Annotated in this window: 57 protein-coding genes and 4 tRNA genes (1 of these 61 cut by a window edge); 56 read left to right on the top strand and 5 right to left on the bottom strand. The window is 64.6% G+C overall.

What is annotated here, in order from left to right:
• The first annotated feature begins 192 nt into the window (after positions 1-192).
• The 3 genes from pth to ACVOME_RS11190 all read left to right on the top strand — a co-directional run bounded on the left by pth (position 193) and on the right by ACVOME_RS11190 (position 3,272).
• Complete coding sequence (gene pth, locus ACVOME_RS11180) at positions 193-771, top strand: aminoacyl-tRNA hydrolase (RefSeq protein WP_053520316.1); 579 nt, start codon at positions 193-195, stop codon at positions 769-771.
• Between the two features lie 102 nt (positions 772-873).
• A complete protein-coding gene (ychF, locus tag ACVOME_RS11185) occupies positions 874-1,965 on the top strand; it encodes a redox-regulated ATPase YchF (protein WP_053520317.1) in 1,092 nt (363 codons plus the stop codon).
• Positions 1,966-2,576: 611 nt separating this feature from the next.
• Positions 2,577-3,272: a hypothetical protein gene (locus ACVOME_RS11190; protein WP_481505099.1), complete on the top strand. Its 696-nt coding sequence runs from the start codon at positions 2,577-2,579 to the stop codon at positions 3,270-3,272.
• Between the two features lie 74 nt (positions 3,273-3,346).
• On the opposite strand, the gene ACVOME_RS11195 is transcribed toward ACVOME_RS11190, so the two are convergent.
• Complete coding sequence (locus tag ACVOME_RS11195; RefSeq protein WP_164153089.1) at positions 3,347-6,085, bottom strand: TonB-dependent receptor plug domain-containing protein; 2,739 nt, start codon at positions 6,083-6,085, stop codon at positions 3,347-3,349.
• A 169-nt stretch (positions 6,086-6,254) separates the two neighbouring features.
• On the opposite strand from ACVOME_RS11195, the gene ACVOME_RS11200 reads away from it, so the two are divergent.
• The 47 genes from ACVOME_RS11200 (at position 6,255) to ACVOME_RS11430 (ending at position 42,820) form a co-directional block, all read left to right on the top strand.
• Positions 6,255-7,277 (top strand): cyanophycinase, encoded by a 1,023-nt coding sequence (locus ACVOME_RS11200; protein ID WP_053520321.1) that lies wholly within the window; start codon positions 6,255-6,257, stop codon positions 7,275-7,277.
• An 88-nt stretch (positions 7,278-7,365) separates the two neighbouring features.
• The gene (locus ACVOME_RS11205; RefSeq protein WP_065182867.1) at positions 7,366-8,382 is read left to right on the top strand and encodes an isoaspartyl peptidase/L-asparaginase family protein; all 1,017 of its coding nucleotides are present in this window, start codon (positions 7,366-7,368) and stop codon (positions 8,380-8,382) included.
• A gap of 137 nt (positions 8,383-8,519) precedes the next feature.
• Positions 8,520-8,605: transfer RNA gene (locus tag ACVOME_RS11210), tRNA-Tyr, on the top strand.
• A 25-nt stretch (positions 8,606-8,630) separates the two neighbouring features.
• Positions 8,631-8,704 (top strand) — tRNA-Gly (locus ACVOME_RS11215).
• Between the two features lie 48 nt (positions 8,705-8,752).
• Positions 8,753-8,828: transfer RNA gene (locus ACVOME_RS11220), tRNA-Thr, on the top strand.
• Between the two features lie 39 nt (positions 8,829-8,867).
• A complete protein-coding gene (gene tuf / locus ACVOME_RS11225) occupies positions 8,868-10,058 on the top strand; it encodes an elongation factor Tu (RefSeq protein ID WP_065176003.1) in 1,191 nt (396 codons plus the stop codon).
• Positions 10,059-10,161: 103 nt separating this feature from the next.
• Positions 10,162-10,237, top strand: a tRNA-Trp gene (locus ACVOME_RS11230).
• A gap of 48 nt (positions 10,238-10,285) precedes the next feature.
• A complete protein-coding gene (gene secE / locus ACVOME_RS11235; RefSeq protein ID WP_053519951.1) occupies positions 10,286-10,699 on the top strand; it encodes a preprotein translocase subunit SecE in 414 nt (137 codons plus the stop codon).
• Between the two features lie 10 nt (positions 10,700-10,709).
• Complete coding sequence (gene nusG / locus ACVOME_RS11240) at positions 10,710-11,273, top strand: transcription termination/antitermination protein NusG (RefSeq protein WP_053519952.1); 564 nt, start codon at positions 10,710-10,712, stop codon at positions 11,271-11,273.
• Positions 11,274-11,504: 231 nt separating this feature from the next.
• Positions 11,505-11,933 (top strand): 50S ribosomal protein L11, encoded by a 429-nt coding sequence (rplK, locus tag ACVOME_RS11245; RefSeq protein WP_004145248.1) that lies wholly within the window; start codon positions 11,505-11,507, stop codon positions 11,931-11,933.
• A gap of 4 nt (positions 11,934-11,937) precedes the next feature.
• Positions 11,938-12,636 carry a 50S ribosomal protein L1 gene (gene rplA, locus ACVOME_RS11250; RefSeq protein WP_004154350.1) on the top strand — a complete coding sequence of 233 codons (699 nt, stop codon included), beginning with the start codon at positions 11,938-11,940 and terminating at the stop codon, positions 12,634-12,636.
• Between the two features lie 388 nt (positions 12,637-13,024).
• Positions 13,025-13,555, top strand: coding sequence for a 50S ribosomal protein L10 (gene rplJ / locus ACVOME_RS11255; RefSeq protein WP_053519953.1), 531 nt, complete (start codon positions 13,025-13,027; stop codon positions 13,553-13,555).
• Between the two features lie 63 nt (positions 13,556-13,618).
• Positions 13,619-13,987 carry a 50S ribosomal protein L7/L12 gene (gene rplL / locus ACVOME_RS11260; protein WP_053519954.1) on the top strand — a complete coding sequence of 123 codons (369 nt, stop codon included), beginning with the start codon at positions 13,619-13,621 and terminating at the stop codon, positions 13,985-13,987.
• Between the two features lie 321 nt (positions 13,988-14,308).
• Positions 14,309-18,463, top strand: a complete 4,155-nt coding sequence (rpoB, locus tag ACVOME_RS11265; protein WP_053519955.1) for a DNA-directed RNA polymerase subunit beta — start codon at positions 14,309-14,311, stop codon at positions 18,461-18,463.
• Between the two features lie 89 nt (positions 18,464-18,552).
• The gene (rpoC, locus tag ACVOME_RS11270; RefSeq protein ID WP_053519956.1) at positions 18,553-22,776 is read left to right on the top strand and encodes a DNA-directed RNA polymerase subunit beta'; all 4,224 of its coding nucleotides are present in this window, start codon (positions 18,553-18,555) and stop codon (positions 22,774-22,776) included.
• A 333-nt stretch (positions 22,777-23,109) separates the two neighbouring features.
• Positions 23,110-23,484 (top strand): 30S ribosomal protein S12, encoded by a 375-nt coding sequence (gene rpsL, locus ACVOME_RS11275; RefSeq protein ID WP_004145320.1) that lies wholly within the window; start codon positions 23,110-23,112, stop codon positions 23,482-23,484.
• Positions 23,485-23,496: 12 nt separating this feature from the next.
• A complete protein-coding gene (gene rpsG, locus ACVOME_RS11280) occupies positions 23,497-23,970 on the top strand; it encodes a 30S ribosomal protein S7 (RefSeq protein WP_053519957.1) in 474 nt (157 codons plus the stop codon).
• Positions 23,971-24,108: 138 nt separating this feature from the next.
• A complete protein-coding gene (fusA, locus tag ACVOME_RS11285; protein ID WP_049470847.1) occupies positions 24,109-26,250 on the top strand; it encodes an elongation factor G in 2,142 nt (713 codons plus the stop codon).
• Between the two features lie 52 nt (positions 26,251-26,302).
• Positions 26,303-27,493 (top strand): elongation factor Tu, encoded by a 1,191-nt coding sequence (gene tuf, locus ACVOME_RS11290; protein WP_065176003.1) that lies wholly within the window; start codon positions 26,303-26,305, stop codon positions 27,491-27,493.
• 333 nt (positions 27,494-27,826) lie between these two features.
• Complete coding sequence (gene rpsJ / locus ACVOME_RS11295) at positions 27,827-28,138, top strand: 30S ribosomal protein S10 (RefSeq protein ID WP_005408208.1); 312 nt, start codon at positions 27,827-27,829, stop codon at positions 28,136-28,138.
• A gap of 11 nt (positions 28,139-28,149) precedes the next feature.
• The gene (gene rplC / locus ACVOME_RS11300) at positions 28,150-28,800 is read left to right on the top strand and encodes a 50S ribosomal protein L3 (protein WP_004145336.1); all 651 of its coding nucleotides are present in this window, start codon (positions 28,150-28,152) and stop codon (positions 28,798-28,800) included.
• Positions 28,801-28,812: 12 nt separating this feature from the next.
• A complete protein-coding gene (rplD, locus tag ACVOME_RS11305) occupies positions 28,813-29,418 on the top strand; it encodes a 50S ribosomal protein L4 (RefSeq protein WP_053519740.1) in 606 nt (201 codons plus the stop codon).
• Entirely contained in the window at positions 29,415-29,714 is a 300-nt protein-coding gene (rplW, locus tag ACVOME_RS11310; protein WP_004145338.1) for a 50S ribosomal protein L23, read from the top strand. The genes rplD and rplW overlap by 4 nt, the downstream gene beginning before the upstream one ends.
• A 10-nt stretch (positions 29,715-29,724) precedes the next feature.
• Positions 29,725-30,552, top strand: coding sequence for a 50S ribosomal protein L2 (gene rplB / locus ACVOME_RS11315; protein ID WP_065182869.1), 828 nt, complete (start codon positions 29,725-29,727; stop codon positions 30,550-30,552).
• Between the two features lie 6 nt (positions 30,553-30,558).
• The gene (rpsS, locus tag ACVOME_RS11320) at positions 30,559-30,828 is read left to right on the top strand and encodes a 30S ribosomal protein S19 (RefSeq protein WP_005415413.1); all 270 of its coding nucleotides are present in this window, start codon (positions 30,559-30,561) and stop codon (positions 30,826-30,828) included.
• Between the two features lie 12 nt (positions 30,829-30,840).
• Positions 30,841-31,176, top strand: a complete 336-nt coding sequence (gene rplV, locus ACVOME_RS11325; RefSeq protein WP_080375339.1) for a 50S ribosomal protein L22 — start codon at positions 30,841-30,843, stop codon at positions 31,174-31,176.
• Positions 31,177-31,194: 18 nt separating this feature from the next.
• Positions 31,195-31,929 (top strand): 30S ribosomal protein S3, encoded by a 735-nt coding sequence (gene rpsC, locus ACVOME_RS11330; RefSeq protein WP_004145350.1) that lies wholly within the window; start codon positions 31,195-31,197, stop codon positions 31,927-31,929.
• A 5-nt stretch (positions 31,930-31,934) separates the two neighbouring features.
• Positions 31,935-32,348, top strand: a complete 414-nt coding sequence (gene rplP / locus ACVOME_RS11335; protein ID WP_053519743.1) for a 50S ribosomal protein L16 — start codon at positions 31,935-31,937, stop codon at positions 32,346-32,348.
• On the top strand, positions 32,348-32,533 hold the full coding sequence (rpmC, locus tag ACVOME_RS11340) for a 50S ribosomal protein L29 (RefSeq protein ID WP_004154487.1): 186 nt from the start codon (positions 32,348-32,350) through the stop codon (positions 32,531-32,533). The genes rplP and rpmC overlap by 1 nt, the downstream gene beginning before the upstream one ends.
• A gap of 11 nt (positions 32,534-32,544) precedes the next feature.
• Positions 32,545-32,814 (top strand): 30S ribosomal protein S17, encoded by a 270-nt coding sequence (gene rpsQ / locus ACVOME_RS11345; protein WP_053519744.1) that lies wholly within the window; start codon positions 32,545-32,547, stop codon positions 32,812-32,814.
• 12 nt (positions 32,815-32,826) lie between these two features.
• Positions 32,827-33,195 carry a 50S ribosomal protein L14 gene (gene rplN / locus ACVOME_RS11350; protein ID WP_010483978.1) on the top strand — a complete coding sequence of 123 codons (369 nt, stop codon included), beginning with the start codon at positions 32,827-32,829 and terminating at the stop codon, positions 33,193-33,195.
• A 16-nt stretch (positions 33,196-33,211) separates the two neighbouring features.
• The gene (gene rplX / locus ACVOME_RS11355) at positions 33,212-33,529 is read left to right on the top strand and encodes a 50S ribosomal protein L24 (RefSeq protein WP_053519745.1); all 318 of its coding nucleotides are present in this window, start codon (positions 33,212-33,214) and stop codon (positions 33,527-33,529) included.
• Between the two features lie 11 nt (positions 33,530-33,540).
• Positions 33,541-34,083 carry a 50S ribosomal protein L5 gene (rplE, locus tag ACVOME_RS11360; RefSeq protein WP_053519746.1) on the top strand — a complete coding sequence of 181 codons (543 nt, stop codon included), beginning with the start codon at positions 33,541-33,543 and terminating at the stop codon, positions 34,081-34,083.
• An 18-nt stretch (positions 34,084-34,101) separates the two neighbouring features.
• Positions 34,102-34,407 (top strand): 30S ribosomal protein S14, encoded by a 306-nt coding sequence (rpsN, locus tag ACVOME_RS11365; RefSeq protein ID WP_053519747.1) that lies wholly within the window; start codon positions 34,102-34,104, stop codon positions 34,405-34,407.
• A gap of 257 nt (positions 34,408-34,664) precedes the next feature.
• Positions 34,665-35,063, top strand: a complete 399-nt coding sequence (rpsH, locus tag ACVOME_RS11370; protein WP_005415417.1) for a 30S ribosomal protein S8 — start codon at positions 34,665-34,667, stop codon at positions 35,061-35,063.
• A gap of 18 nt (positions 35,064-35,081) precedes the next feature.
• The gene (rplF, locus tag ACVOME_RS11375) at positions 35,082-35,606 is read left to right on the top strand and encodes a 50S ribosomal protein L6 (RefSeq protein ID WP_053519748.1); all 525 of its coding nucleotides are present in this window, start codon (positions 35,082-35,084) and stop codon (positions 35,604-35,606) included.
• Between the two features lie 31 nt (positions 35,607-35,637).
• On the top strand, positions 35,638-35,991 hold the full coding sequence (gene rplR / locus ACVOME_RS11380) for a 50S ribosomal protein L18 (RefSeq protein WP_053519749.1): 354 nt from the start codon (positions 35,638-35,640) through the stop codon (positions 35,989-35,991).
• Between the two features lie 160 nt (positions 35,992-36,151).
• A complete protein-coding gene (gene rpsE / locus ACVOME_RS11385; RefSeq protein WP_005408213.1) occupies positions 36,152-36,694 on the top strand; it encodes a 30S ribosomal protein S5 in 543 nt (180 codons plus the stop codon).
• Positions 36,687-36,878 carry a 50S ribosomal protein L30 gene (gene rpmD / locus ACVOME_RS11390; protein ID WP_004145412.1) on the top strand — a complete coding sequence of 64 codons (192 nt, stop codon included), beginning with the start codon at positions 36,687-36,689 and terminating at the stop codon, positions 36,876-36,878. Before rpsE ends, rpmD begins: the two co-directional genes overlap by 8 nt.
• 6 nt (positions 36,879-36,884) lie before the next feature.
• Positions 36,885-37,328, top strand: a complete 444-nt coding sequence (gene rplO, locus ACVOME_RS11395) for a 50S ribosomal protein L15 (protein ID WP_053519751.1) — start codon at positions 36,885-36,887, stop codon at positions 37,326-37,328.
• 7 nt (positions 37,329-37,335) lie between these two features.
• Entirely contained in the window at positions 37,336-38,703 is a 1,368-nt protein-coding gene (secY, locus tag ACVOME_RS11400) for a preprotein translocase subunit SecY (protein WP_005415420.1), read from the top strand.
• Positions 38,704-39,050: 347 nt separating this feature from the next.
• Complete coding sequence (rpsM, locus tag ACVOME_RS11405) at positions 39,051-39,407, top strand: 30S ribosomal protein S13 (RefSeq protein ID WP_004154500.1); 357 nt, start codon at positions 39,051-39,053, stop codon at positions 39,405-39,407.
• 11 nt (positions 39,408-39,418) lie between these two features.
• A complete protein-coding gene (gene rpsK / locus ACVOME_RS11410) occupies positions 39,419-39,808 on the top strand; it encodes a 30S ribosomal protein S11 (protein WP_004145443.1) in 390 nt (129 codons plus the stop codon).
• A 15-nt stretch (positions 39,809-39,823) separates the two neighbouring features.
• Positions 39,824-40,453, top strand: coding sequence for a 30S ribosomal protein S4 (gene rpsD, locus ACVOME_RS11415; protein WP_004145446.1), 630 nt, complete (start codon positions 39,824-39,826; stop codon positions 40,451-40,453).
• 55 nt (positions 40,454-40,508) lie between these two features.
• Entirely contained in the window at positions 40,509-41,507 is a 999-nt protein-coding gene (locus tag ACVOME_RS11420) for a DNA-directed RNA polymerase subunit alpha (protein ID WP_004145453.1), read from the top strand.
• A gap of 191 nt (positions 41,508-41,698) precedes the next feature.
• Complete coding sequence (gene rplQ, locus ACVOME_RS11425) at positions 41,699-42,082, top strand: 50S ribosomal protein L17 (protein ID WP_053519752.1); 384 nt, start codon at positions 41,699-41,701, stop codon at positions 42,080-42,082.
• A 231-nt stretch (positions 42,083-42,313) separates the two neighbouring features.
• Positions 42,314-42,820 carry a disulfide bond formation protein B gene (locus ACVOME_RS11430; RefSeq protein WP_481505100.1) on the top strand — a complete coding sequence of 169 codons (507 nt, stop codon included), beginning with the start codon at positions 42,314-42,316 and terminating at the stop codon, positions 42,818-42,820.
• Positions 42,821-42,884: 64 nt separating this feature from the next.
• Here ACVOME_RS11430 and ACVOME_RS11435 read toward each other — a convergent pair whose 3' ends face one another.
• Entirely contained in the window at positions 42,885-45,011 is a 2,127-nt protein-coding gene (locus ACVOME_RS11435) for a TonB-dependent receptor (protein ID WP_481505101.1), read from the bottom strand.
• 220 nt (positions 45,012-45,231) lie between these two features.
• Between ACVOME_RS11435 and ACVOME_RS11440 the strand changes: the two genes are divergently transcribed.
• Positions 45,232-46,623 (top strand): class II 3-deoxy-7-phosphoheptulonate synthase, encoded by a 1,392-nt coding sequence (locus tag ACVOME_RS11440; RefSeq protein ID WP_481505102.1) that lies wholly within the window; start codon positions 45,232-45,234, stop codon positions 46,621-46,623.
• 525 nt (positions 46,624-47,148) lie between these two features.
• Positions 47,149-48,291: a mechanosensitive ion channel family protein gene (locus ACVOME_RS11445; protein ID WP_053520335.1), complete on the top strand. Its 1,143-nt coding sequence runs from the start codon at positions 47,149-47,151 to the stop codon at positions 48,289-48,291.
• Positions 48,292-48,352: 61 nt separating this feature from the next.
• On the opposite strand, the gene ACVOME_RS11450 is transcribed toward ACVOME_RS11445, so the two are convergent.
• The 3 genes from ACVOME_RS11450 to typA are packed head-to-tail and all read right to left on the bottom strand — an operon-like array spanning position 48,353 to position 52,340.
• Entirely contained in the window at positions 48,353-49,975 is a 1,623-nt protein-coding gene (locus ACVOME_RS11450) for an amidase (protein WP_283220058.1), read from the bottom strand.
• Positions 49,976-50,016: 41 nt separating this feature from the next.
• Entirely contained in the window at positions 50,017-50,484 is a 468-nt protein-coding gene (locus ACVOME_RS11455) for a DUF2127 domain-containing protein (protein WP_065176006.1), read from the bottom strand.
• An 8-nt stretch (positions 50,485-50,492) separates the two neighbouring features.
• Complete coding sequence (gene typA / locus ACVOME_RS11460; protein WP_053520332.1) at positions 50,493-52,340, bottom strand: translational GTPase TypA; 1,848 nt, start codon at positions 52,338-52,340, stop codon at positions 50,493-50,495.
• Between the two features lie 248 nt (positions 52,341-52,588).
• Here typA and ACVOME_RS11465 point away from each other — a divergent pair, with 248 nt between their 5' ends.
• The 4 genes from ACVOME_RS11465 to prpE all read left to right on the top strand — a co-directional run.
• The gene (locus ACVOME_RS11465; RefSeq protein WP_053520333.1) at positions 52,589-53,080 is read left to right on the top strand and encodes a peptidylprolyl isomerase; all 492 of its coding nucleotides are present in this window, start codon (positions 52,589-52,591) and stop codon (positions 53,078-53,080) included.
• A 118-nt stretch (positions 53,081-53,198) separates the two neighbouring features.
• Positions 53,199-54,185, top strand: a complete 987-nt coding sequence (locus tag ACVOME_RS11470) for a malate dehydrogenase (RefSeq protein WP_005415428.1) — start codon at positions 53,199-53,201, stop codon at positions 54,183-54,185.
• A 90-nt stretch (positions 54,186-54,275) separates the two neighbouring features.
• Positions 54,276-54,890 carry an RluA family pseudouridine synthase gene (locus tag ACVOME_RS11475; RefSeq protein ID WP_128988931.1) on the top strand — a complete coding sequence of 205 codons (615 nt, stop codon included), beginning with the start codon at positions 54,276-54,278 and terminating at the stop codon, positions 54,888-54,890.
• 420 nt (positions 54,891-55,310) lie between these two features.
• Positions 55,311-55,786, top strand: the 5' end (the start) of a protein-coding gene (gene prpE / locus ACVOME_RS11480; protein ID WP_065182872.1) for a propionate--CoA ligase. It continues 1,405 nt past the right edge of the window; only the first 476 of its 1,881 coding nucleotides appear in the window; it begins with the start codon at positions 55,311-55,313; its stop codon lies beyond the right edge, outside the window.

The following is a 55,786-nucleotide window of genomic DNA, read 5'->3' on the forward strand; positions in this document are numbered from 1 at the left end:
CCCGCCCCCCCCGCGCCCCCCCCCCCCCCGCCCCCCCCCCCCCCCCGCCCCCCCCCCCCCCCCCCCCCCCCCCCCCCCCCCCCCCCCCCCCCCCCCGCCCCCCCCCCCCCCCCCCCCCCGCCCCCCCCCCCCCCCCCCCCCGCCCCCCCCCCCCCCCCCCCCCCCCCGCCCCGGCATCTACAGGAAGATCCAATGGCAGGACTGCGACTGATCGTCGGTCTGGGCAATCCCGGATCGGAGCACGCCCGGACCCGGCACAATGCCGGGTTTCATTTCGTTGAGGCCCTGGCGGAAAAGGCAGGGGCGCGATGGAACGTGGACAGCAAGCTGTTCGGCGAGACCGCCAAGGTCGAGATCGCCGGGCAGACGGTATGGCTGCTCAAGCCTGCCACTTTCATGAACCTCAGTGGCAAATCGGTCACCGCCGCGCAGCGGTTCTGGAAGATCGAGCCCGAGGAAACCCTGCTGGCGCATGATGAACTGGACCTCCCGCCCGGTGTGGCGCGGCTCAAGTTCGACGGCGGTCATGGCGGCCAGAATGGCCTGCGTGACACCATCCGCCTGCTGGGTCACGGCAAGTTCCATCGCCTGCGCGTGGGCATCGGCCATCCCGGCCACAAGGATCGCGTGGTGGGCTGGGTGCTGGGCCGCCCGTCCAAGGACGACGACCTGCTGATCGCGCGCGCCATCGACGATGCGATCGACGTGATGCCGCTGGCCGTGCAGGGCGATTTCAATGAAGCGATGAAGCGCCTGAACACCCCGAAGTAGCTGCCAACCCCGGTTGGCACCCGCAATGATCGATTGAAACAGCTTGGGAAAGCGGCGCGCGCGCTGTTTTCCCAATCAATTTCACCCCAGAGGTTGTCAAAGATGGGTATCAAATGCGGCATCGTCGGCCTGCCCAACGTCGGCAAGTCGACCCTGTTCAATGCGCTGACCAAGGCGGGCATCGCCGCGGCGAACTTCCCGTTCTGCACCATCGAACCGAACGTCGGCATCGTGCCGGTGCCGGACCCGCGCCTGAACGAGCTGGCAGCGATCATCAACCCGCAGAAGGTCATTCCGACCGCCGTGGAATTCGTCGACATCGCCGGCCTGGTCGCCGGCGCTGCCAGCGGCGAAGGACTGGGCAACAAGTTCCTCGCGCACATCCGCGAAGTCGATGCGATCACCCACGTGGTGCGCTGCTTCGAGAACGCCGACGTCATCCATGTCAACAACAAGGTCGATCCCATTTCGGATATCGAAACCATCGATACCGAACTGGCCCTGGCTGATCTGGACAGCGTCGAGAAGGCGCTGAACCGCGCCGAGCGCGCTGCCAAGGGTGGCGACAAGGAGGCCGCCGCGCGCAAGCCGGTGCTGGCCAAGCTGCAGGCTGCGCTTTCTGACGGCAAGTCCGGCCGTTCGGTGGGTCTGGACGAGGAAGAGAAGGCGCTGGTGCGCGACCTGTTCCTGCTGACCCTGAAGCCGGTGATGTACATCGCCAACGTGCTGGAGGACGGGTTCGAGAACAACCCGCACCTGGAAGCCGTGCGCGCGCACGCTGCCGCCGAGGGCGCGCAGGTGGTACCGGTGTCCGCCGCGATCGAGGAAGAACTGTCGCAGCTTGACGACGAGGATCGCGACACGTTCCTGGCCGACCTGGGCCTGAGCGAGCCGGGCCTGAACCGCGTGATCAACGCGGCCTACAGCCTGCTGGGCCTGCAGACCTACTTCACTGCCGGCGTGAAGGAAGTCCGCGCCTGGACCGTGCGCAAGGGTGCCACCGCCCCGCAGGCCGCCGCGGTCATCCACACCGACTTCGAGAAGGGCTTCATCCGCGCCGAAACCATCGCGTATGACGACTTCATCAAGTACAAGGGCGAAGCCGGTGCCAAGGAAGCCGGTCGCCTGCGCCTGGAAGGCAAGGAATACCGCGTGCAGGAAGGCGACGTGCTGCACTTCCGCTTCAACGTCTGATCCAGCGGCATCGGATCGACCCCGGACGCCCCGCCCCGAGCGGGGCGTCCGCGTTTCCGGCATCCGTCCCTGCGCTGGATAAAAATTGACCATGCTCTGAAACGCCTGCAGCGCAACGTTCGCACACACTTGTCCACATCAAACCCCCACCGCTTTCCACGCGCGGTGTGGAAAACCCAGCGTGCCGCTGTAGAGCCGAGCCCATGCCCGGCTGATGCCAGCCGGAGCCGAGCATGGTCTCGGCTCTACAGAAGCTTGTCCGCACGCCGTGGACAAAATTTCACCACGCTTCGAGACGCCTGCGCGACAACGCTCTCACCCACTTGTCCACATCAAGTTCCCATTGCCTTCCACGCGCCGTGTGGAAAACAATCGCGGCCGTGGACAAAAAATAACCACGCATGGAAACGCCTGAGGCGCAAGGCTCTCGCCTACTTGTCCACACCAAGCCCCCATCGCTTTCCACGCGTGGTGTGGAAAACCACGGCCGACAGCAGATTCCGATTTCGGACTTGTTGCATGGTGCGCGGCGCGGTGCTGCTTCAGGCTGGCCTCTGACCCTTCCACTGACACGGTCGGCATCATGCCTGTGCGCGACCCGGAGAGTTGCTATGACGACGCGAACGTATGGGTGGGTAGTGGCGATCGCGGCCCTCGGGTTGCTTCTGGCCTACGGCTGCCAATACATGGTCGTGCGGCCTGCACGAGGGAGTGCATCAGCCCCGGAGTGCACTGCCGTCAGCCTGTTGAGTGCCATGCGCGAGCGGTTGCGACCCGAAGCGGACTTCAGCGAAAGCGGAGGTATCTACCTGGACTCTGTTGACCCGGAGGATCCAGAGGCACTGATCGCCTATGCAGCACTGGGTCGTATCTGCCAGGAGCCAGCAGGACGACGCACCGATGAGGGGCAGGCCGTTGCCAGACGGCTTGCCCGGATCGCATCCAGCTTCATCGTCGGGGGAAAGCTTGAGCCCGGTCGCTACGTCCTGACCGCGGCCACGACTGGCTCCCGGGGCGATGAAGTGGTCGCGGTGTCACCGGAACACCTTGCACTGCTGCGAAGCATGAACACCCGCACGCTGGGGAGAGCAGTGATGCTGATGGACAGCAAGCGTCCCTACGGTGATACGCATTACCTCTACATCGACATGGCCCGCGCGCTGGGGGAGCCGGTTCCGCTGGACGCGAATGGTAATGCGACGTTCGCGCCGGGGGTGATTGCCCGGTACGACGAACTGCATGGACAGATGATTGATGTGGTCCGTGTTTTCTGGCGCTTTGCGGAGCCGGCGCAGTCTACGTCCTGAGCGGAACTGCACGCGGAAGGGGACGGAGGCCTGCGCCCCCGTCTTCCCGCCTGAGTTCAATGCAGCGGCACGCCTTACAGCGCGCTGCCGCCGAACTTGTGCGTGTACTGCAGATTGATCGTGCGGCCCACGCTGTCGAACCAGGAGACGTCGTAGTACGGGTACGCCGTGTATGTGGCGTCCTTCGGCGGCATCTTGTTGAACACGTTGACCACAGACAGAGACAGGCGCGAGTGGTCGTCGAAGCGATACTGCACCGACGCGTTGTAGCGGTACGTGGCCCTGATGTACGGGCTGTCGCCGCTGTCCCAGTCGAACACCTGGTCGTAGCTGTCCGAGGTGGGCAGCTTGCCCAGTCGCGAACCGTACACGGTGGCCGACCACGCATCCTTTTCCCACGTCACACTGACGCTGCTCTTGGTGCGTGGGATGTCGAAGCCGCTGTTCACCGCGAACTGGTCCTCGATCGCATCGCCGGTGTAGCGCTGGAAATCGTGCTTCTTCACCCAGGTGTGGCTGCCGTTGAAGATGAAGTCACCGATACCGGTCTGCAGGCGGTAGCGCAGGCCTGCATCGATGCCTGAGGTCGACTCGCGTGCCACGTTGATCGGATTCACGTGCACCCCGTACAGGCGGCCGTCGGCGGTCCGGGTCACCCGCGCCAGTGCGTCCACGCAGGTCGGTGACGTGATGTCGGCGTCGCCCAGGCGGCAGTTCGCTTCACTGGCCAGGATCGTGCGCACGTCCATGTCCTGCACCTGCCTGCGCATGTCGATGTCGAACCAATCCACCGAAAGATCCAGCCCTGCGGCCGGCGACCAGACGAAGCCTGCGCTCCACGAGGTGCTGGTCTCCGGGTCCAGCTCGCGGTTGCCGCTGCGGCTGCGGATGACGTTGCGCTCGTAGTCCGAGCAGTCGTCGGCCTGTTCGGCGCGGCAGCTGTACAGGTCCTCGGCGCTGGTCTCGTCGTTGCCGGGGCCGGCAAACACGTAGTGCAGGTCCGGGGCGCGGAAGGCCGTGCCGTACGAGCCGCGCACCAGCAGGCTCTCGACCGGGCGCCACTCAAGGCCGCCGCTCCAGGTCGCCTTGCCGATCGTGTGGCCGGAGTAGCGGTACTGGTCATAGCGACCGGCCACGCTCAGGTTGATCGTCTCGTGCAGCGGCATGCGCAGCTCGGCGGCCGTTGCCCAGCGGTTGCGCGAACCCTTGCCGTCGGAATCCTTCCAGCTGTAGTAGTAGTACTGGGTCGCCAGCGGATCGGGATTCAGCGCGTAGGCCTGCTGGCCCACTTCCACGGTCGCGGCAAAACCGGCATCGCCGCCGGGCAGGGCGAACAGCGAGCCGTTGGTCAGGGTGAGGGCGGCCGTCTCGGTGCGGGACTTCGGGGTATAGGTGGTGCGTGCGGCGATCGCGTCGTACTCGGCGCGGGTCAGCGGTCGGTACAGCCGCGACGGGTCAGCGTTGTAGATCGGGAAGCCGTCGTCGTCCTCGCCCAACTGCGGGCCCAGGAACAGGTCGTTGGCCCTGCCGGCGATGATCTGTGGCCAGCTGATCCGCGACTGGTACTGCGAATGGCTCAACGCCGCTTCGTAATCCCAGTTGCCGGCCAGGTTGCCCTTGAAGCCGGTGGTCACGCTGAAGGTCTTCTGCGTGCTGCGCACCATCGCGTTGCGCAGGCCACCCATTTCCTCGGGCGAGAACTGACGCTGCCAGAACTCGATTTCGCCAGTGGCTTCGTTGCTGAAGTAGCCCGACTCGTCGCCGTCGGCGGCCATGCGGCCCCACGACGTCACGTCGCGCATCAGCGCCAGCGTGTGGTAACCCATCTGCACGTCGGCGAACCACTGCTGGCCGTTGTCGAAGTCATAGCTCAGCGAGGCATAGCCGTTGGCGCCGCGGCGCTTGCTGAGGATGGTGCCGTAGCCGATCGACGCGTCGCTGCCGCAGTAGTAGCCATAGCGGGGGCGGAAGGCATGGTAGGTGCTGCCCTGATTCTGTCCGCTCAGGGCATCGCAGGTGGCCGCGCCCGGATCCAGGTAGTCATCGTTGTAGTCGGTGCGCAGGTAGGCACGGCGGGCGATGCGCGAGCCCTCGGTCGGCCCGTCCTGGGTCGAATCCTGGATGTCGCGCTCATAGGCCCACAGCGGCGTCTGCGACTGCAGCTCCACGCTGTACACCGCATTGAAGCGGCCCGTGCTGAACCCGCTGGACAGGCTCATGTCGAAGGAATCGCCACCGCCCTCACTGGTGGTGCCCATGCGCACGTCGACCGTGGTGCCGTCGGCCTTCTTCTTGAGGATGAAGTTGACCACGCCGGCGATCGCGTCCGAACCATAGATGGCCGAGGCGCTGCCGGTCAGCACTTCGATGCGGTCGATCATGCCCAGCGGAATGTTGGACACGTCGGTGAAGTTGCTGCGGCCCTGGAACGGCATCGGGAAATCGGCGATGCGGCGGCCGTTGACCAGCACCAGGGTGTGGTTGGGTCCCAGCCCGCGCAGGTCGACCTGCTGTGCACCCGGCGAGAAGTCGGCGCCGCTGGAGGATTGCTGGCTCTGCGTCTCGCCACCGTTCTGGGTCATTGCCCGCAGCACGTCCGGCACGGTGGTGAAGCCGCTGGAACGGATCTGTTCGGCGTCGATCACCGTGATCGGGGCAGGGCCCTCGACCTGGGCGCGCGGAATGCGTGAGCCGGTGACCTGTACCGCATCGAGCTGCCGTACCGGAGAGGAGGCCGGAGCCTGGGCCGCCGCAGAAGCAGCAAGGCCCATCAACGCCAGCTGGATCGACCACGCCATCGCCTGTCTACGCATGAGAAGTTCCCGGAAGTAATGCCGGCCCGCAGAGGAGGGGCCCATCCCCCATTCAGATTTCCGCAATGGGCGCCGGCATTTAACGCCTTTTTCATGCCCTTGACTACTGATGACCCATCTGGCAAAGAGTGAAAACGCTTGCAGGTCGTTTCTGTTCAGGGAGATCAAGATGCGACGGTTCCATCGAAGGCTGCGTCACGTGCTTGCCGGCCTGGCAGTGCTGGTTCTCCTGGGCTCGCCGCTGGCCGCGTCCGCGCAGGACCTGCAGGGGCCGGGATTCGCCTATTACGAGACCGGCGATCTCGATGCCCCGCGACCGGGGCCGAGGGCGCCAGCGATGATGCTGATGGGCGGTGGAGAGTGGGTGCCGGAGGCGTTCCAGTGGTGGTTGAAGCAGGCCGGCAATGGCCGCGTGCTGATCCTGCGCGCCTCCGGCAGCGACGAGCTGCAGGAGCGTCTGCACCATGACATCGGCGGCACCACCGCCGTGCAGACCCTGGTGTTCGACAGCCGTCGTGGCGCCGACGACCCGGCCGTACTGCGGGTGGTGGCCGCGGCCGACGCCATCTTCATCGCCGGCGGCGACCAGTCGCGCTACATCCGCTTCTGGAAGGGGACCGCACTCAACCGCGCGCTCAATGCCCACGTCCGTGCCGGCAAACCGATCGCCGGCACCAGTGCCGGATTGGCGATCCTCGGTGGCTATGCCTACGGCGCGCTTGACGGTGGCAGCGTCACCTCCGCCGCCGCGCTGGCCGACCCGATGGGCAGCGCGGTGACGATGGACAGTGGCTTCCTGCAGATGCCCTATCTGCAGCGGGTGGTCACCGACACCCACTTCGACCGGCGTGATCGTCTCGGTCGCCTGATCGTTTTCGTTGCCCGTGCCGCGCAGGACAGTGGCGACCCGGACATGATCGGCATCGGCGTGGACGAAGACACCGCGCTGTGCGTGGAGCCTGACGGACGCGCGCAGGTCTACAGCGCCGATGGTCATGGCAGGGTCTGGGTGGTCCGCCCGGGCCGTGGCGCGGACCGGCTGACCCAGGGCGAACCGCTGCGTTTCCACGCTGTGCCGGTTACCGTGGTGGCAAGCGGTGGCCGCATGCGGCTGGACGACTTCCAGGCCGACGCCGACTATCACGCAGCGGTCGATGTTGACGGTGGCCGGATTGAACTGATCCGTCGCTGACCGCTGCTGCCGGCCGCGCGCCGGCGCTTCCCTTCAGGCATCTCGTCGAGCCTGCTCGATGCCATCGCTTCCATTTCCGGAGATATCGATGAAGCTTCATCTGGCGCTGTCTGCGCTGCTGTCCCTGCCGTTGCTCGCCCATGCTGCGCCGGATGCGTCGCCCCTGCTGGTCATCCATGGCGGTGCCGGCGTCGAGCGCAAGGATCTGTCCGCCGCCGAGGAGAAGGCGGCACGTGCGGCACTCCGTGCGGCGCTGCTGAAGGGACATGCCGAGCTGGCAGCCGGTCGCCCTGCACTGGCGGCGGTCACCGCAGCGATCACCGTTCTCGAGGACGATCCCACGTTCAATGCCGGCAAAGGCGCGGTGTTCACCCACGACGGGCGCAACGAGCTGGATGCGGCCGTGATGGATGGCGCCACCCAGGCGGCCGGCGCGGTGGCCGGCGTGCAGCGCGTACGCAACCCGATCCTGCTGGCAACGGCCGTGATGCAGGAATCGAAACACGTGATGATGGTCGGGCAGGGCGCTGAGGCGTTCGCCGTCGAGCAGGGCATGACCCTGGTCGATCCTTCGTACTTCCGCACCGACAAGCGCTGGCAGCAGCTGCAGCGCGCACTGAAGGAGGAGGCCGGCGGCCAGGCCCACGCCGACCTGGAAACGGCCCGGCACTTCGGCACGGTCGGTGCGGTTGCGCTGGATGCGCAGGGGCGCCTGGCAGCGGGGACCTCCACCGGAGGAATGACCAACAAGCGCTACGGGCGCGTCGGCGATTCGCCGATCATCGGCGCCGGCACCTGGGCCGATGCACGCTGTGCGGTGTCGGGAACCGGGTGGGGCGAGTACTACATCCGCACCGCTGCCGCGCACGAGATCTGCGCGCGTATCCGCTACCAGGGCCAGTCGCCGGCGGAGGCGGGCAGGGGCGTGATCAACGAGGCGATTCCGCAGATGGGTGGGGATGGCGGTGCGATCGTGCTCTCCGCCGATGGAAAAGCGGCCACGCCGTTCAACACGCAGGGCATGTACCGCGGCTGGATCGGTGCCGACGGCGTTCCGCATGTGGCGATCTTCGCCGACGAGGCCTTGGCACTGCCCGGGCAATAGGCTTGCGTATCAAAGGGTTTGCGACGCATGTGAAAAAAAGTGAAAAAAAGCGTTGACAGGCCCCCGCTTCATCTCCAGAATTGCGGGCTCACCACCACACACCGCAACGCTTCGGCGGCACGGGATGGGGTTGAAACGGAGGGATACCCAAGCGGCCAACGGGGGCAGACTGTAAATCTGCTGGCTTACGCCTTCGGTGGTTCGAATCCACCTCCCTCCACCAGCTTCACGTTGTGGCACTTCCCGGTGCGGGAGTAGTTCAATGGTAGAACCTCAGCCTTCCAAGCTGATGGTGCGGGTTCGATTCCCGTCTCCCGCTCCATTGAATGAACTTTGAATATTATCGAGTTCATGCCATAATGCAAAACTCGCTCACGTAGCTCAGTCGGTAGAGCACTTCCTTGGTAAGGAAGAGGTCGAAGGTTCGATTCCTTTCGTGAGCACCATCTTCAGCACCACACCAGACGAATTCGAGATAAGCAGCCATGGCCAAGGGTAAGTTCGAGCGCACCAAGCCGCACGTCAACGTCGGCACCATCGGTCACGTCGACCACGGCAAGACCACGCTGACCGCCGCGCTGACCAAGATCGGCGCCGAGCGCTTCGGTGGCGAGTTCAAGGCGTATGACGCCATCGACGCCGCACCGGAAGAAAAGGCTCGTGGTATCACGATCTCGACCGCGCACGTCGAATACGAATCCCCGACCCGTCACTACGCCCACGTTGACTGCCCGGGCCACGCTGACTACGTCAAGAACATGATCACCGGTGCTGCCCAGATGGACGGCGCGATCCTGGTGTGCTCGGCCGCTGACGGCCCGATGCCGCAGACCCGCGAGCACATCCTGCTGTCGCGTCAGGTCGGCGTGCCGTACATCGTGGTGTTCCTGAACAAGGCTGACATGGTCGACGACGCCGAGCTGCTCGAGCTGGTCGAAATGGAAGTGCGCGAACTGCTGAGCAAGTACGAGTTCCCGGGCGACGACACCCCGATCATCTCGGGTTCGGCCCGCTTGGCGCTGGAAGGCGACCAGAGCGAGATCGGCGTGCCGGCGATCCTGAAGCTGGTCGACGCGCTGGACACCTGGATTCCGGAGCCGGAGCGTGCGATCGACAAGCCGTTCCTGATGCCGGTGGAAGACGTGTTCTCGATCTCGGGCCGCGGCACCGTGGTGACCGGTCGTATCGAGCGCGGCGTGATCAAGGTTGGTGACGAAATCGAAATCGTCGGTATCCGTCCGACCCAGAAGACCACCGTGACCGGCGTGGAAATGTTCCGCAAGCTGCTGGACCAGGGCCAGGCAGGCGACAACGCCGGTCTGCTGCTGCGCGGCACCAAGCGTGACGACGTCGAGCGCGGCCAGGTTCTGGCCAAGCCGGGTTCGATCACCCCGCACACCGAGTTCGAAGGCGAAGTGTACGTGCTGTCGAAGGACGAGGGCGGCCGTCACACCCCGTTCTTCAACGGCTACCGCCCGCAGTTCTACTTCCGCACCACCGATATCACCGGCGCTGCCAAGCTGCCGGAAGGCGTGGAAATGGTGATGCCGGGTGACAACGTCAAGATGACCGTGACCCTGATCAACCCGGTCGCGATGGACGAAGGCCTGCGCTTCGCCATCCGCGAAGGTGGCCGCACCGTCGGCGCCGGCGTGGTCTCGAAGATCATCAAGTAAGCCTGCAGTACCGGCGGTTGCATAGCGCTGCCGGTCGCGCGAGTGGCGGGCCGGGAACCTCGGTCCGCCTTCGCCGTCTAAGGGAAGGCAAGTTTCAAAACGTACGCCAGTAGCTCAATTGGCAGAGCAGCGGTCTCCAAAACCGCAGGTTGGGGGTTCGAGTCCCTCCTGGCGTGCCATCTGCCCACCTTATCCAGCGGCTCTTGCCGCTAAAGCAGACACACCGGATGAATAGCAAGATCGAACATTCCAAGGACACCTCCGCCAGCGGTGGAGATATCGTCAAGTACGTTGCCGCATCCCTGCTGGTGCTGGCGGGTCTGTTCGTCTGGTTCTGGTTCTCCGCCGACTCCGGTCGCGCCGCCCAGCTGGGCGCGTGGGCGGGTCAGCTGCGTGCGTTGGCGGTCGTGGTCGGTCTGGTTGGCGGTATCGGCGTGTTCATGCTGACCGGCAAGGGGCGCGACACCCGCGAATTCCTCTCCGAGTCGCGCTTCGAACTGCGCAAGGTGGTCTGGCCGACGCGCCAGGAAGCCGTTCGCATGACCTGGGTCGTGATTGTCGTGGTGCTCATCCTCAGCCTGCTGCTGGGTGGCTTCGACTTCCTGATCCAGAAACTGACTCAGTGGTTCCTGAGCCGCTAAGGAGAATTGCATGAAGCGTTGGTACGTCGTTCACGCCTATTCGGGCTTCGAGAAGTCGGTGGCGCAGGCTCTGCGTGATCGCATCGTCCGTGATGGCATGGAAGAGCGCTTCGGCGACGTCCTGGTTCCGACCGAGGAAGTGATCGAGATGCGCGCCGGCCAGAAGCGCCGGTCCGAGCGCAAGTTCTTCCCGGGTTACGTGCTGGTCCAGATCGAGACCCACGAAGAGGCCGGTATTCCGCGCATCGACAACGAAAGCTGGCACCTGGTCAAGGAAACCCCGCGCGTGATGGGCTTCATCGGCGGTACCGCCGATCGTCCGCTGCCGATCGCCGATTCCGAAGCCGAGTCCATCCTGAACCGCGTTCAGGAAGGTGTCGAGAAGCCGCGTCCGAAGGTGCTGTTCGAGCCGGGCCAGATGGTCCGCGTCACCGATGGCCCGTTCAACGATTTCAATGGTGTGGTCGAAGAAGTCAACTACGAGAAGAGCCGTCTGCGCGTCTCGGTGCTGATCTTCGGTCGTGCCACCCCGGTCGAGCTCGAGTTCGGCCAGGTCGAGAAGCAGACCGGCTGATGCCCGGTGATGCTGCCGGCCACGGGCTGGCAGCCTTCAGGTCGCCCTCCCTGTTCAGACAGGGCGCCCAAAATCTGATATAGTGCGCGGCTCCCCGCTGGGAAGCCAGCAGGACGAGGCCACCGCAAGGTGGCCTTCGGCATGATTTCAAAACGCGATGCCGGGACGCGTGATTCCCGGTCCGATGGGGAGCCTGTTGTCGAAAGGCGCTAGCACCCGGAGAGTACTCACATGGCAAAGAAAGTTGTCGGTTACATCAAGCTGCAGGTGAAGGCCGGTCAGGCCAACCCCTCGCCGCCGGTCGGTCCTGCGCTGGGTCAGCGCGGCCTGAACATCATGGAATTCTGCAAGGCGTTCAACGCTGCCACGCAGAAGCTCGAGCCGGGTCTGCCGGTTCCGGTGATCATCACGGCCTACTCGGACCGTACGTTCACCTTCATCACCAAGAGCACCCCGGCCACCACCCTGCTGAAGAAGGCCGCTGGCATCTCGTCGGGCTCCAAGCGCCCGAACACCGAGAAGGTCGGCAAGGTCACCCGTAAGCAGCTGGAAGAGATCGCCAAGGCGAAGGAACCGGATCTGACTGCCGCCGACCTGGACGCCGCCGTGCGTACCATCGCTGGCTCTGCCCGTTCCATGGGCCTCGTGGTGGAGGGTTAAGAAGATGGCACAGACCAAGCGTGAGAAGGCCATCAAGGCCGCCGTCGTTCCGGGCAAGGCTTACGCCTTCGAGGACGCGATCAACATCCTGAAGAGCGCCACCAAGGCCAAGTTCGTCGAGTCGATCGACGTTGCTGTGCGCCTGGGCGTCGACGCGAAGAAGTCCGACCAGCAGGTCCGTGGCTCCACCGTCCTGCCGGCCGGTACCGGCAAGTCGGTCCGCGTTGCCGTGTTCGCTCCGGCCGGTGCCAAGGCTGATGAAGCCCTGGCCGCTGGCGCCGAAGCCGTCGGCATGGATGACCTGGCCGAGAAGATGCAGGCCGGCGATCTGAACTACGACGTCGTCATCGCGACCCCGGACGCCATGCGCGTTGTCGGTAAGCTGGGCACCGTGCTGGGCCCGCGCGGCCTGATGCCGAACCCGAAGGTCGGCACCGTTTCCCCGAACCCGGGTGAAGCCGTGAAGAACGCCAAGTCGGGCCAGGTCCGTTACCGCACCGACAAGGCTGGCATCATCCACTGCACCATCGGCAAGGCCGACTTCGCCGAAGACGCGTTGAAGTCGAACCTGACCGCGCTGCTGCTGGACCTGATCAAGGCCAAGCCGGCCACCTCGAAGGGCACCTACCTGCAGAAGGTTTCGGTCAGCTCGACGATGGGCCCGGGCGTCACCGTCGACCAGTCGTCGCTGACCCTGAAGTAATTGTTTCAAGCGGTCACGGTACTTTCGGGTGCCGTGACCGTGACATTTGAAGGCATCGCAGGCAGCCCACCGCCTGCGGTAGCCGTCAAAGACCGCAGGCGCGGTCGTGGCAGGGCCGGCGACGGGCACGGAAGCTCGATATGGCAGGGAGTCGCCGCCGGAACAGTCATGAACGCTTAATCGATTCCCCGGAATCACCCTGCGTAGATGGTGCCCTTCTGGAGTTTTTCTGGTTCACGCACGTCTGGGTTTCCCAGGTTGGCCCACTCCAGGTCTAGAACGGCCCACCCCCCGGAACATCATCCTGGTGTTCCCGGCGTCCAGGACGGATGCCGCACAGGACCGCACACGGCAGGAGCCGTAAGCGGAGTTCAATTGGAGGAGTGCAATGGCTCTCAATCTGTCCCAGAAGCAAGAAGTAGTCGCCGAGCTGGCAGACGTCGCCGCCAAGGCCCACTCCTTGATCGCAGCCGAATACGCTGGCACCACGGTCGCCCAGATGACCGCGATGCGCAAGCAGGCTCGTGAAACCGGTGTTTTCTTGAAGGTTGTCAAGAACACCCTGGCTTCGCGCGCCGTTGAAGGCACCGAGTTCGCCGTGGCCCAGGACCAGATGGTTGGTCCGCTGCTGTACGCGTTCTCGCTCGAGGAGCCCGGCGCTGCCGGTCGCCTGATCAAGGAAGCCGCCAAGGGCAACGACAAGCTGAAGGCTAAGGTCGTCGCCATCGGTGGCGAAGTGTTCCCGGCAAGCCACGTCGACGTGCTGGCCTCGCTGCCGACCCGCGATCAGGCCCTGGCCATGCTGGCCCGCGTCCTGACCGAGCCGGTCACGATGTTCGCCCGCGCCATCAAGGCTGTTGGCGAGAAGCAGGGTGGTGGCGAAACCGCCGCTGCCGAGCCGGCCGCCGAGACCGCCTGAGTTTCGACTTACCGTGGTTCCTGACGGAACCTCAACCCAGAAAATCATCCAAAGGTATTAATCATGTCCCTTACCAACGAACAGATCGTCGACGCCATCGCCGAGAAGTCCCTGATGGAAGTGATGGAGCTGGTCAAGGCCATCGAAGAGAAGTTCGGCGTCTCCGCCGCTGCTCCGGTTGCCGTGGCTGCTGCCGCTGGCCCGGCCGCTGCTGTTGAAGAGCAGACCGAGTTCACCGTCACCCTGAAGTCGGCCGGCGAGAAGAAGGTCGAAGTCATCAAGGCCGTCCGCGCCATCACCGGCCTGGGCCTGAAGGAAGCGAAGGACCTGGCCGAAGCCGGTGGCGTCCTGAAGGAAGGCGCTTCGAAGGACGACGCCGAGAAGATGAAGAAGGACCTGGAAGCTGCTGGCGCGACTGTCGAAGTCAAGTAAGCACTTCCTTTGCATCGTCATCGATTCTCGGCGATGCAGCCAAGGCTGGGGGCGTAAGCCCCCGGCCTTTGGTCGTTGTTGCAGGCCCGCGTACTGCGCGGGTGGATTCAGGCGGTAGAAAGCCCAACACGGGCTGCGGTCAAATCCCGGCACGCCCGCGCATCGCGCGGCAGCAGGGAAGTAGATGCAGACGAGTTGGCAGTTGGAAGTAGCGGGAGAAGGCGTGCTGGTGCCGGCAATACCAGCGACTTCCAACTGACAATTTCAAAGTTCCCTTCAGGGTCGTGGACGCACGGCCCGCACAACAAGGTGGAAGACCTCATGACGTCCTATTCGTTCACCGAAAAGAAGCGTATCCGCAAGGATTTCGGCAAGCAGCGCTCGATTCTCGAAGTGCCGTTCCTGCTCGCGATCCAGGTGGATTCCTACCGTGATTTCCTGCAGGAGAACATCGATCCGGCCAAGCGTGCCGATCATGGCCTGCACGCCGCGCTGAAGTCGGTCTTCCCGATCGCCAGCTACAGCGGCAATGCCGCCCTGGAGTACGTCGGCTACAAGCTGGGCGAGCCGGTCTTCGACGAACGTGAATGCCGCCAGCGCGGCATGAGCTACGGAGCTCCGCTGCGCGTGACCGTGCGCCTGGTGATCTACGACCGCGAGTCGTCGACCAAGGCCATCAAGTACGTGAAGGAGCAGGAGGTCTATCTGGGCGAAATCCCGCTGATGACCGAGAACGGCACCTTCATCGTCAACGGCACCGAGCGCGTCATCGTCTCGCAGCTGCACCGCTCGCCGGGCGTGTTCTTCGACCACGACCGCGGCAAGACCCACAGCTCGGGCAAGCTGTTGTACAGCGCCCGCATCATCCCCTACCGCGGTTCCTGGCTGGACTTCGAGTTCGACCCGAAGGACGCGCTGTTCACCCGTATCGACCGCCGCCGCAAGCTGCCGGTGTCGATCCTGCTGCGCGCGCTTGGCTACAGCAACGAAGAGATGCTGGCCGAGTTCTTCGAGATCAACACCTTCCACATCAACCCGGATGAAGGCGTCCAGCTGGAGCTGGTGCCGGAGCGCCTGCGTGGCGAAACCCTGGGCTTCGACCTCGCCGACGGCGACAAGGTCATCGTGGAAGCCGGCAAGCGCATCACCGCGCGCCACATCAAGCAGCTGGAAGCCTCGGGCATTGCGGCCCTGGCCGTGCCGGACGACTACCTGGTCGGCCGCATCCTGTCGCACGACGTGGTCGATGCCTCGACCGGCGAACTGCTGGCCCAGGCCAATGACGAAATCAGCGAAGAGCAGCTGCAGAACTTCCGCAAGGCAGGCGTCGATGCGGTCGGTACCCTGTGGGTGAACGACCTGGATCGTGGTCCGTACCTGTCCAACACCCTGCGCATCGATCCGACCAAGACCCAGCTGGAAGCACTGGTCGAGATCTACCGCATGATGCGTCCGGGCGAGCCGCCGACCAAGGACGCCGCGCAGAACCTGTTCCACAACCTGTTCTTCACCTTCGAGCGCTACGACCTGTCCGCGGTCGGCCGCATGAAGTTCAACCGTCGCGTGGGCCGCAAGGAAACCACCGGCGAAGCCGTGCTGTACGACAGCAAGTACTTCGGTGAGCGCAACGACGAAGAGTCCAAGCGCCTGGTCGCTGCCCATGGCGACAGCTCCGACATCCTGGACGTGATCAAGGTCCTGACCGAGATCCGCAATGGTCGCGGCGTGGTCGACGACATCGATCACCTGGGCAACCGTCGCGTGCGCTCGGTCGGTGAAATGGCCGAGAACGTGTTCCGCGTCGGCCTGGTCCGCGTCGAGCGCGCGGTCAAGGAACGCCTGTCGATGGCCGAGTCCGAAGGCCTGACGCCGCAGGAACTGATCAACGCCAAGCCGGTCGCTGCCGCCATCAAGGAGTTCTTCGGCTCCTCGCAGCTGTCGCAGTTCATGGATCAGAACAACCCGCTGTCGGAAGTGACCCACAAGCGTCGCGTCTCGGCCCTGGGCCCGGGCGGCCTGACCCGTGAGCGCGCCGGCTTCGAAGTGCGCGACGTGCACCCGACCCACTACGGCCGCGTCTGCACCATCGAAACGCCGGAAGGCCCGAACATCGGCCTGATCAACTCGCTGGCCGTGTACGCCCGCACCAACCAGTACGGTTTCCTCGAGACCCCGTACCGCAAGGTCGTGGACGGCAAGGTCTCCGACGAGATCGAGTTCCTGTCGGCGATCGAGGAAAACGAGTACGTCATCGCCCAGGCCAACGCCCTGACCGATGCCAAGAGCATGCTGACCGAGCAGTTCGTGCCGTGCCGCTACCAGGGCGAGTCGCTGCTGAAGCCGCCGGCGGAGGTCCACTTCATGGACGTCTCGCCGATGCAGACCGTGTCGATCGCGGCCGCGCTGGTGCCGTTCCTGGAGCACGATGACGCCAACCGCGCACTGATGGGCGCGAACATGCAGCGTCAGGCCGTGCCGACCCTGCGTTCGCAGAAGCCGCTGGTCGGCACCGGCATCGAGCGCGCCGTGGCGCGTGACTCCGGTGTGACCGTGAACGCCCGTCGTGGCGGTGAGATCGTGCAGATCGACGCTGCCCGCATCGTGGTCAAGGTGGTCGAGGAAGAGATCGTCGGTGCCACCGACGCCGGCGTCGACATCTACAACCTGGTCAAGTACACCCGTTCCAACCAGAACACCTGCATCAACCAGCGTCCGCTGGTCCAGGTGGGTGACGTCATCGCCCGCGGCGACGTGCTGGCCGACGGTCCGTCCACCGACATCGGCGAACTGGCTCTGGGCCAGAACATGCTGATCGCGTTCATGCCGTGGAACGGCTACAACTTCGAAGACTCCATCCTGCTCTCCGAGCGCGTGGTGGAAGAGGATCGCTACACCACGATCCACATCGAAGAGCTGACCTGCGTCGCGCGCGATACCAAGCTGGGGCCGGAGGAAATCTCCGCCGACATCCCGAACGTTTCCGAGCAGGCGCTGAACCGCCTGGACGAGAGCGGCGTGGTGTACATCGGTGCGGAAGTCCGCGCCGGCGACATCCTGGTCGGCAAGGTCACGCCGAAGGGCGAGAGCCAGCTGACCCCGGAAGAGAAGCTGCTGCGCGCGATCTTCGGCGAGAAGGCTTCGGACGTTAAGGACAGCTCGCTGCGCGTTCCGCCGGGCATGGACGGCACCGTCATCGACGTGCAGGTCTTCACCCGCGACGGCATCGAGAAGGACAAGCGTGCGCGCCAGATCGAAGAGTCGGAGATCAAGCGCGTCAAGAAGGACTTCGACGACCAGTTCCGCATCCTGGAAGCCGCCATCTACATGCGTCTGCGTTCGCAGATCGTCGGCAAGGTGGTCAACGGCGGTGCCGGCCTGAAGAAGGGTGACGTCATCACCGACGCGTACCTGGACGGCCTGAAGAAGGCTGACTGGTTCGTGCTGCGCATGAAGGACGAGGACGCTTCGGAAGCCATCGAGCGCGCCCAGAAGCAGATCCAGGCGCACGAGAAGGAATTCGAGCGTCGCTTCGCCGACAAGCGCGGCAAGATCACAGCAGGCGACGACCTGGCTCCGGGCGTGCTGAAGATGGTCAAGGTGTTCCTGGCCGTGAAGCGCCGCATCCAGCCGGGCGACAAGATGGCGGGTCGCCACGGCAACAAGGGTGTTGTGTCCAACGTGGTGCCGGTCGAGGACATGCCGTACATGGCCTCGGGCGAAACCGTGGACATCGTGCTGAACCCGCTGGGCGTGCCGTCGCGTATGAACATCGGCCAGATCCTGGAAGTGCACCTGGGTTGGGCCGCCAAGGGCCTGGGCCGCAAGATCCAGGCGATGCTGGAAGCCCAGGCGGCCGTTGCCGACCTGCGCCGGTTCCTGGACGACATCTACAACCACGATGACACCAACGTGGCCAACCGTGTCGACCTGTCGCAGTTCAGCGACGAGGAGCTGCTGCGCCTGGCCCGTAACCTCACCGACGGCGTGCCGATGGCCACCCCGGTGTTCGACGGTGCCACCGAAGCGGAAATCAAGCGCATGCTGGAACTGGCCGATCTGCCGAGCAGTGGCCAGACCCAGCTGTACGACGGCCGCACCGGTGAAGCGTTCGATCGCCACACCACCGTGGGTTACATGCACTACCTGAAGCTGAACCACCTGGTCGACGACAAGATGCACGCGCGTTCGACCGGTCCGTACTCGCTCGTCACCCAGCAGCCGCTGGGCGGCAAGGCGCAGTTCGGTGGCCAGCGCTTCGGTGAAATGGAAGTCTGGGCGCTGGAAGCCTACGGCGCGGCCTACACCCTGCAGGAAATGCTGACGGTGAAGTCCGATGACGTGCAGGGCCGCAACCAGATGTACAAGAACATCGTCGACGGTGAGCACGAGATGGTCGCGGGCATGCCGGAATCCTTCAACGTGCTCGTGAAGGAAATCCGCTCGCTGGCCATCAACATGGAACTGGAAGACAACTGATCCATGCCGGTGCGGCGGCTCTCTCCGCCGCGCCGCTGGCAGTGACCTGAAAGCCCATCGACACAGCATTCCTCCTTCTGGAGAACACCATGAAAGACCTGCTCAATCTCTTCAACCAGCAGCGCCAGACGCTGGACTTCGACGCGATCAAGATCGCGCTGGCTTCGCCGGACCTGATCCGCTCGTGGTCCTTCGGCGAAGTGAAGAAGCCGGAAACCATCAACTACCGTACCTTCAAGCCGGAACGCGACGGCCTGTTCTGCGCCGCCATCTTCGGCCCGGTCAAGGACTACGAGTGCCTGTGCGGCAAGTACAAGCGCATGAAGCACCGCGGCGTGGTCTGCGAGAAGTGCGGCACTGAAGTGACCCTGGCCAAGGTGCGCCGCGAGCGCATGGGCCACATCGACCTGGCCTCGCCGGTCGCGCACATCTGGTTCCTCAAGTCGCTGCCGTCGCGCATCGGCCTGATGCTGGACATGACCCTGCGCGACATCGAGCGCGTGCTGTACTTCGAAGCCTACGTGGTGACCGAGCCGGGCCTGACCGCCCTGGAGCGCCGCCAGCTGCTGACCGAAGAACAGTACCTGCAGGCCCGCCAGGAGCACGGTGACGACTTCGACGCCGCCATGGGCGCCGAGGCCGTGTACGAACTGCTGCGCACGATCGACCTGCAGTCGGAGATGACCCGCCTGCGCGAGGAGATCGCCGCGACCGGTTCGGAAACCAAGCTGAAGCGACTGACCAAGCGCATCAAGCTGATCGAGGCCTTCCTGGAGTCGGGCAACCGTCCGGAATGGATGGTGATGACCGTGCTGCCGGTGCTGCCGCCGGACCTGCGTCCGCTGGTGCCGCTGGACGGTGGCCGCTTCGCGACCTCCGACCTGAACGACCTGTACCGCCGCGTCATCAACCGCAACAACCGCCTGCGCCGCCTGCTCGAACTGAGCGCGCCGGACATCATCGTGCGCAATGAAAAGCGCATGCTGCAGGAATCGGTCGATGCGCTGCTGGACAACGGTCGCCGTGGCCGTGCCATCACCGGCACCAACAAGCGCCCGCTGAAGTCGCTGGCCGACATGATCAAGGGCAAGCAGGGTCGCTTCCGTCAGAACCTGCTGGGCAAGCGCGTGGACTACTCGGGCCGTTCGGTCATCGTGGTCGGTCCGTACCTGCGCCTGCACCAGTGTGGCCTGCCGAAGAAGATGGCACTGGAACTGTTCAAGCCGTTCGTGTTCGCCAAGCTGCAGCGTCGTGGCCTGGCCACCACCATCAAGGCCGCCAAGAAGCTGGTCGAGCGCGAAGAAGCCGAAGTCTGGGACATCCTGGAAGAGGTCATCCGCGAGCATCCGGTGATGCTGAACCGCGCGCCGACCCTGCACCGTCTGGGCATCCAGGCGTTCGAGCCGGTGCTGATCGAAGGCAAGGCCATCCAGCTGCATCCGCTGGTCTGCACCGCGTTCAACGCCGACTTCGACGGTGACCAGATGGCCGTCCACGTGCCGCTCTCGCTGGAAGCCCAGCTGGAAGCGCGTGCGCTGATGATGTCGACCAACAACATCCTGTCGCCGGCCAACGGCGAGCCGATCATCGTGCCGTCGCAGGACGTCGTGCTGGGTCTGTACTACATGACCCGCTCGCTGGAAAACAAGAAGGGCGAGGGCATGGCCTTCGCCAACATCGCCGAAGTCAAGCGCGCCTACGACAACCGCGTGGTGGAACTGCACGCCAAGGTCAAGGTCCGCATCACCGAAGTGGTGACCGACGAGGAAGGCAACAAGCAGAACAAGACCTCGATCGTGGATACCACGATCGGTCGCGCCCTGCTGGCTGAAATCCTGCCGGAAGGCCTGCCGTTCGCGCTGGCCAACACCGAGCTGACCAAGAAGAACATCTCGCGCCTGATCAACTCCAGCTACCGTCAGCTGGGTCTGAAGGACACGGTCGTGTTCGCCGACAAGCTGATGTACACCGGCTTCGCCTACGCAACCCGCGCCGGCGTGTCGATCGGTATCGACGACATGCTGATCCCGGACGAGAAGCGTGGCATCCTCACCGAGGCCGAAGCCGAAGTGCTGGAAATCCAGGAGCAGTACCAGTCGGGTCTGGTCACCGCTGGCGAGCGCTACAACAAGGTGGTCGACATCTGGTCGCGCACCAACGAGCGCATCGCCAAGGCGATGATGGACACCATCGGTACCGAGAAGGTCGTCAATGCCAAGGGTGAGACCATCGATCAGAAGTCGATGAACTCGCTGTACATCATGGCCGACTCCGGTGCACGAGGCAGCCAGGCGCAGATCCGTCAGCTGGCCGGCATGCGCGGCCTGATGGCCCGCCCGGACGGCTCGATCATCGAGACGCCCATCAAGGCGAACTTCCGCGAAGGCCTGAACGTGCAGGAGTACTTCAACTCCACCCACGGTGCCCGTAAGGGTCTGGCCGATACCGCGCTGAAGACCGCGAACTCGGGTTACCTGACCCGTCGACTGGTCGACGTGGCGCAGGACGTGGTGATCACCGAGGTGGATTGCGGTACCACCGAAGGCCTGATCATGACCCCGATCGTGGAAGGCGGTGACGTGGTCGAGCCGCTGAAGGACCGCGTGCTGGGTCGCGTGGTTGCCGAGGACGTGTTCCTGCCGGGCAACGACGAAGATCCGATCGTCACCCGCAACACCCTGCTGGACGAGCAGTGGGTCGCCAAGCTGGAAGATGCCGGCGTGCAGAGCATCAAGGTGCGTTCGACGATTTCGTGCGAATCGGCCTTCGGTGTCTGCGCTCGCTGCTACGGCCGCGATCTGGCCCGTGGCCATCTGGTCAACATCGGTGAAGCGGTCGGCGTCATCGCCGCCCAGTCCATCGGTGAGCCGGGTACCCAGCTGACCATGCGTACCTTCCACATCGGTGGTGCGGCGTCGCGAGCTGCTGCGGTCGACAACATCACCGTCAAGACCACCGGCTCGGTCAAGTTCAGCAACCTCAAGTCGGTCGAGCATGCCAACGGCTCGCTGGTGGCAGTGTCGCGCTCGGGCGAAATCTCGGTGCTCGATGCCCACGGCCGTGAGCGTGAGCGTTACAAGCTGCCGTACGGTGCGACCATCACGTCCAAGGACGGCGATGCGATCAAGGCTGGCCAGACCGTGGCCAACTGGGATCCGCATAACCACCCGATCGTGTCGGAAGTGGCCGGCTTCATCCGCTTCATCGACTTCGTCGACGGCATCACCGTCATCGAGAAGACCGACGAGCTGACCGGCCTGGCCTCGCGCGAAATCACCGATCCGAAGCGTCGTGGTACCCAGGCCAAGGACCTGCGCCCGATCGTGCGCATCGTCGACGCCAAGGGCAACGACCTGTCGATCCCGGGCACTGATCTGCCCGCGCAGTACCTGCTGCCGCCGCGCTCGATCGTCAACCTGCAGGATGGCGCCCCGGTGGGCGTGGGCGACGTCGTCGCCAAGATCCCGCAGGAAGCCTCGAAGACCCGCGACATCACCGGTGGTCTGCCGCGCGTGGCCGACCTCTTCGAAGCGCGCAAGCCGAAGGATCCGGCGGTGCTGGCCGAGCGTTCGGGCATCATCAGCTTCGGCAAGGACACCAAGGGCAAGCAGCGCCTGATCATCAAGGACACCGATGGTTCGGAGCACGAAGAGCTGATTCCGAAGTACCGCCAGGTCATCGTGTTCGAAGGCGAGCATGTCACCAAGGGTGAAACCATCGTGGACGGCGAGCCGAGCCCGCAGGACATCCTGCGCCTGCTGGGTGTCGAACCGCTGGCGGCCTACCTGGTCAAGGAAATCCAGGACGTGTACCGCCTGCAGGGCGTGAAGATCAACGACAAGCACATCGAGGTGATCACCCGCCAGATGCTGCGCAAGGTCGAGATCACCGATCAGGGCAGCAGCAAGTTCCTGAACGGCGAGCAGGTCGAACGCCAGCGCGTTATCGAGGAGAATGCCCGCCTGTCGACCCGCAACGAGCTGCCGGCGCGGTTCGATCCGGTCCTGCTGGGCATCACCAAGGCCTCGCTGGCCACCGAGTCGTTCATCTCGGCGGCGTCGTTCCAGGAGACCACCCGTGTGCTGACCGAAGCGGCCGTGCGCGGCACCTCGGACAACCTGCGTGGCCTGAAGGAAAACGTCATCGTCGGCCGTCTGATTCCGGCCGGTACCGGTCTGGCGTACCACAGCCAGCGCCGTCGTGGCGCGTCCGGCCTCACCGAGTCGGAGATGCAGACCCTGGCCGGCACCCCGGCGGCGGTCGAGGCTCCGGCAGTGGAAGCCGAGACCGAACAGGCTGCGGGCGAGGAATGAGGTGACCGGTCCGGCCGCAAGGCCGGACCCACCTTTGCGGTAACGCCCGGGGACATGCCCGGGCGGGCTTGAAGGGCAGGGCGGCGCAGGCCGTCCGACCTGGCTGTAGCGGCAGGCGGCTCCATCCGTGGAGGGCCGGTCGAACCTGAACGGGGTACATGGAGGCCCCCCAGTAACGTTCCGGGATCAGGGACGGGCTTGACAGGGCGCGTTTGACGTCGTTCCTGGCAGGTTGCTACAATCGTCTGTCTCAGCAGGCCAGAATTTTGGCCTGCTTTAACATTTCCGCATCTCTGGCCGGATTTTCCGGCCACCAATCAGAAGAACCTACTGATGGCGACGATCAACCAGCTGGTCCGCAAGCCGCGGCAAGCGACCACCTACAAGAGTGCCTCGCCGGCGCTCGACAAGTGCCCGCAGCGCCGTGGCGTCTGCACCCGTGTCTACACCACCACTCCGAAGAAGCCGAACTCGGCCCTTCGCAAGGTTGCCAAGGTCCGCCTGACCAACCAGGAAGAAGTGATTTCCTACATCGGTGGTGAAGGCCACAACCTGCAGGAGCACTCCGTGGTCCTGATCCGCGGCGGTCGCGTCAAGGACCTGCCGGGTGTGCGTTACCACACCGTTCGTGGCTCGCTCGACGCCGCCGGCGTTGCCAAGCGTCGCCAGGCCCGTTCCAAGTACGGCGCCAAGCGTCCGAAGGCCTAAGGAGAGAGCACTATGTCGCGTAAGGGTAATACTCCGCAGCGTTCCGTCCTGCCCGATCCGAAGCACGGAAGCGAAACCATCGCCCGCTTCATCAACATGGTCATGCAGAGCGGCAAGAAGTCCGTCGCCGAAAAGATCGTGTACGGCGCCATGGACGTGATCACCGAGAAGAACAGCAGCGCCAACGCCATCGAGCTGGTGCAGAAGGCGCTGGACAACGTCGCTCCGGCGGTCGAAGTCAAGTCGCGTCGCGTCGGCGGTGCCACCTACCAGGTGCCGGTCGAAGTGCGTGCCTCGCGCAAGATGGCTCTGGCCATGCGCTGGCTGATCGACTCCGCGCGCAAGCGTGGTGAGAACACCATGCCGAAGAAGCTGGCTGCTGAACTGATCGACGCCTCGGAAAACCGTGGTGGCGCCATCAAGAAGCGCGAAGAAACCCACCGCATGGCCGAAGCCAACAAGGCATTCGCCCACTACCGCTGGTGAGTTTGACGGCCTTGCAAAACAGGCAGGGCAGCACCACCTAGGTGCTGCCTCGCGGTCCCAGAAGGACTGCGCCAACCCGAAGGCCGCCGAAAGGCGGCGTTCGGCCATCCGAAATCCAAGAAATCTGAGAGGCTCCCCGTGGCCCGTTCCACTCCCATCGAGCGTTACCGTAACTTCGGCATCATGGCTCACATCGATGCCGGCAAGACCACCACGTCCGAGCGCATCCTGTTCTACACCGGCAAGAGCCACAAGATCGGTGAAGTGCATGACGGCGCCGCCACCATGGACTGGATGGAGCAGGAGCAGGAGCGTGGCATCACGATCCAGTCCGCTGCCACCACCGCGTTCTGGAAGGGCATGGACAAGTCCCTGCCGGAGCATCGCTTCAACATCATCGACACCCCCGGGCACGTCGACTTCACCATCGAAGTGGAGCGCTCGCTGCGCGTGCTCGACGGTGCGGTGTTCGTGCTGTGTGCCGTCGGTGGCGTGCAGCCGCAGTCGGAAACCGTGTGGCGCCAGGCCAACAAGTACCACGTGCCGCGCATCGCGTTCGTCAACAAGATGGACCGCACCGGTGCCAACTTCCAGAAGGTCGTCGGCCAGCTGAAGGCCAAGCTGGGCGCGGTTGCCGTGCCGATGCAGCTGCCGATCGGCGCTGAAGACAACTTCAAGGGCGTCGTCGACCTGCTGAAGATGAAGGCCATCCACTGGGATGAAGCCTCGCAGGGCATGAAGTTCGAGTACAGCGACATCCCGGCTGAACTGCAGGCGGCTGCTGAAGAAGCCCGCCAGTTCATGGTCGAGACCGCTGCCGAAGCCAGCGAAGAGCTGATGGAGAAGTACCTGGGCGGCGAAGAGCTGGCCGAGGCTGAAATCATCAACGCGCTGCGTACCCGCACCCTGGCCACCGAGATCGTGCCGATGTACTGCGGCTCGGCGTTCAAGAACAAGGGCGTGCAGGCCATGCTGGACGGCGTGATCCAGCTGCTGCCGTCGCCGGTCGATGTGCCGGACGTGAAGGGCGTGGACGTCGACGACGATACCGTCGAGATGACCCGCAAGTCGGATGACAAGGCGCCGTTCTCGTCGCTGGCCTTCAAGATCATCACCGACCCGTTCGTCGGCGCGCTGACCTTCTTCCGCGTCTACTCGGGCACGCTGAACGGTGGTGACACCGTGCTGAACTCGGTGAAGGGCAAGAAGGAGCGCATCGGCCGCATCCTGCAGATGCACTCGAACAACCGCGAGGAAATCAAGGAAGTTCTGGCGGGTGACATCGCTGCGGCCGTGGGCCTGAAGGACACCACCACCGGTGACACCCTGTGCGCCGTGGACGCCCCGATCATCCTGGAGCGCATGACGTTCCCGGAGCCGGTGATCTCGATGGCCGTCGAGCCGAAGACCAAGTCGGACCAGGAAAAGATGGGTCTGGCCCTGGGTCGTCTGGCGCAGGAAGATCCGTCGTTCCGCGTCAAGACCGACGAAGAATCCGGCCAGACCATCATCTCCGGCATGGGCGAGCTGCACCTGGACATCATCGTCGATCGCCTGAAGCGCGAGTTCAACGTTGAAGCCAACGTCGGTGCGCCGCAGGTGGCTTACCGCGAAACGATCACCCTGGCCGACGTCAAGTCGGACTACAAGCACGCCAAGCAGTCCGGTGGTAAGGGTCAGTACGGTCACGTCGTGATCGAGCTGTCGCCGATCACCGCTGAAGACCGTGCCGATCCGAAGCTGGCTCCGGCCATCAAGGACGACTTCCTGTTCATCAACGACATCACCGGCGGCGTGATCCCGAAGGAATTCATTCCGTCGGTCGAGAAGGGCCTGCGCGAAACCATCACCAGCGGCCCGCTGGCTGGCTTCCCGGTCGTGGACGTCAAGGTGAAGCTGGTGTTCGGTTCGTACCACGACGTCGACTCCTCGGAAATGGCGTTCAAGCTGGCTTCGTCGATGGCCTTCAAGCAGGGCTTCGCCAAGGCCAAGCCGGTGCTGCTGGAGCCGATCATGAAGGTCGAGATCGTGACCCCGGAGGATTACCAGGGTGACGTGATGGGCGACGTCAGCCGTCGTCGCGGCGTGCTGCAGGGTTCCGACACCACCGGTGACGGTTCGGCCAGCATCATCAACGCGATGATCCCGCTGGGTGAAATGTTCGGCTACGCCACTGCGCTGCGTTCGCAGACCCAGGGCCGCGCCACCTTCACCATGGAATTCGATCACTACGAGCCGGCTCCGACCAACATCGCCGAAGCCGTCATGAAGAAGGGCTGAGCCTCGCTCAGCCTCTCTTGAAACCACTTACGAACAATCAAGGTATATAACAATGGCAAAGGGTAAGTTCGAGCGCACCAAGCCGCACGTCAACGTCGGCACCATCGGTCACGTCGACCACGGCAAGACCACGCTGACCGCCGCGCTGACCAAGATCGGCGCCGAGCGCTTCGGTGGCGAGTTCAAGGCGTATGACGCCATCGACGCCGCACCGGAAGAAAAGGCTCGTGGTATCACGATCTCGACCGCGCACGTCGAATACGAATCCCCGACCCGTCACTACGCCCACGTTGACTGCCCGGGCCACGCTGACTACGTCAAGAACATGATCACCGGTGCTGCCCAGATGGACGGCGCGATCCTGGTGTGCTCGGCCGCTGACGGCCCGATGCCGCAGACCCGCGAGCACATCCTGCTGTCGCGTCAGGTCGGCGTGCCGTACATCGTGGTGTTCCTGAACAAGGCTGACATGGTCGACGACGCCGAGCTGCTCGAGCTGGTCGAAATGGAAGTGCGCGAACTGCTGAGCAAGTACGAGTTCCCGGGCGACGACACCCCGATCATCTCGGGTTCGGCCCGCTTGGCGCTGGAAGGCGACCAGAGCGAGATCGGCGTGCCGGCGATCCTGAAGCTGGTCGACGCGCTGGACACCTGGATTCCGGAGCCGGAGCGTGCGATCGACAAGCCGTTCCTGATGCCGGTGGAAGACGTGTTCTCGATCTCGGGCCGCGGCACCGTGGTGACCGGTCGTATCGAGCGCGGCGTGATCAAGGTTGGTGACGAAATCGAAATCGTCGGTATCCGTCCGACCCAGAAGACCACCGTGACCGGCGTGGAAATGTTCCGCAAGCTGCTGGACCAGGGCCAGGCAGGCGACAACGCCGGTCTGCTGCTGCGCGGCACCAAGCGTGACGACGTCGAGCGCGGCCAGGTTCTGGCCAAGCCGGGTTCGATCACCCCGCACACCGAGTTCGAAGGCGAAGTGTACGTGCTGTCGAAGGACGAGGGCGGCCGTCACACCCCGTTCTTCAACGGCTACCGCCCGCAGTTCTACTTCCGCACCACCGATATCACCGGCGCTGCCAAGCTGCCGGAAGGCGTGGAAATGGTGATGCCGGGTGACAACGTCAAGATGACCGTGACCCTGATCAACCCGGTCGCGATGGACGAAGGCCTGCGCTTCGCCATCCGCGAAGGTGGCCGCACCGTCGGCGCCGGCGTGGTCTCGAAGATCATCAAGTAATCTGTTAGACTCTGCGCCCCGATGTTGCCTGGGTAGGGCATCGGGGCGTATCAAAATGGGAAAGCAGGCACAGGATGTGCCTTGTGTTCCCCGGACCAGGAAGGGTCAAGGCCATTCAGGCGGCGTCAACAGGAGACTGTTGACAGCTGCCTGGCGTGCCATTATGCTTCTACGTCTGGGCAGGCCGGGAGACTGGTCTGCCTACGTTTTTGAGGTCTACGGATTGACCTTGTCGGCCTGCAGGAGTGCGGGCCGTCCGTATGCAGGAATTTCATGGGGCAAAGCAACCCAGAGGCTTTGTCTGTCGCTCTTTTAACGAAGGAACCTACCGCCATGGCGGACCAAAAGATCCGGATCCGGCTGAAAGCGTTCGATCATCGTCTGATCGACCGTTCGGCCAGCGAGATCGTTGAAACGGCAAAGCGGACCGGCGCGCAAGTGCGTGGCCCGATCCCGCTGCCGACCAAGATCGAGCGTTACACCGTTCTCGTTTCCCCGCACGTCGACAAGGACGCGCGTGACCAGTACGAGACCCGCACGCACAAGCGCGTGCTCGATATCGTTGACCCGAATGACAAGACCGTGGACGCGCTGATGAAGCTCGAACTGGCTGCCGGCGTCGACGTTCAGATCAAGCTGACCTGAGGACTACGACCATGACGAAGAAGTATTCGTTGGGCTTCGTGGGCCGCAAGGCCGGCATGAGCCGCGTGTTCACCGAAGATGGTCGTTCCATCCCGGTGACCCTGATCGAAGCCACCCCGAACCGCATCGCGCAGATCAAGACCGTCGAAACCGACGGCTACAGCGCCGTGCAGGTGACCGTCGGCGCGCGTCGCGCTGCCCTGGTCAACAAGCCGGAAGCCGGCCACTTCGCCAAGGCGAAGGTGGAAGCGGGTCGTGGCCTGTGGGAATTCCGCGTTGAAGACGCGCAGCTCGGCGATTTCGCCGTCGGCGGCGAAGTCAAGGCGGACATCTTCGAAGTCGGCCAGATCGTCGACGTCCAGGGTGTCACCAAGGGTAAGGGTTTCCAGGGCACCATCAAGCGCCACAACTTCCGTATGGGCGATGCAACCCACGGTAACTCGCTGTCGCATCGCGCGCCGGGTTCGCTGGGTCAGCGCCAGACCCCGGGTCGCGTTTTCCCGGGCAAGAAGATGTCGGGCCACATGGGCGCGGTGCAGCAGAGCACCCAGAACCTGGAAGTGGTCAAGGTCGACGTCGAGCGCGGTCTGATTGCGGTTCGCGGCGCCGTTCCTGGCGCGGCGGGTGGCGATGTGATCGTCCGTCCGGCGAGCAAGGCATAAGGAGAGATGACGATGGAACTCGTTATCACGGGTAGCAACAACAAGGTCTCGGTCTCCGACGCCGTGTTCGGTCGCGATTTCAGCGAAGATCTGGTCCACCAGGTCGTCGTTGCTTACCGCAACGCCGGTCGCGCCGGCACCAAGGCACAGAAGACTCGCTCCGAAGTGGCTGGTACCACCAAGAAGTCGAAGAAGCAGAAGGGCGGCGGCGCGCGTCATGGCGCACTGACGGCTCCGATCTTCGTCGGCGGCGGTGTCACCTTCGCGGCCAAGCCGCGCAGCTTCGAGCAGAAGGTCAATCGTAAGCAGTACCGTGCCGCCATGTGCGCGATCCTGTCCGAGCTGAACCGTCAGGGCCGTCTGACCATCGTGGAGGCCTTCGATGTCGAAGCGACCAGCACGAAGGGTCTGATCGCCAAGCTGGCCGGCCTGGAAGTGGGCAAGCGCCCGCTGATCGTCACCGAGGAAGCCTCCGAGCACCTGTACCTGTCCGCCCGCAATCTGCCGTACGTGCAGGTGCGTGACGTGCAGGGCCTGGACCCGGTGTCGCTGGTCGGTGCCGACACGGTCGTCATCACCGCTGACGCGGTCAAGAAGGTCGAGGAGTGGCTGGCATGAACAGCAACGAAAAAATCTTCAGCGTGCTGCGTGCCCCGCGTGTCTCCGAAAAGACCGCGCGCCTGCAGGAACTCTCCAACCAGTATGTCTTCGAAGTTTCGAACGAAGCCACCAAGGCCGATGTAAAGGCCGCGGTTGAGCAGCTGTTCGACGTCAAGGTCGAAGCCGTCAACGTGGTCAACGTCAAGGGCAAGAACAAGTCCTTCCGTAACCGTGCTGGCCGCCGCGGCGATTGGCGCAAGGCGTACGTTCGCCTGGCCGATGGCCAGTCGATCGATGTAACGGCCAAGGCCTGAGGTACATCCCATGCCATTGATGAAATTCAAGCCCACTTCCCCCGGCCGCCGTTCGGCCGTGCGCGTGGTTACGCCCGACCTGCACAAGGGTGCTCCGCACGCTGCGCTGGTCGAGTCGCAGAGCCGCTCGGGTGGTCGTAACCACCACGGCCGCATCACCACCCGTCACGTCGGTGGTGGCCACAAGCAGCACTACCGCATCATCGACTTCAAGCGCAACAAGCTGGGCATCCCGGCGCGCGTGGAACGCATCGAATACGATCCGAACCGCACCGCCCATATCGCCCTGCTGTGCTACGTCGACGGCGAGCGTCGCTACATCATCGCCCCGAAGGGCCTGAAGGCCGGTGATCAGGTGATCGCTGGTTCGGATGCCCCGATCAAGGCGGGCAACACCCTGCCGCTGCGCAACATCCCGGTCGGTACCACCATCCACTGCATCGAGCTGAAGCCGGGCAAGGGCGCTCAGATCGCCCGCGCTGCAGGTGCTGCCGTGCAGCTGGTCGCCCGTGAAGGCGTCTACGCCACCCTGCGTCTGCGCTCGGGTGAAATGCGTAAGGTTCCGGTCGAGTGCTGCGCCACCATCGGCGAAGTCGGCAACGACGAGCACAGCCTGGAAAAGCTGGGCAAGGCCGGTGCCAAGCGCTGGCGCGGCGTCCGCCCGACCGTTCGTGGTGCTGCCATGAACCCGGTTGACCACCCGCACGGTGGTGGTGAGGCCAAGGCCGGCCAGGGTAACCCGCATCCGGTCACCCCGTGGGGTGTCCCGACCAAGGGTTACAAGACGCGCCATAACAAGCGCACTCAGCAGTTCATCGTCCGCGATCGTAGGGGCTAATCGACCATGGCACGTTCACTCAAGAAGGGCCCGTTCGTCGATCACCACCTCGTCAAGAAGGTGGAGGCCGCTGCGGGCAGCAAGAAGCCGATCAAGACTTGGTCGCGCCGTTCGATGATCCTGCCTGACATGGTAGGCATCACCATTGCCGTGCATAACGGCAAGAACCACATCCCGGTTCTCGTCAACGAGAACATGGTCGGCCACAAGCTCGGCGAATTTGCCATCACCCGGACCTTCAAGGGTCACGGTGGTGACAAGAAGTCGGGCAAGTAAGGAGAGATGACAATGGAAGCGAAAGCCATCCTGCGCACTGCGCGCATCTCCCCGCAGAAGGCTCGCCTGGTCGCTGACCAGGTGCGCGGTCTGCCGGCCGAACGTGCGGTCAATCTGCTGAAGTTCTCGGACAAGAAGGCTGCCCACCTGATCAAGAAGGTGGTGGAGTCGGCTATTGCCAACGCCGAGAACAACCAGGGCGCCGACGTCGACGAGCTGAAGGTTCAGACCATCATGGTTGATGAAGGTCCGACCCTGAAGCGTTTCATGGCGCGGGCGAAAGGCCGCGGTACCCGCATCCTCAAGCGCACCAGCCACATCACTGTGGTTGTGGGCGCCGGCAAGTAAGCGGATAAGGAAAAGACCATGGGTCATAAAGTTCATCCGATTGGTATCCGTCTCGGTATTTCCAAGGACTGGAACTCCAAGTGGTACGCCAACAAGGCCGAGTTCGCTGGTTACCTGGCAGCCGACCTGAAAGTTCGCGAAATGCTGCGCAAGAAGCTGGCTCAGGCCGGCATCAGCAAGATCCTGATCGAGCGTCCGGCCAAGACCGCGCGCGTGACGATCCACACCGCCCGTCCGGGCGTGGTGATCGGCAAGCGTGGTGAGGACATCGAGAAGCTGCGCAAGGAAGTGAGCGAGATGATGGGCGTTCCGGCGCACATCAACGTCACCGAAGTGCGCAAGCCGGAACTGGACGCGCAGCTCGTTGCCGAGTCGATCGCCCAGCAGCTGGAGCGTCGCATCATGTTCCGCCGCGCAATGAAGCGCTCGGTGGGCAACGCGATGCGCCTGGGTGCCCTGGGCATCAAGGTCAACGTGGGTGGCCGCCTCAACGGTGCTGAAATCGCCCGTTCGGAGTGGTACCGCGAAGGCCGCGTGCCGCTGCACACCCTGCGTGCCGACATCGACTATGGCTTCGCTGAAGCCAAGACGACCTACGGCATCATCGGCATCAAGGTCTGGATCTACAAGGGCGAGGTCTTCGATTTCTCCCAGGTTGGCCAGGAAAAGCAGGACGACACCCCGTCGCGCAACGATCGTCACGATCGCGGCGACCGTGGTGACCGTCAGCGCCCGGCCCGTGAAGCGAGGTAACGACAATGTTGCAACCCAAGCGAACCAAGTACCGCAAGGTACACAAGGGCCGTAACGAAGGCCTGAGCTGGAGCGCCAACGCTGTCAGCTTCGGCGAATACGGCCTGAAGGCAACCGCACACGGTCAGCTGACCGCGCGTCAGATCGAAGCGGCTCGCCGCTCGATCAGCCGCTACGTCAAGCGCGGCGGCAAGATGTGGATCCGCGTGTTCCCCGACAAGCCCATCACCAAGAAGCCCATCGAAGTTCGAATGGGTTCGGGTAAGGGTAACGTGGAATACTGGGTGGCCCAGATCCAGCCCGGCCGCATGATCTATGAAATCGAGGGTGTTTCCGAGGAAGTGGCTCGCGAGGCGTTCCGCCTGGCCGCCGCCAAGCTCTCGGTCACCACCACTTTCGTGACCCGTACGGTGCGCTGATGGATATCAAAACTCTCCGTGAAAAGTCGGCTGACGAACTCAAGGCCCACCTGATCGACCTGCGTAAGGAACAGTTCTCTGTCCGTATGCAGCAGGTCACCGGCCAGCTGCCGAAGACCCACGACATCCGCCGGGTCCGTCGCGAGATTGCTCGCGTCAAGACCCTGCTCGGCAGCACGAAGTAAGGATGGCCGCTATGAGCGACAATACTGAAAACAAGACGCTGCGCACGGTCGAAGGCCGTGTCGTCAGCAACAAGATGGACAAGACGGTTACCGTCCTGGTTGAGCGTCAGGTCAAGCACGCACTGTACGGCAAGTACATCAAGCGCTCGACGAAGCTGCACGCCCACGATGCCGACAACGCCTGCAAGGAAGGCGATGTCGTCCGCGTGACCGAGATTGCTCCGATGTCCAAGACCAAGAACTGGCGCGTGGTGGAAGTCATCACGCGTGCGGCTGAATAAGGAGTCTGAATCATGATCCAGATGCAGAGCTACCTTGACGTCGCGGACAATTCGGGTGCCAAGCAGGTGATGTGCTTCAAGGTGCTGGGTGGTTCCAAGCGCCGTTACGCCGGCATCGGCGACATCATCAAGGTCACCGTGAAGGATGCGATTCCGCGCGGCAAGGTCAAGAAGGGTGAAGTGTATGACGCCGTCGTGGTGCGTACCCGCAAGGGTGTGCGTCGCGCCGACGGCTCGCTGATCCGCTTCGACGGCAACGCTGCCGTCCTGCTGAACAACAAGCAGGAGCCGATCGGTACCCGTATCTTCGGGCCGGTGACCCGTGAACTTCGTTCGGAGAAGTTCATGAAGATCGTCTCGCTCGCTCCCGAAGTGCTGTGAGCGACAGGAGATAATCATGGCTAACCGTATCAAGAAGGGCGACCAGGTCGTCGTCAACACCGGCAAGGACAAGGGCAAGCAGGGCGAAGTCGTCCGCGTCGACGGCGACCGTGTGGTCGTCGCCAACGTGAACATCGTCAAGCGCCACACCAAGCCGAACCCGCAGGCAGGCGTTGCCGGCGGCGTGGTCGAGCGTGAAGCTTCGATCCATATCTCCAACGTGAATGTGCTGAACCCGGCTTCGGGCAAGGGCGAACGCGTTGGCTTCAAGGTGCTGGAGGATGGACGCAAACTGCGTGTGTTCCGCTCCAGCGGTGAGGCGCTCGACGCCTGAGGAATGAGAAGATGACTTCCCGTCTCGAAAAGTTCTACAAGGACGAAGTGGTGCCGGCGCTGATGAAGCAGTTCGGCTACACCAATCCGATGGAAGTGCCGAAGCTCGTCAAGGTCACCCTGAACATGGGTGTCGGCGAAGCGGCCACCAATAAGAAGATCCTGGAAAACGCCGTCGGCGACATGACCAAGATTTCCGGCCAGAAGCCGGTTGTCACCAAGTCGCGTATTTCGGTTGCGTCGTTCAAGATCCGCGATGGTTGGCCGATCGGCTGCAAGACCACGCTGCGTCGCCACAAGATGTACGAGTTCCTGGATCGCCTGATCAACATCTCGCTGCCGCGCGTGCGCGACTTCCGTGGTGTCTCCGGTCGTTCCTTCGACGGTCGCGGCAACTTCAACATGGGTGTGAAGGAACAGATCATCTTCCCGGAAATCGACTTCGACGCTGTCGACGCGATCCGCGGTATGGATATCGCCATCACCACCACTGCGAAGACCGACGCGGAAGCGAAGGCGCTGCTGGCAGCGTTCAAGTTCCCGTTCCGTAACTGATCCGTCGAGGAAACCGAAATGGCAAAGACCTCCATGGTCAACCGCGACATCAAGCGGGAAAAGCTGGCCAAGAAGTACGCTGAGAAGCGTGCTGCTCTCAAGAAGATCGTGTCCTCGGTGGACGCGAGCTACGACGAGAAGATCGAAGCTGCTGCCAAGCTGGCCAAGCTGCCGCGCGATTCGTCGCCGAGCCGCCAGCGCAACCGCTGCGAACTGTCCGGCCGTCCGCGTGGCGTCTACAGCAAGTTCGGCCTGGGCCGCAACAAGCTGCGTGAAGCCACCATGCGTGGCGACGTCCCGGGTCTGCGCAAGGCCAGCTGGTAATCCCAGCCGGTCCTGCGATCAGGCGCCCCCCCGGGGGTTCCTGAACCGGGGAGGGGAGGCATTCAGCCTCCCTTTCGCAAAAAACCCGAAGAGCCCGACGCAAGTCGGGCTCTTTTGGCGTATACTCCCGCGTCTTGCCCTGTGCAGACGGGGTTGTAGGGCGGGCCACAGGTCCGCTGCATCAAGGGACCTGGCCCGTTTCCAGGAGACAACAGATTTTCGCGAAAGCGGATATCGGTGCACTCAAAGGTACTCATATGAGCATGACTGATCCCATCGCCGACCTGCTGGTCCGCATCAAGAATGCGGCCGCGGTTGGCAAGCAGACGGTGAAAGCCCCGTCGTCCAAGATCAAGGTTGCGATCGCCCAGGTCCTGAAGGACGAGGGTTACATCACCGACCTGCGCGTTACCCAGCTGGAGAACAACAAGGCCGAGCTGGAAATCGTGCTGAAGTATTTCGAAGGCAAGCCGGTCATCGCGACCCTGAAGCGCTTCTCGCGTTCGGGCCTGCGCCAGTACCGCGGCAAGAGCGAGCTGCCGAAGGTCATGAACGGCCTGGGCATCTCCATCATTTCCACCTCCAAGGGCATCATGACTGATGCGCAGGCGCGCCAGCTGGGCGTCGGCGGCGAAGTCCTGTGCTTCGTGGCCTAAGGCGAAAGGAGTAGAACTATGTCCCGCGTAGCCAAGAAGCCGATCGACCTGGGTAAGGTTGAACTGAACGTCCAGTCGGAAAGCGTCACCGCCAAGGGCCCGAAGGGCACCCTGTCGCTGGCCAAGCCGGCCGGTATTGCCATCAACGTCGATAACGGCGTTGCCACCCTGAGCACCGAGAACGTCGAACTGGTCGCACTGACCGGTACCGTGCGTGCGATCCTGGCCAACATGGTCAAGGGCGTGTCCGAAGGCTTCGAGCGCAAGCTGGAGCTGGTCGGCGTGGGTTACCGCGCTGCCATGCAGGGCAAGGACCTGAGCCTGTCGCTGGGCTTCTCGCACCCGGTCGTGTTCGTGGCGCCGGAAGGCATCACGCTGTCCACCCCGACCCAGACCGAGATCCTGGTCCAGGGCGCGGACAAGCAGGCCGTCGGTGAAGTTGCCGCCAAGATCCGTGCGTTCCGCAAGCCGGAGCCGTACAAGGGCAAGGGCGTGAAGTACTCCGACGAAGTCATCATCCGTAAGGAAGCCAAGAAGGCCTAATAGGCGCTTCCGCTTTCATAGGAAAAACATCATGAACAAGAACATCGCCCGCCTGCGTCGCGCCAAGTCGACCCGCGCCCACATCCGTGAGCTCGGCGTCGCCCGCCTGTCGGTGCTGCGCACCGGCCAGCACCTGTATGCCCAGGTCTTCACCGCCGACGGTTCCAAGGTGCTGGCTGCCGCCAACACCACCCAGACCGACGTCAAGGAAGGCCTGAAGAGCGGCAAGAATGTCGATGCCGCCGCCAAGGTTGGCCGCATCGTCGCTGAGCGTGCCAAGGCCGCCGGCGTCGAGAAGGTTGCCTTCGATCGTTCGGGTTACCGTTACCACGGCCGTATCAAGGCCCTGGCAGAGGCTGCCCGCGAAGCCGGCCTGCAGTTCTAAGGGATCGGGGCAGGGGGCCGATGGCCCCCTGTCCGCCTGCTCGCCAGCCTGAGCGAGGCTGGACGGCGCCATTCTTCTGTAGTGGCCCACCGGAACGACGCGTCATTCCACAACCATAAGCGGCCCGGAGCCGTACATACCCAACAACCAAGGAATCAACATGGCAGAAGAGCGTCAGCAGCGGGGTCGCGATCGCGACCGTAACCGCGAAGAGAAGATCGACGACGGCATGATCGAAAAGCTGGTCGCGGTCAACCGCGTCAGCAAGACCGTCAAGGGTGGTCGCCAGTTCACCTTCACCGCCCTGACCGTGGTCGGCGACGGCGAAGGCAAGGTCGGTTTCGGTTATGGCAAGGCCCGCGAAGTGCCGGTCGCCATCCAGAAGTCGATGGAACAGGCCCGCAAGAACCTGGTCAGCGTTGACCTGAACAACGGCACCCTGTGGCACACCATCAAGGATGGTCATGGCGCAGCCCGCGTGTTCATGCAGCCGGCTTCGGAAGGTACCGGCGTCATCGCCGGCGGTGCCATGCGCGCCGTCCTGGAAGCGGTTGGCGTGAAGAACGTGCTGGCCAAGGCCACCGGTTCGCGCAACCCGATCAACCTGGTGCGTGCCACCGTGAAGGGCCTGTCTGCAGCGCAGTCGCCGGCCCGCATCGCGGCCAAGCGCGGCAAGAAGGTGGAGGAACTCAACCATGGCTAATGAGTCCAACAAGACTGTGAAGGTGCGCCTGGTGCGCGGCCTGCGTGGTGCTCAGTCGCGTCACCGCCTGTCGGTGCGTGCCCTGGGTCTGAACAAGCTCAACGATGTGCGTGAACTGAAGGACAGCCCGCAGGTTCGCGGCCTGATCAATACCGTTCACTACCTCGTCAAGGTTGAGGAGTAATCGATCATGACTCTGCGTCTCAATGAACTGAGCCCGGCACCGGGCGCCCGTACCGAGCGCACCCGCGTCGGTCGCGGTATCGGCTCGGGCCTGGGCAAGACTGCCGGCCGCGGCCACAAGGGTTCGTTCGCCCGCAAGGGTGGCGGCAAGATCAAGGCCGGCTTCGAAGGCGGCCAGACCCCCATGCAGCGTCGTCTGCCGAAGATCGGCTTCCGTTCGCCGATCGCCAAGGACACCGCTGAAGTGCTGCTGTACCAGCTGGACAAGCTGCCGGCCGGCGAGATCGACTTCGCCGCCCTGCGTGCCGCCAAGCTGGTCCCGAGCACTGCCAAGAAGGCCAAGGTCGTCGTCAAGGGCGAAGTGACCAAGGCGTTCACCCTGAAGGGTGTTGCTGCCACGGCCGGTGCCAAGGCTGCGATCGAAGCTGCCGGCGGCAGCGTAACGGAGTAAGAAAATCATGGCGCAAGCTGGCATCGGTAACCTCGCGGGCGGAATGGGCAAGTTCACTGAACTTCGCCAACGTTTGCTGTTCGTCGTCGGGGCTTTGATCGTCTATCGCATCGGCTGCTACGTGCCGGTGCCGGGCGTCAATCCCGATGCCATGCTTGCCATGATGCAACAGCAGGGCGGCGGCATCGTGGACATGTTCAACATGTTCTCGGGCGGCGCCCTGCACCGTTTCAGCATCTTCGCGCTGAACGTGATGCCGTACATCTCGGCATCGATCGTGATGCAGCTGGCCGTGCACATCTTCCCCGCCCTGAAGGCGATGCAGAAGGAAGGTGAGTCCGGTCGCCGCAAGATCACCCAGTACTCGCGCATCGGCGCCGTGCTGCTGGCAGTGGTGCAGGGCGGTTCGATCGCTCTGGCCCTGCAGGGCCAGGTCTCGCCGTCGGGCGCTCCGGTCGTGTACGCGCCGGGCATGGGCTTCGTGCTCACCGCCGTGGTCGCGCTGACCGCCGGCACCATGTTCCTGATGTGGGTCGGTGAGCAGGTCACCGAGCGCGGCATCGGCAACGGCGTGTCGCTGATCATCTTCGCCGGTATCGTGGCGGGCCTGCCGGGCGCGGTCATCCATACCTTCGATGCCTACCGCGACGGCAACATCCAGTTCATCCAGCTGCTGCTGATCGCCATCGTCGTTCTCGCCTTCACCTTCTTCGTGGTGTTCGTCGAGCGCGGCCAGCGCCGGATCACGGTCAATTACGCGCGCCGCCAGGGCGGTCGCAATGCGTACATGAACCAGACCTCGTTCCTGCCGCTGAAGCTCAACATGGCCGGCGTCATCCCGGCGATCTTCGCCTCGAGCCTGCTGGCCTTCCCGGCCACCCTGGCCATGTGGTCCGGCCAGGCGGCCAACCAGAGCAGCTTCGGCCAGGTCCTGCAGAAGGTCGCCAACGCGCTGGGTCCGGGCGAGCCGCTGCACATGATCGTGTTCGCTGCGCTGATCACCGGTTTCGCGTTCTTCTATACCGCGCTGGTGTTCAACTCGCAGGAAACCGCCGACAACCTGAAGAAGTCGGGCGCGCTGATTCCGGGCATCCGTCCGGGCAAGGCCACTGCCGACTACATCGACGGCGTGCTGACCCGCCTGACCGCAGCCGGCTCGGCCTACCTGGTGATCGTCTGCCTGCTGCCGGAACTGATGCGCACGCAGCTGAACGCCTCGTTCTACTTCGGCGGTACCTCGCTGCTGATCGTGGTGGTGGTGGTGATGGACTTCATCGCCCAGGTGCAGGCGCACCTGATGTCCCACCAGTACGAGAGCCTGCTGAAGAAGGCCAACCTGAAGGGTGGCAACCGCGGCGGTTTTGCCCGCGGCTGATTCGCCTGTTATACTTTCGTCTTCCTGACGTGATGGTCCCTCCGCTTCGCGGACTCCGGCCACACAAACGAAGGGCGGCCCCCGCAGCGGTTCCGGGTGGGGGTGTGATGAGGTGGTCCCGCGCAGGAGTAGCGCGGGCGGCCCCGGGAGACCTCCCGGGATCAACCCCATCCGGCGCCGGAGCCTGGGCACACTCCCCAGGCCGGGTTCATGAAACCTCTGGTTTCACGGGCTTCCATGTAAACCGGAACCTTGTTAGTATCGCTAGTTCACTTTTTTGATCCATCCTGCCGGATTGGCGTGCCCGAGGCGCGCTGTCGGCCATCACTCAGCTGGAGAACCGCGTCATGGCGCGTATTGCAGGCGTCAACCTGCCAGCCCAGAAGCATGTCTGGGTCGGGTTGCAAAGCATTTACGGCATCGGCCGTACCCGTTCGAAGAAGGTCTGCGAAGTCGCAGGCGTCGCTTCGACCACCAAGATCCGCGATCTGTCGGAGCCGGAAATCGAGCGCCTGCGCGCCGAAGTCGGCAAGTACATCGTGGAAGGCGATCTGCGCCGTGAGATCGGCATCGCGATCAAGCGCCTGATGGACCTGGGCTGCTACCGCGGCCTGCGTCACCGTCGTGGCCTCCCGCTGCGTGGCCAGCGCACCCGTACCAACGCCCGCACCCGCAAGGGTCCGCGCAAGGCGATCAAGAAGTAAGGGACTGAGAAATGGCTAAGCCCGCTGCTAAGACCAAGAAGAAGATCAAGCGCGTCGTCACTGACGGCGTTGCCCACGTCCACGCTTCGTTCAACAACACCATCGTCACCATCACCGACCGCCAGGGCAATGCTCTGTCGTGGGCGACCTCCGGTGGCGCTGGCTTCCGCGGTTCGCGCAAGTCGACCCCGTTCGCTGCCCAGGTGGCTGCCGAGAAGGCCGGTCGTGCTGCGCTGGACTACGGCGTGAAGTCGCTGGAAGTCCGCATCAAGGGCCCGGGTCCGGGCCGTGAGTCGGCCGTGCGTTCGTTGAACAACGTCGGCTACAAGATCACCAACATCATCGACGTGACGCCCATCCCGCACAACGGGTGCCGTCCGCCGAAGAAGCGTCGCGTCTAAAGGGAGCGATAAGAAATGGCTCGTTATATCGGTCCTACCTGTAAGCTCGCCCGCCGCGAAGGCGCCGACCTGTCCCTGAAGAGCCCGGCGCGTGCGCTGGACTCCAAGTGCAAGCTGGAGCAGAAGCCCGGCCAGCATGGCGCCACTGCCCGCAAGGGCAAGCTGTCCGACTACGCCACCCAGCTGCGTGAAAAGCAGAAGGTCAAGCGTATCTACGGCCTGCTGGAGCGTCAGTTCCGCAACTACTACAAGAAGGCCTCGACCAAGAAGGGCAACACCGGCGAGAACCTGCTGCAGCTGCTGGAAACCCGCCTGGACAACGTCGTCTACCGCATGGGCTTCGCCGTGACCCGTCCGGCTGCCCGCCAGCTGGTGTCGCACCGCGGCGTCACCGTGAATGGCAAGTCGGTCAACCTGGCTTCGTACCAGGTCAAGGCTGGCGATGCCATCGCGCTGTCCGAGAAGGCTGCCAAGCAGCTGCGCGTCCAGGAAGCCCTGACCGTCGCCGCACAGCATGACCTGAGCCCGTCGTGGGTTGAAGTGGATTCCGGCAAGTTCACCGGCATCTTCAAGGCGGTTCCGGATCGTTCGGATCTGCCTGCGGACATCAACGAAGCGCTGATCGTCGAGCTGTATTCGAAGTAATTCACATTGGAGAGCCCCCGGCGACGGCCGGGGGTTCACTAGGAGAACCCGCAACATGACGGTTACCGCCAACCAGGTTCTGCGTCCTCGCGGTCCGCAGATCGAACGCCTTACCGACACCCGTGCAAAGGTCGTTATCGAACCTTTGGAGCGGGGTTACGGGCATACGCTGGGCAACGCCCTGCGTCGCGTGCTGCTGTCGTCCATCCCGGGCTTCGCCATCACGGAAGTCGAAATCGACGGCGTGTTGCATGAGTACACCACGGTCGAAGGTCTGCAGGAGGACGTGCTCGAAGTCCTGCTGAACCTGAAGGACGTGGCCATCCGTATGCACTCCGGCGACAGCGCCACCCTGTCCCTGTCCAAGCAGGGCCCGGGCGTTGTCACCGCTGCCGATATCAAGGTCGACCACAATGTGGAGATTCTGAACGGCGACCATGTGATCTGCCACCTGACCAAGGATACGGCAGTGAACATGCGTCTGAAGATCGAGCGTGGTTTCGGCTACCAGCCGGCTGCTGCGCGTCGTCGTCCGGACGAAGAAACCCGTGCCATCGGCCGCCTGGTCCTGGATGCCTCGTTCTCGCCGGTCCGCCGCGTCGCCTATGCCGTGGAAGCGGCCCGCGTCGAACAGCGTACCGACCTGGACAAGCTGGTCATCGATATCGAGACCAACGGCACCATCGATGCCGAGGAAGCCGTGCGCACCGCCGCCGACATCCTCAGCGACCAGCTGTCGGTGTTCGGTGACTTCACCCACCGCGACCGCGGTGCGGCCAAGCCGGCCAACAACGGCGTGGATCCGGTGCTGCTGCGCCCGATCGACGATCTGGAGCTGACCGTGCGTTCGGCCAACTGCCTGAAGGCTGAAAGCATCTACTACATCGGCGATCTGATCCAGAAGACCGAAGTGGAGCTGCTGAAGACCCCGAACCTGGGCAAGAAGTCGCTCACCGAGATCAAGGAAGTGCTGGCCCAGCGTGGCCTGTCGCTTGGCATGAAGCTGGAGAACTGGCCGCCGGCCGGCGTCGCCAGCCACGGCATGCTGGGCTGATAAAGCCTCCTGCTGTACCCGAAGGCTCCACCGTCAGCGGTGGAGCCTTCACCGCAAGATGCCATGACGAACCGCAGGTTCGCGGGCAGGTCGTCCAGGACGGGCGGCCAGGACCATCCGCAGTCCGTGCAGCAACGCCAGGATGGCGACAACGATCCACACAGCCACATCATTAACCAAGGAACATCACCATGCGTCACCAGAAGTCTGGCCGTAAGTTCAGCCGTACCAGCGCCCATCGCGAAGCGATGTTCAAGAACATGGCCGCCTCGCTGTTCAAGCACGAGCTGATCAAGACCACCCTGCCGAAGGCCAAGGAACTGCGCCGCGTCGCCGAGCCGCTGATCACCCTGGCCAAGGTCGATTCCGTTGCCAACCGCCGTCTGGCCTTTGCCCGCCTGCGTGACAACGAAGCCGTGGGCAACCTGTTCACCATCCTGGGCCCGCGCTACGCGAACCGTCCGGGCGGCTACCTGCGTCTGCTGAAGTGCGGCTTCCGCGCCGGCGACAATGCTCCGATGGCCTACGTCGAGCTGGTCGACCGTCCGGCCGTGGCCGAGGAAGTGGCCGAGTAATCGGACCGCTCCAACGCGACACAGTGAAAGCCCGGCATCTGCCGGGCTTTTGCGTTCTGGTAGCGCCGGGCGATGCCCGGCGTTTACGTTTCCGCAGCACTCGCCCCGCAAGGCCCGGCGCTACCTGCGAAGGGAAGTGGCCCGCACCGTTCCGACGAGCGTCACCGGCAGCGGTTCGAATGGCAGGCGCGGTCGGTTACGCTTGGCGCCTGATCCATTCGAGCATTCACGATGAATCCTCTGCGCTGGCCCTTCCGCGCCCAGTTCCTGCTGGGCTTCCTGATCTGCGTGGGCCTGCTGGGCTATGCGATTTTCCTGCAGCTGAAGATGGGGCTGGAGCCGTGCCCGCTGTGCATCTTCCAGCGGCTGGCCTTTGCCGCGCTCGGCCTGCTGTTCCTGCTGGGCGCACTGCACGGCCCGTCGAACCGGCCGGGACGGGTGACGTACGGCATCCTTGCCTTCATTGCGGCAGCCGTCGGCGTCGGCATCGCCGCGCGCCATGTCTACGTGCAGATGCTGCCGCCGGAAATGGGTGCCACCTGTGGCCCACCGCTGAGCTTCCTGCGCGAGACCATGGGCCCGTTCGAGGTGTTCCGCGCGGTGCTGACCGGTACCGGCAACTGCGGCAACATCGACTGGACCTTCCTCGGACTGACCATGCCGATGTGGTCGGGCGTGTGGTTCGTGCTGCTGGGGCTGTGGGCACTGCTGGTGCCGCTGCGCAGGGTCAGGCGCTGAGTAACTGACGCGCCCCGGCAGAGCCGGGCATGGGCTCGGCTCTGCCGGGGGGCGGCGACATCGATCAGAAATCCTGTTGCAGGCTGAGATAGGCGCCGCGTCGCGGCCCCCACTGGGGGGCGAACACGCCTACGCCGCCGCCATCGCGCAGCTGATAGCTGCGATCCAGCGCGTTGACCAACGCCAGCTGTGCATGCAGCGGATGGCCGCTGTCGGGGTTGAAATCGTGGCCAGCACTGAGGTTCACCTGCAGGTAGGACGGCAGCTCGCCCCCATTGGGTACGCTTTCGGTGTCCGAGCGCAGGCCACTGCCGAACACGTAGTTGGCACCGATCCGGTTGTGTCCGGCGAAGGCATAGCTGACACCGCCCGACGAGGTCAGCTTCTGGTCGTGGTCCAGGTGGATCCAATGGTCGGCCACGTAGGCCAGGGCGTCCGGGTCGAGGTTGTACTGGCCGGTGATCACCTGGGTGCCGATCGCCTTGTTGTATGCAGCGTTGAAGTAAGCGCTGAACGGTCCGTCGCTGTAGTCGGCGCTGAACTCCAGGCCGCGGATGTGGCCGCGACGATAGTTGAACGTTGAATAGAGGTAGGCGGCGCCGAACTGGCCTTCATCCTGCAGGCGGGCGACACGCCGGTCATACGCATCCACGCCGAGTGTCAGGTGCTCGCCGATCTGCTGCGAGATGCCGAGGTCGTAGTAGTCACTGCGCTCGGCCAGTGGCGTGGCGTTGCCATCACTGGGCTGCTGGTTGCTGGTGCCGTCGTACAGCGCGATGTCGTCGGAGGCGATCAGCTCGCTGGCCGGTGGTGTGAAGTAGCGCGCATAGCCTGCGTGCAGGGTGGTGCTGTCGCCGGCATTCCAGACCACGCCCAGGCGCGGGCTGAGCTGGCCTTCGGTCCGCCCGAAGGCCGTGTAGCGGTCGCCGCGCAGACCATAGTTGACCGTCCAGTTGTCTCCGATCTTCCACTCGTCCTGCACGTAGAGCGCCAGCGTGCTGGCGTGGAAAGCACTGCGGTCGGGAATCAGCAGGGGCGTGGTGCTGGCCTGCTGGCCGGCGTCGTCAACCGGGAACACCCAGCTGCTGCTGTGGGCCCGCGCGGTCTCATGATTGCCGTACAGGCCATAGCGCAGCGTGTGATCGCTGCCCAGCGGGGTGGAAACGTCGGCCTGCACGGTGTTGGCGCGGTTGCTGCGCTGCACCTGTGAAGCAACACCGCTGAATACCAGATCGCCCGCCACATCGGGATTGAACCCGACATCGCTGTAGCGTTGGCCGGCCGACAGCTGGTACGCGCTGGCGCCCAGCGTCCCCTGCAGCACCAGCATGCCGAAGCGCGTGGTCTCGCGCTGGGTCTCATCCAGCTGGCTGGAGTCGAACGTGGAGGTATCGAGGTAGCCGAACTGCGGTGTCTGGCCCGGGTTCACCGGAATCTGGAAGCGATTGTCGGCAATGCCGGCGAACACGCTCACGCGCGTGTTCTCGTCCAGCAGATAGGTGAGGTCGGCGAACGCCTTGCCCTGGTGGGTGTCGTCGTGCAGCGGCCGGCGCGAGTTCGTCGGGTTCTCCAGGCCGACCTCGTTCTGGTCGTAGTTGCCGGTCAGGAACCAGCTCCATCGTCCCTGGTTGCCCCACCAGGAGGCGTTGGGATTGACCTTGCCGAACGACCCGGCAGTCAGTCCGGCGCTGCCGCCGTCGCCCAGTTCGGCGCCACTGCGGGTGGTGATGTCCACCACTGCGGCGGTGCGTTCGCCGAACTGCGCCGGCAGTGCGCCATCCATTAGCCGGATGCTCCTGATGGTTCGCGCATCCAGGGTCTGGCCGAAGCCGGAGATCGATTCGGGCAGCAGCACGCCGTTGATGCGGTACTGCAGGTTGGCGTGATCACCACGCACATGGACACCGCCGTAGGAATCCTGGACCACGCCCGGGGCCTGCAGCAGCACCTGGCTGAGTGCGGCGGAGGCGCCGAGCGGCTGCTTCTGGATGTCCTCTGCGGTGATCTGGTACTGGCTGCTGCCGATGTCCGGCGACAGCGCGTTGCGGGCCTGGTCGAGGTGGGCGCTGACGGTGACCGCATCCAGGTTCTTCACTGCGGGCCCGGCGTCATCCGCGGCCGCGGCAAGGGGGGGCATGCTGGCCAGGGCCAGGGCGAAGGTGATGCCGGTAGCGAGGCGTGAGGGCTTCATGGGAGAGAGCAGGGGCCTGGGGCGGGGAGGGGGCCGGTCCATGACGGTGAGTGTTACTCCGTAACAGATCATGCGCCTCTGGCGGCGCCGCCGACCATGCGGTCTGTGGCTGCTCGGCGCGTGCTTTCCCTGGCGTTCAGGCATCGGGCCGGAAGAGCTGGCCCTTTGCGGCGGCGGCCGGCTCTGCGACCATGACCGTCCCCCACCCCGGAAGTCTGCAATGAGCCTGTCCGCCGTTTCACCGGTTCCCGATCCTGCCGCAACCGCCGCGGGCGCTGCCTGGTCGCCGGAGAGCTGGCGCGGCAAGACCGCACTGCAGATGCCGACCTATCCCGACCCGGTGGCGCTGGATGCTGCCCTGCAAGAGCTGAAGCGGCTGCCCCCCCTGGTGACCTCGTGGGAGATCCTGGCGCTGAAGCAGCAGCTGGCGGAGGCGCAGGAGGGCAAGCGCTTCCTGCTGCAGGGCGGCGATTGCGCCGAGAACTTCAGCGACTGTGAGTCCGGCACCATCTCCAATCGCCTGAAGGTGCTGCTGCAGATGAGCCTGGTACTGGTGCATGGCCTGCGCCAGCCGGTGATCCGCGTCGGCCGCTTCGCCGGCCAGTACGCCAAGCCACGCTCGGCTGATACCGAGACCCGTGATGGGGTGACGCTGCCCAGCTACCGGGGCGATGTGATCAATGCGCCGGCCTTCACCGAAGCCGCGCGCCTGCCCGACCCGAAGCGGATGCTGCAGGCCCACGCACATTCGGCGATGACGATGAATTTCGTGCGGGCGCTGATCGATGGCGGCTTCGCCGACCTGCACCACCCCGAGTACTGGAACCTGGACTGGGTGCGGCATTCGCCGCTCGCCGCCGAGTACCAGAAGATGGTGGCATCGATCGGCGATGCCGTGCACTTCATGGAAACCCTGGCCGGTGCCCGGGTGCACAACCTCAACCGCATCGACTTCTACACCTCGCACGAAGCCCTGCTGCTGCCCTACGAGCAGGCGCTGACCCGGCAGGTGCCGCGCCAGCAGGGCTGGTTGAACCTGAGCACGCACTATCCCTGGATCGGCATGCGCACGGCGGCGCTCGACGGCGCGCACGTGGAGTACCTGCGGGGCGTGCGCAATCCGATCGCGATCAAGGTGGGGCCGTCGGTTTCGCCGGACCAGCTGCTGCGCCTGATCGATGTACTCAATCCGGACGACGAGCCCGGGCGCCTGACCTTCATTCACCGCATGGGCGCGACGCAGATAGCCGAAAAGCTGCCGTCGCTGCTGGAAGCGGTCAAGCGCGACGGCCGCCGCGTGCTGTGGGTGTGCGATGCCATGCACGGCAACACCGAGAGCACCGCCAATGGGTTCAAGACGCGCCGCTTCGACAACGTGCGCCGCGAGGTGGAGTTGTCGTTCGATCTGCACGCCGCGGCAGGTACGCGCCTGGGCGGCGTGCACCTGGAGCTGACCGGCGAGGACGTGACCGAATGCACCGGTGGCGCGCGCGAGCTCACCGAGCGTGATCTTGAGCGCGCGTATCGTTCCACGGTCGATCCGCGGCTGAACTACGAGCAGTCGCTGGAGATCGCGATGGCGATCGTGCGCAAGCAGGAACAGGTGCGCTAAGGGTTTTTCGGCAGGGCTTGCAGCCCTGCACCTGCGGAGTCAACGTCGACGTCAAATGCGGGCATTCCGTGGGATGGCGGATTCCCGGTGTCTGTCAGATCCACGCCATGCGTGGATGAATCTCTGTCCGACGTCGAAATCAATCTGGGGTGCGATAACGTTTTGGGCGGGAAAACGCTATGGCCCCCAAACCCAATACCCCACATACCCCAAAAAATTAGAAGGGGGGGGGGGGGGGGGGGGGGGGGGGGGGGCCCCCCGCCCCCCCCGCGCCCGCCGCCCCCCCCCCCCCCCCCCCCCCCCCCCCCCCCCCCCCCCCCCCCCCCCCCCCCCCCCCGCCATCCCACGGAATGCCAGTTTCTGCTGCTGCTTTTGCTGTTGCTTCTGCAGTTGCTGTTGCTCCAGCCCGCAGCAGGTGCAGGGCTGCAAGCCCTGCAGGCCAACACCCTGCTTACGAACGGCTGACGTGACGCTCATGCGCCATGCGCGAGGCTGTCCGCTGCTGTTCGAGTGGAGGTGGCAACCGTGCACTGGCAAAGCGCACAGGCATATGCATGGCCGCTGGGTCTGGCGGCACTGGTGGGCGGCATCGGCGCCTGGCTGATCCTGTGGATCTATCACCGGCTGAAAGGGCGTGATCGCCGGCGCGCGCGCATCGGTCGCGTGCTTGGTCTGCCAATGGCGACCGCATGGCCCTTGCTGCTGCTGATCCCGGCGCTGCAGGCCACGCCACTGCAGGAGCCTCTGCTGGGGCATCTGCAGCACGGGCTGCACATCGCGCTGACGGCCTGTTTCATCTGGCTGCTGGTGCGCGCGGTGGCCGCCGGCGAGCGTGCGATCCTGCGCAGTCATCCCATCGACGTCTCGGACAATCTGGAAGCCCGTCGCATCCAGACCCAGACGCGGGTGCTGAGCCGCGTGCTGATGGGCGGCATCATCGTGCTCGGTGCATCGCTGGTGCTGCTGACATTCCCGATGGTGCAGAAGATCGGCGCCGCCCTGCTGGCCTCGGCCGGTCTGATCGGGCTGGTCGCGGGCATCGCCGCCAAGCCGGTGTTCGGCAACCTCATCGCCGGCCTGCAGATCGCAGTGACCCAGCCGATCCGGCTGGATGATGTGGTGATCGTTGAAGGCGAGTGGGGGCGCGTGGAGGAGATCGGCAGCAGCTATGTGGTGGTACGCATCTGGGACGAGCGGCGGATGGTGGTGCCGCTGACCTGGTTCATCGAGAACCCCTTCCAGAACTGGACCCGGCGCAGCGCCGATCTGCTCGGCACGGCATTCCTGTGGCTGGACTACCGTGCGCCGATCGCGGCGATCCGCAGTGAACTGGAGCGCATCTGCCGCGGCGAGGCGCTGTGGGATGGACGGGTCTGCGTGACCCAGGTGACCGAAACCAGCGAGCGGGCAATCCAGGTGCGCCTGCTGGTCAGTGCACGCAGCTCCGGCGATGCCTTCGATCTTCGCTGCCTGGTGCGCGAGCGCATGCTGGATTTCCTGGCGCGCGAGCATCCGCAATCACTGCCGCAGCTGCGCGCGCGGTTGCAGCGCGAGGATGAGCTGGACATGCCACGCGCACCGCGTGCACGTACGGCAGATGTGCGTTCACCCGGGGCGGAGGACGGCGAGGCCGCGATCGCGCCGGTGGAACCGGACCCCGACCGCTAGCGCCGGGACGTGCCCGGCGAGCGCAGCGGTACCCCCGGTCCGCCGGGCAACCCGGGGCCGATCAAGGCTCGCCAGTGTCGATCAGGGTGTCGGTTTCGAAATGAGGCGGGCGACGCGCACGTGTGCGTTGCTCGTAGGCATAGGCCATTTCGATCAGCTTCGGCTCGCTCCAGGCTGTGCCCATGAACAGCAGGCCGACCGGCAGGCCGTTGATCTGTCCCATCGGCACGCTCAGGCTGGGGTAACCCGCGACCGCTGCCACGCTGTAGCTCTCACCCGGGAAATCGTCGCCTTCGCGGCGGATGGGCCAGGCTGTGCCGGTGGTCGGTGCAACCAGCGCATCCAGCTGGTAGGCAGCCAGGACGGCGTCGATGCCTTCCGGCCCGGCCAGGCGCCGCGCATCGCTGCGCGCACGGATGTAGGCAGGGTCGGCCAGTCCGGCAGTGGCGTTGGCCTCCAGCAGCAGTTCCTGGCCGAACAGGCCCAGTTCCTGCGGCGCCTGGGCCTGGTTGAAGGCGATGAGTTCGCCAAGACTGCGCAGGGGCGCGCGGTAGGTCTTGAAGTAGCGCTCCAGCCCGGCCTTGAACTCATGCAGCAGCACGACCCGCTCGGCTTCGGCCCAGGCACCCGGGTCGGGCAGTTCCACCGGCACCACCACCGCGCCCGCACGGCGCAGTTCGGCGGCGGCCTGATCGATCAGCGGTGCCATGCCACGGTACGTCAGCAGAGGGGTCTGCAGCAGGCCGATGCGTTTGCCGCGCAGGCCTTCGGGGTCCAGGCGCGCGGTGTAGTCGTAGACCGCGCGGCCGGGCATGGTGGCCGTGGCGGGGTCGGCATCGTCCCGGCCCGCGATCGCCGTCAGTACGGCCGCGGCGTCGGCGACGCTGCGCGTCATCGGCCCGGCGGTGTCCTGGCTGAAGGAGATCGGGATGATGCCTTCGCGGCTGACCAGGCCGACCGTCGGTTTCAGGCCGACGATGCCGTTGATCGCGGCCGGGCAGACGATGCTGCCGTCGGTCTCGGTGCCGATCGCCACACTGGCCAGATTGGCGGCCACCGCTACCGCGCTGCCGCTGCTGGAGCCACAGGGCGAATGGCTGAGACGGTACGGATTGCGGGTCTGGCCACCGCGCGCGCTCCAGCCCGACACCGAATCGTTGCCGCGGAAGTTGGCCCACTCGCTGAGATTGGTCTTGCCCAGCACGACCGCGCCGGCCTCGCGCAGGCGTCTTACCAGGTAGGCATCGGCGGGGCGGAAACCCTGCAGCGCGAGCGATCCGGCGCTGGTGGTCATGGGCCCGGCGTTGATGTTGTCCTTCAGCAGGACCGGAATGCCATGCAGCGGCCCGCGCAGATGGCCGTCCCGGCGCTCGCGATCGCGTTCACCGGCTTCCCGCAGGGCATCCGGGTTGAGTTCGATGACGGCACGCAGGCGCGGCCCGGCGCGATCCAGCGCAGCGATGCGCTGCAGGTAGGCGTGGGTCAGCGTGGTGCTGTCCAGTTCGCCGGCCACCATGCGCGCCTGCAGGTCGGCCAGGTCGGTCTCGGCGTAGGGGAAGGGCACGTTGCGGCTCGCAGGTTCGGCGGCGTGGGCGCTGGTCGTGGCCGGGCTGCAGCCAACAATGAACAACGCGGGCAGCGCGATGAGCAGGCAGGTCAGCAGAGGCGGCAAGGACGGGCGCATGGGGCGGCTTGGTCGGCTCCAATGCCCAGTGTAGCTGCTGCTCAGTGGTGGCGCTTGCGCAGGTCGCGGGCCAGGACGTAGACCACGAGCAGGTTTATCGCCAGGATCGTCCAGGAGGGCCAGCCGGGGTGGCGGACGATGGCGAAGACATCGAAGGGCAGATACAGCGCGGCGGTCAGGCAGCCCAGCCAGGAGGCCCAGGCCCTGGCCCGCCAGAGGCCCCAGGCTTCCACCAGGTGCAGCAGGCCGTAGCCGATCATCGCCGCCGCCGCCAGGTGCACGGCGTCGGGATTGATCATGTTCAGGAGGGAGGGCAGGGTGCCGTGATCCGGGTCCAGGCTGAAACGCCGGATCAGGGCATTGACCCCATCGCGGAGCGGCTGCGGACCGAGCACTTCAAGCCCGGTCGCAGCCAGCAACGCCAGCACCGCCTTGCTCGCTTCGAGCAGGGCGATGACGTGGAGGCCCGGATGCCGGTGTGGATCCGGGTTGTAGCCGCTCTGGCTCACGGTCCGGCTCAGCCGCCGCGCGAAGCCTTCTTGCGGTCGCTTTCGGTCAGGAACTTCTTGCGCAGCCGGATTTCCTTCGGAGTGATCTCGACCAGCTCGTCGTCCTCGATGAAGTCCAGCGCCTGTTCCAGCGAGTACTTGATCGCCGGGGTCAGCTGGATCGCATCGTCCTTGCCCGAAGCGCGCATGTTGGTCAGCGGCTTGGTCTTGATGGCGTTGACGGTCAGGTCGTTGTCCTTGGAGTGGATGCCGACCAGCTGGCCTTCATACACATTGTCGCCTTCAGCAGCGAACAGCTTGCCGCGTTCCTGCAGCGGGCCCAGGGAGTAGGCCGGAGTCACGCCCGGGGCGTTGGCGATCATGACGCCGTTGATGCGCTTGGCGATTGCGCCCTGTTCCTTCGGACCGTAATGGTCGAACACGTGGAACAGCAGGCCCGAACCCTGGGTCAGGGTCTTGAACTCGTTCTGGAAGCCGATCAGGCCACGGGCCGGGATCGAGTATTCCAGGCGCACGCGGCCCTTGCCGTCCGGTTCCATGTTCTTCAGCTGGCCCTTGCGGGTGCCCAGCTTTTCCATCACGCCGCCCTGGTGCACTTCTTCCACGTCCACCACCAGCTGTTCGATCGGCTCCATCTGCTGGCCGTCGATTTCCTTGATGATCACTTCCGGACGCGACACGGCCAGTTCGTAGCCTTCACGACGCATGTTCTCGATCAGCACCGACAGGTGCAGTTCGCCACGGCCGGAGACCAGGAACTTGTCGGCGTCCTCCAGCTGTTCGACCTTCAGCGCCACGTTGTGGACCTTTTCACGGTCCAGGCGGTCCTTGATCTGGCGGCTGGTCAGGAACTTGCCACCGGACAGGTCCTTGTTGCCCGCGAACGGCGAGTTGTTGACCTGGAAGGTCATCGAGATGGTCGGCTCGTCCACGGTCAGCGCCGGCAGCGCTTCCGGGGTGTCCGGGTGGCAGAGGGTGTCGGAGATGGTCAGCTCCGGAATGCCCGAGATCGCCACGATGTCGCCGGCTTCAGCGGTGTCCTGCTCGATGCGCTCCAGGCCCAGGAAGCCCAGCACCTGCGCGACCTTGCCGTTGCGCTTCTTGCCTTCACGATCGATCACCGTGACCTGCATGTTCTTCTTCAGGGTGCCACGCTGGATGCGGCCGATGCCGATCACGCCCACGAAGTTGTTGTAGTCCAGCTGGCTGATGCGCATCTGGAAGGCACCTTCCGGATCCACTTCGGGCTTCGGCGCGTGCTTCATGATCGCTTCGTAGAGCGGGGTCATGTCGCCATCGCGGACGGTGTCTTCCAGGCCGGCATAGCCGTTCAGGGCCGACGCGTAGACGATCGGGAAGTCCAGCTGCTCGTTGGTCGCGCCGAGCTTGTCGAACAGATCGAACACCTGGTCGATCACCCAGTCCGGACGCGCGCCCGGACGGTCGATCTTGTTGACCACCACGATCGGCTTGAAGCCCATCGCGAAGGCCTTCTGGGTGACGAAGCGGGTCTGCGGCATCGGGCCGTCCATCGCGTCGACCAGGATCAGCACGGTGTCGACCATCGACAGCACGCGCTCGACCTCACCGCCGAAGTCGGCGTGGCCGGGGGTGTCGACGATGTTGATCCGGTTCTTGATGCCGGTCTTCTTGTCTTCCCAGGTGATGGCCGTGTTCTTGGCCAGGATGGTGATGCCGCGTTCCTTTTCCTGGTCGTTGCTGTCCATCACGCGCTCGGCGAGGACGGTACGCTCGGACAGGGTGCCGGACTGCTTCAGCAGCTGGTCGACCAGGGTGGTCTTGCCATGGTCGACGTGGGCGACAATGGCGATGTTGCGAAGATTTTCGATGGACATACGAAAGGGGGCCAGTCGGCGCCGGATTTGGAAAAAGAAGTCCAACATTATACGTCGAACTTGACGATTCGCGAAAAGCTGGATTCCGGCCGCCCGGGAGCCCCATTCAGCTGGCCGTCGGGGCCCCGCCGGCGGCGCCCCTCCAGAGCCTGAAGCGTCGCCCTGCGCCGATGGTCGAAGCCGCCGCCGCCACGAGCCGGGTGTAAACTAGGTGGCTAGACGCCTTTCCCTTTGCAACAAGGATCTTCATGTCCCTCATCGCCACTTTCGACACCACCCAGGGCCCGATCAAGGTCGAGCTGTTCGCTGACAAGGCGCCGCTGACCGTTGCCAACTTCGTGAACCTGGTCAAGCACGGCTTCTATGACGGCCTGATCTTCCACCGCGTGATCGCCGACTTCATGATCCAGGGCGGTTGCCCGCAGGGCCGTGGCACCGGTGGCCCGGGCTACAAGTTCGAAGACGAGAAGAACGGCGTGAAGCATGAGGTCGGCTCGCTGTCGATGGCCAACGCCGGCCCGAACACCAATGGCAGCCAGTTCTTCATCACCCACATCAAGACCGATTGGCTGGATGGCCGCCACACCGTGTTCGGCAAGGTTCTGGAAGGCCAGGCCATCGTCGATTCGGTCAAGCAGGGCGACGTGATCCATTCGATCACCCTGGAAGGCGACGTCGACGCCGCGCTGGCCGCACAGGCCGACCGCGTGGCCGAGTGGAACAAGATCCTCGCCGCCTGACCCCCTTCCGAGACGGCCACCCACGGGTGGCCGTTTCCCTGTTCTCCGCCGCCTGCCAGGCCCGCCGGGCCACGCCCGCGGCGTCCCATCAAACGCTTGCAAGCAAGAGGAAACCCCCATGAAAGCACCCGTTCGTGTTGCCGTGACCGGCGCCGCCGGCCAGATCGGTTATGCCCTGCTGTTCCGCATCGCCTCCGGCGAAATGCTGGGCAAGGACCAGCCGGTCATCCTGCAGCTGCTGGAGCTGCCGGTGGACAAGGCCCAGGCCGCCCTGAAGGGCGTGATGATGGAACTGGAAGACTGCGCCTTCCCGCTGCTGGCCGGCATGGTCGGCACCGACGACGCTGAAGTGGCGTTCAAGGATGCCGACATCGCCCTGCTGGTCGGCGCGCGTCCGCGCGGCCCGGGCATGGAGCGCAAGGACCTGCTGCTGGAAAACGCCAAGATCTTCACCGCGCAGGGCGCGGCGCTGAACAAGGTCGCCAGCCGTGACGTGAAGGTGCTGGTGGTCGGCAACCCGGCCAACACCAACGCCTACATCGCCATGAAGTCGGCACCGGACCTGAAGCCGGAAAACTTCACCGCCATGCTGCGCCTGGACCACAACCGTGCCCTGAGCCAGCTGTCGGCCAAGCTCGGCAAGCCGGTCGGTGGCATGGAAAAGCTGGTGGTGTGGGGCAACCACAGCCCGACCATGTACCCGGACTACCGTTTCGCCACCGCCGATGGTGCTTCGATCGCCGATGCGATCAACGACCAGGAGTGGAATGCCAACACCTTCATTCCGACCGTCGGCAAGCGCGGCGCGGCGATCATCGAAGCCCGTGGCTCGTCCTCGGCGGCTTCGGCGGCCAATGCCGCGATCGACCACGTGCGTGACTGGGTGCTGGGCAGCAACGGCAAGTGGGTCACCATGGGCGTGCCGTCCGATGGTTCCTACGGCATCCCGGAAGGCGTGATCTTCGGCTTCGCCGTGACCACCGAGAACGGCAAGTACACCCTGGTCAAGGATCTGCCGATCGACGACTTCAGCCAGAAGTACATCGACAAGACCCTGGCCGAGCTGGAAGAAGAACGCGCCGGCGTTGCCCACCTGCTGGGCTGATGCCGCGGGTGCCGGTCTGGCCGGCACGCAGCTGACAGAAACGGGGAAGCTTCGGCTTCCCCGTTTTCATATGGAGTTCCGCAGAACCGCATGATCCACCTGCATTACATCGATGACGCACTGCTGGTGGTGGAAAAGCCCGCCGGCCTGCTGTCCGTGCCTGGCCGTAGCGCGGAGAACCAGGACTGCGTGGTGGCCCGCCTGCAGGTGCTGTACCCGGACGCGCTGACCGTGCATCGGCTGGACCAGGTCACCTCCGGTCTGCTGCTGCATGCACGGGGCAAGACGACGCAGGCCGCGTTGTCGATGCAGTTCGAGCAGCGCAGGGTGGGCAAGTGCTACGAAGCCGTCGTGCAGGGTGTGATCGAAGGTGATGCCGGTGAAGTGGATCTGCCGCTGATCGTGGACTGGCCGAACCGGCCGAAACAGAAGGTCGACCATGAACACGGCAAGCCGGCGCTGACGCGCTGGCGCGTGCTGGCCCGCGATGTTGAAGCGCAGCGCACGCGCGTGGCGCTGGAGCCGGTGACCGGGCGCAGCCATCAGTTGCGCCTGCACATGGCCAGCCTGGGTCATCCGATCGTCGGCGATGTGCTGTATGGCGCCGCACCGGCGCAGCGCGTGCATCTGCATGCGCGCAGCCTGCACTTCACCCACCCGGTGACGGGCGACGCGCTGGCGTTCGAGTCCGCCACTCCGTTCTAAGCAGGGCAAGGGGGGCGGCAGGGCTGCGCCCTGCACCTGCTACGAGCCAGGGCAACGTCAGATTCAACGTCAAAAGCGCGCTGTCCGTGGGGTGGCGGGGGGGGGGGGGGGGGGGGGGGGGGGGGGGGGGGGGGGGGGGGGGGGGCGCGCGGGGGGGGGGGGGGGGGTGTGTCTCGCCGCGCCCCCGCCCCCCCGCGGCCGCGCGGGCCGCCCCCCCCCCCCCCCCCCCCCCCCCCCCCCGCCATCCCACGGATAGCCTGTTGCTTCGGCTTCGGCTTCGGCTTCGGCTTCGGCCTCTGCAGGTGCAGGTGCAGGGCGGCAGCCCTGCATGGAAAACCCACCCCCTACCAAGGTAGGGCGGAACGCGCGGCAACGCGGCACTATGCTCGAACCCATGACTTCGTCTGGGAGGGCTGCGTCATGAACTACGAGGAAACCTACCGCCGCTCGATCGACGAGCCGGAGGCGTTCTGGGGCGAGGAAGCCAAGCGCATCCATTGGCACAAGCCGCCGCAACAGGTGCTCGACTACAGCAACCCGCCGTTCCGGCGCTGGTATGTAGGCGGCGAAACCAACCTCTGTTACAACGCGGTTGATCGCCATCTGGACACTCGGCCCGACCAGCTCGCGCTGGTGGCCATTTCCACCGAAACCAACAGCACCCGCGAGATCACCTACCGGCAGCTGTACCGTGAAGTGAACGACTTCGCTGCCGTGCTCCAGCGCCTGGGCGTCGGCCATGGCGACCGCGTGGTCATCTACATGCCGAACATGGCCGAAGCCGTGTTCGCGATGCTGGCCTGCGCGCGCATCGGGGCCGTGCACTCGGTGGTGTTCGGTGGTTTCGCCGCGCACAACCTTGCCCTGCGCATCGACGATGCCAGACCCAAGCTGCT

The organism is Stenotrophomonas sp. STEN008 (genome assembly GCF_056760435.1).

Bases quoted from the DNA above. Each gene is read 5' to 3' on its own strand.
- rpoC (WP_053519956.1), top strand. From the start codon at position 18,553: ATGAAAGACCTGCTCAATCTCTTCAACCAGCAGCGCCAGACGCTGGAC.
- tuf (WP_065176003.1), top strand. From the start codon at position 26,303: ATGGCAAAGGGTAAGTTCGAGCGCACCAAGCCGCACGTCAACGTCGGC.
- rplQ (WP_053519752.1), top strand. From the start codon at position 41,699: ATGCGTCACCAGAAGTCTGGCCGTAAGTTCAGCCGTACCAGCGCCCAT.
- ACVOME_RS11430 (WP_481505100.1), top strand. From the start codon at position 42,314: ATGAATCCTCTGCGCTGGCCCTTCCGCGCCCAGTTCCTGCTGGGCTTC.
- typA (WP_053520332.1), bottom strand. From the start codon at position 52,340: ATGTCCATCGAAAATCTTCGCAACATCGCCATTGTCGCCCACGTCGAC.
- rplC (WP_004145336.1), top strand. From the start codon at position 28,150: ATGACGAAGAAGTATTCGTTGGGCTTCGTGGGCCGCAAGGCCGGCATG.
- ACVOME_RS11205 (WP_065182867.1), top strand. From the start codon at position 7,366: ATGAAGCTTCATCTGGCGCTGTCTGCGCTGCTGTCCCTGCCGTTGCTC.
- rpsL (WP_004145320.1), top strand. From the start codon at position 23,110: ATGGCGACGATCAACCAGCTGGTCCGCAAGCCGCGGCAAGCGACCACC.
- ACVOME_RS11190 (WP_481505099.1), top strand. From the start codon at position 2,577: ATGACGACGCGAACGTATGGGTGGGTAGTGGCGATCGCGGCCCTCGGG.
- rpsK (WP_004145443.1), top strand. From the start codon at position 39,419: ATGGCTAAGCCCGCTGCTAAGACCAAGAAGAAGATCAAGCGCGTCGTC.
- rpsH (WP_005415417.1), top strand. From the start codon at position 34,665: ATGAGCATGACTGATCCCATCGCCGACCTGCTGGTCCGCATCAAGAAT.
- rplF (WP_053519748.1), top strand. From the start codon at position 35,082: ATGTCCCGCGTAGCCAAGAAGCCGATCGACCTGGGTAAGGTTGAACTG.
- secE (WP_053519951.1), top strand. From the start codon at position 10,286: ATGAATAGCAAGATCGAACATTCCAAGGACACCTCCGCCAGCGGTGGA.
- nusG (WP_053519952.1), top strand. From the start codon at position 10,710: ATGAAGCGTTGGTACGTCGTTCACGCCTATTCGGGCTTCGAGAAGTCG.
- secY (WP_005415420.1), top strand. From the start codon at position 37,336: ATGGCGCAAGCTGGCATCGGTAACCTCGCGGGCGGAATGGGCAAGTTC.
- tuf (WP_065176003.1), top strand. From the start codon at position 8,868: ATGGCCAAGGGTAAGTTCGAGCGCACCAAGCCGCACGTCAACGTCGGC.
- rplW (WP_004145338.1), top strand. From the start codon at position 29,415: ATGAACAGCAACGAAAAAATCTTCAGCGTGCTGCGTGCCCCGCGTGTC.
- rpsJ (WP_005408208.1), top strand. From the start codon at position 27,827: ATGGCGGACCAAAAGATCCGGATCCGGCTGAAAGCGTTCGATCATCGT.
- ACVOME_RS11475 (WP_128988931.1), top strand. From the start codon at position 54,276: ATGATCCACCTGCATTACATCGATGACGCACTGCTGGTGGTGGAAAAG.
- ACVOME_RS11465 (WP_053520333.1), top strand. From the start codon at position 52,589: ATGTCCCTCATCGCCACTTTCGACACCACCCAGGGCCCGATCAAGGTC.
- ACVOME_RS11195 (WP_164153089.1), bottom strand. From the start codon at position 6,085: ATGCGTAGACAGGCGATGGCGTGGTCGATCCAGCTGGCGTTGATGGGC.
- rpsG (WP_053519957.1), top strand. From the start codon at position 23,497: ATGTCGCGTAAGGGTAATACTCCGCAGCGTTCCGTCCTGCCCGATCCG.
- rpsD (WP_004145446.1), top strand. From the start codon at position 39,824: ATGGCTCGTTATATCGGTCCTACCTGTAAGCTCGCCCGCCGCGAAGGC.
- ACVOME_RS11200 (WP_053520321.1), top strand. From the start codon at position 6,255: ATGCGACGGTTCCATCGAAGGCTGCGTCACGTGCTTGCCGGCCTGGCA.
- rplE (WP_053519746.1), top strand. From the start codon at position 33,541: ATGACTTCCCGTCTCGAAAAGTTCTACAAGGACGAAGTGGTGCCGGCG.
- rplJ (WP_053519953.1), top strand. From the start codon at position 13,025: ATGGCTCTCAATCTGTCCCAGAAGCAAGAAGTAGTCGCCGAGCTGGCA.
- rpmD (WP_004145412.1), top strand. From the start codon at position 36,687: ATGGCTAATGAGTCCAACAAGACTGTGAAGGTGCGCCTGGTGCGCGGC.
- rpsE (WP_005408213.1), top strand. From the start codon at position 36,152: ATGGCAGAAGAGCGTCAGCAGCGGGGTCGCGATCGCGACCGTAACCGC.
- rplX (WP_053519745.1), top strand. From the start codon at position 33,212: ATGGCTAACCGTATCAAGAAGGGCGACCAGGTCGTCGTCAACACCGGC.
- rplB (WP_065182869.1), top strand. From the start codon at position 29,725: ATGCCATTGATGAAATTCAAGCCCACTTCCCCCGGCCGCCGTTCGGCC.
- ACVOME_RS11470 (WP_005415428.1), top strand. From the start codon at position 53,199: ATGAAAGCACCCGTTCGTGTTGCCGTGACCGGCGCCGCCGGCCAGATC.
- rpsQ (WP_053519744.1), top strand. From the start codon at position 32,545: ATGAGCGACAATACTGAAAACAAGACGCTGCGCACGGTCGAAGGCCGT.
- ACVOME_RS11440 (WP_481505102.1), top strand. From the start codon at position 45,232: ATGAGCCTGTCCGCCGTTTCACCGGTTCCCGATCCTGCCGCAACCGCC.
- ychF (WP_053520317.1), top strand. From the start codon at position 874: ATGGGTATCAAATGCGGCATCGTCGGCCTGCCCAACGTCGGCAAGTCG.
- rpsS (WP_005415413.1), top strand. From the start codon at position 30,559: ATGGCACGTTCACTCAAGAAGGGCCCGTTCGTCGATCACCACCTCGTC.
- ACVOME_RS11420 (WP_004145453.1), top strand. From the start codon at position 40,509: ATGACGGTTACCGCCAACCAGGTTCTGCGTCCTCGCGGTCCGCAGATC.
- rpsN (WP_053519747.1), top strand. From the start codon at position 34,102: ATGGCAAAGACCTCCATGGTCAACCGCGACATCAAGCGGGAAAAGCTG.
- rplP (WP_053519743.1), top strand. From the start codon at position 31,935: ATGTTGCAACCCAAGCGAACCAAGTACCGCAAGGTACACAAGGGCCGT.
- ACVOME_RS11450 (WP_283220058.1), bottom strand. From the start codon at position 49,975: ATGCGCCCGTCCTTGCCGCCTCTGCTGACCTGCCTGCTCATCGCGCTG.
- rplN (WP_010483978.1), top strand. From the start codon at position 32,827: ATGATCCAGATGCAGAGCTACCTTGACGTCGCGGACAATTCGGGTGCC.
- rplA (WP_004154350.1), top strand. From the start codon at position 11,938: ATGGCACAGACCAAGCGTGAGAAGGCCATCAAGGCCGCCGTCGTTCCG.
- rpoB (WP_053519955.1), top strand. From the start codon at position 14,309: ATGACGTCCTATTCGTTCACCGAAAAGAAGCGTATCCGCAAGGATTTC.
- ACVOME_RS11435 (WP_481505101.1), bottom strand. From the start codon at position 45,011: ATGAAGCCCTCACGCCTCGCTACCGGCATCACCTTCGCCCTGGCCCTG.
- rplO (WP_053519751.1), top strand. From the start codon at position 36,885: ATGACTCTGCGTCTCAATGAACTGAGCCCGGCACCGGGCGCCCGTACC.
- rplR (WP_053519749.1), top strand. From the start codon at position 35,638: ATGAACAAGAACATCGCCCGCCTGCGTCGCGCCAAGTCGACCCGCGCC.
- rplL (WP_053519954.1), top strand. From the start codon at position 13,619: ATGTCCCTTACCAACGAACAGATCGTCGACGCCATCGCCGAGAAGTCC.
- rplK (WP_004145248.1), top strand. From the start codon at position 11,505: ATGGCAAAGAAAGTTGTCGGTTACATCAAGCTGCAGGTGAAGGCCGGT.
- rplD (WP_053519740.1), top strand. From the start codon at position 28,813: ATGGAACTCGTTATCACGGGTAGCAACAACAAGGTCTCGGTCTCCGAC.
- rpsC (WP_004145350.1), top strand. From the start codon at position 31,195: ATGGGTCATAAAGTTCATCCGATTGGTATCCGTCTCGGTATTTCCAAG.
- rplV (WP_080375339.1), top strand. From the start codon at position 30,841: ATGGAAGCGAAAGCCATCCTGCGCACTGCGCGCATCTCCCCGCAGAAG.
- rpmC (WP_004154487.1), top strand. From the start codon at position 32,348: ATGGATATCAAAACTCTCCGTGAAAAGTCGGCTGACGAACTCAAGGCC.
- rpsM (WP_004154500.1), top strand. From the start codon at position 39,051: ATGGCGCGTATTGCAGGCGTCAACCTGCCAGCCCAGAAGCATGTCTGG.
- pth (WP_053520316.1), top strand. From the start codon at position 193: ATGGCAGGACTGCGACTGATCGTCGGTCTGGGCAATCCCGGATCGGAG.